The following is a 57671-nucleotide window of genomic DNA, read 5'->3' as shown; positions in this document are numbered from 1 at the left end:
CTGTGCTTCTTTTTTGATTTTCGGCTAGTAAGTTTAGAAGCTAGACTTAAAGAATGCTGCTGTTTGTCGGCTAATTTGACTCGGGACCCGGTGGCCGACTTCATCTAATATCGTCCATTCCAAGCGGGCTTTGGGAAAGTCAGCCCTTAACTGTTGAATATCGCGTTGGTTCAGCTTCAAGATTTTGGCGTCATCAGAGCCGCCATTAAAGACATAAACCGGTTGGCTTAAGAATTTATCCGGATGAGTGGTTGGACTGTTCTTTAAGATAATCCCCAAAGCCTCTGAATCCAAGTTCTCGGGATAGCGGTCCTCATAAATTCTTTGTAGCTGGTCCTCTAAATTAATTCCAGCAATGTGAATGGCTAACCCGCTTAATGTTTCCGCATAAGCCGTCCCAATCATAGCAGCCATAATGCCACCCATAGAGGCCCCATAGACAAAGACCCGGTCAACGGTCTGGCGTTCTTGAATCGCAGCCAGTAGGAGGGGAAACTCGGTAAAACTTTGCACAATAATTCCAGGCATAATCTTAATGGAAGTTTCGGGGAAGGGATCGACTTGGCGGTCACCATGGAGGGGTGCATCGGGCAGGAAGACATGGAAACCGCTGGCAGCGTAGATCAGCCCTTGTTTAATCAAAGCTTCCTTATTCAATTTATAACCATGGTAGCCAATCACGATAGCTTTAGATTCATGGTCTTGTGAATAGATCTCCACCACAGGTATCCCCTCAATCTGGGTAAAATTCACAGTAAAGGCACCTTCCATGTACTCCCATCCCTTTCTATTTTTCTCTGAACGACTCTCTCTCCAAAATATTTTACCATGTCTGAAAGCCAAAGTAGTCTTCCCGGCTCAGCCCCGTTTGATTCTTGAAGTGAATTTGAAAAAATCCGCCCTAACTTTCTCGGCGGATTTTTGTTTTTACTAGTTAATTAAGCACGCCTTTTTCCAACAATTCTAAAGCACTCGTTTAAAGTGCCAATATAAGAATAAGATTGGACTAATTAAGAAATATATTGGATAGAGAATCTTACTGGTAACCATATAACCCGCCTCAGAATCATATGGGAGGGTTAAAACGACTTTCGGAAAGAGGAACCAAGCCAGCGCTAAATAGATCCCTAGTAGAACGCCGGGAAATTGAGTGAGTTCAATCCCAAAATAATCCGTCAATAAGAAGTAGACAACAAAGGTAAAAAAGCTACTAATAAAATAAGCGACTAAGCGAATAAATAAACCATTTTTCATAAGACTCACTCCTGCTTTTTCTAGTTAAGCTTTACTTATCTTTCTACTTCTATTATAACAAAAAACGAATATAAATAGATCTTGTCAAGGATAAAAGAGCAATCATTATCTGGCAGACCAGGGTTCGCCAAAAATGACATGTTACAATAAGATTGATCGCTTGATAAACCGTTTTTCCACAAAAAGGAGGGGCACACTTTGCTTTTTACCTGGACCTATTCCTCCCCCGAAGCCTTCGATGATATTATCCTAACTAGTGATGGTCAAGCCTTGACGGGGCTTTATTTTGCGGGATCAAAGGATGCCAAGTCACACGATCTTAGCCACGCTGAAAAAACCAGCCGACCTTTCCAAGAAAGTATCGTCTGGTTAGATGCTTATTTTGCTGGAGAAAATCCTCAATTTATTCCTAAATTCCGGCTTCAAGACCCTACCCCCTTCCGCCAAGAGGTAGCGGAGATCATGTTAAGGATCCCCTACGGCCGAGTCATGACCTACCAGGACATTGCTGATAGGATTGCTAGAAAACGCCATATCACTAGTATGTCAGCCCAAGCGGTGGGTGGGGCGGTCGGTTGGAACCCGATTTGCCTCATCATCCCCTGCCACCGGGTAGTGGGCAAGGATAGGAAACTTACCGGCTATGCTGGTGGCTTAGAGAATAAATACCAACTGCTCAAGTTAGAAGGTCAGGACATGCGTCAATTTACCTGGCCCAAAGGAGGTCATAAGTGATGCAACGCTGCCACTGGTGCAATTTAGCTAATCCCTTATACATCAACTACCATGACCAGGAATGGGGGCTGGCTAACTTCCAGGATGATTATCTTTTTGAAATGTTAATTTTAGAATCCTTTCAAGCCGGGCTTTCCTGGGAGACCGTTTTAAACAAAAGATCAGCCTTCCGCCAGGCCTATGACCATTTCGATGTCAATAAGGTGGCCCAATATGGTGAGGATAAAGTGCAAGAATTACTAGCTAACGAGAAAATCATCCGCCACCAAGCCAAAATTAGAGCCAGCATTCAAAATGCCCGAGTCTTTCGAAGGATTCAGGAGGAATACGACTCCTTTTATGCTTATTTATGCCGTTTTACCCGAGGTCAGCGACGCGTGGAGTTAGGAAGAACTACCATTCCTTTATCAGATGCTATTGCTAAAGACCTCAAAAAGAGAGGGATGGCCTTTGTCGGTCCCACCATTATCTACTCCTATCTCCAAGCCTGCGGAATCATTTATTCCCACGAGAAGGATTGCTTCCTCTATCGAGCTGAAATCTAAGTAGAGGGGCATGAGATCATACCACCCTAAAAACTGAAAGCTTAATAATTCACTCCAATAGCGGTACCAATACATAAGCCAATGCCAATCCCCAGGGGCATATTATCTAAAAGTGCCCCGAAGCAAGCCCCTACGCCTAAACCAAGAGCGATTCCCACACCAATATGGTCATCGGCTTCTTTTTCTTTGCGGTTAGCCTTATGGTCATGAGATGAAGTAGTCTTTTTAGCTTTACGAATCCCATAAATCGCGAGTCCAGCGAGCAATACTAGGATGACAATAATTGCAATCAGTTTCATAGTGGTAATTTCCATTTTTGATCATCTCCCTATTCAATCATTCATATTTCATCTTTCACTACCAGTATAGTCATAAATAATTGACACGTCAAATATAAGCGACAGGTTTTTCACCATTCGATCCTCTTTTTTCAAAAAGAATCATAGTAGCCAACTAAAAGCAAGCAAGTTTGTTAAACAGCGAACAATATAGGGCTTTTATATCGCTCGACTTTTGATAAGGCTTACATTGTATGTATACTTCATGATAAAATAATATATAAATAATAAATATTTGAGATAGGAGATTGTCAAATGAAAAAGAAATTACAAATTACCTTGACTGCCCTCACTTCCTTGGCACTTTTGGCCGCTTGTTCAAACGGTGGCAATAATAAGGATGACCAAGCCGCTTCCTCTGACCAGAGTGAAGAAGTGGCTAACCAAGAGTCACAAGCAGAGGCCCCTAAAGAAAATGAAGAGTCAGCCGAAAAAGCTGACTGGAGCGAAGAACAACCTGCCCTAGTGGCTGGGACCCTCTCCTTAGCGGAAATGACCGATGCCTTAGATATTCCCCTGGTTGGGGTCACCTCCCACGCCCCCGAACAATTGCCTGAAGCCTATCGTGACCTCCCTAAAGTCGGTAGCGGTCCTAAAATTGACTTAGAAACCTTGGCAGCAACCGAGGCGGACTACTACTTGAATAACAAGAAACTGGAAGGCATGACCCGCCAACAAGTGGAAGGGACTGGGGTTGAACCGGTTTACTTTGACTATACCCGCTATGATGATGTCAAACAAACCCTCTTAGACATTGGTAAATTAGCTGGCCGCCAAGACAAGGCCCAAAGCATTGTTAATGACATCAATGCCAAAGAAGAAGAAGTCTTAAAAGGCACCGAAGACTTGAACGGAAAGACCTTCGTCATTATCTTTAACTCCGAAGAAGGCAGTTCCGTAGCCTCTGATGACAGCTATCTAGCTTCTATTTTAGAAAAATTCGGTCTCAAAAATATTGCTGACGAATCCCTAGAAGCCGGAAGTGACGTGATCACCGATGGTAGTTTAGTAAACTTCTCTTCTGAAGCCATCATCGATGCCGACCCTGACTACATTATTAGCTATTCCCTCTCCAATGTCTTTAACTTAAAGAATAAGGGTACCGCTGACGAAAACACTTCCCAAGAACAAATTGAAGCAGAGTTGCAAAAACCTATCTGGCAAGAAACCAAGGCAGGTAAAAACAACCACATTATTTCCCTAACCTCTAATGACATTAGTATCAATGGGGGCTTAGGATTAGCTGATGACCTCGCAACCGTTAAGAAAGCCCTCTTAGGAGAAGATTAGGGTGATTAAGCGAAACAGAAGTCGCTGGCTGCTCTTTCTGTTTTTATTGGTGGTGCTAGCTATCTTTGCCCTGATCGGCATGCGGTTAGGGAGTATCCCCGTCAATCTGGAAGACATCTTATCCTCTTTCACCGGCCAAGCCACTAAGCGGGGACAAATCCTCTGGAGTATTCGCTATCCCCGGATCGCCATTACCCTCCTAGCAGGTCTCAACCTGGGACTTTCCGGACTACTGATCCAAAGCGTGCTCAAAAACCCGATCACCGATAGCAATATCCTAGGGATTAACGCGGGAGCTAGCTTACTAGCAGTGGTGATTTTGATCCTGTTCCCAGAGCAGACCGCCATGGTTCCCCTTTTCGCCTTTGTCGGCGGGGTGGGGGCCTTCCTTTTGGTCGGCCTCTTGGCCTTTCAGTCATCCTATTCTTCGATACGGATTGTCCTGACGGGTCTAGCCATCCGCTCAGTTTTGGGCGGTTTACAAAGCGTTATCGTTACCATGAATAGTGACCGCCTCCATGGAGCCATCCTCTGGTTAAACGGTAATCTCAGTGGTCATAGTTGGCAGGATATTCTCCTACTCTTCCTCTATGCCCTACCGGCTTATCTCTGTCTTTTCTTTATCCACCCCAAGATGGACTTACTTCAATTAGAAGATGGACTGATTCATTCCTTAGGCTATCCGCCCAAGGTCATTGCCTTAATGGTGGCGCTGGTGGGCGTTTATCTGGCTGCCATTACGGTTTCCTTTGTGGGGATGATCGGCTTTGTGGGATTAATTATCCCCCATGTGGCCCGTTTACTGGTTGGTGGCAAGCATAGTCGCTTGATCCCCTTTACCGGAATTCTGGGAGCAATTTTACTTATTCTGGCCGATACGCTATCGCGGACGATCATCGCTCCTTTGGAAATTCCTATTGGGACCACCATGTCCTTAATTGGAGGACCTTTCTTCCTCTACCTGCTTTACCGCCAATCGACTCGGAGGTGATCGACCATCTTATTAACAGCCCAAGATATCAGTTTTTCTTATGGAAGACAGTCGGACTTTCACTTGAGTCATATTTCACTGACTGTTGAAGCGGGAAGTGTTACCGGATTAATCGGTCCTAACGGGTCAGGCAAGACCACCCTCTTTGACTGCTTAAATGGGCGCAAGACTCTAGCAAGCGGCCAGGTTATTTTTGAAGGGGAAGACTTGCAAGATATCCCCTTAAAAGAACGGGCCAAAAAGATTGCCGTAGTCCAACAAAGCCACCGCAACCAGCTCTTGCTTTCGGTTAGGGATATTGTTAGCCTGGGAAGGAGCCCCTACCAGTCTTGGTTGACCTCATCCTCAAAGGCCGACCAAGATATTGTCGACCGCGTGCTTGACCTGGTCGGTTTAAGTGATTATCGCGATAAACAGCTCCAGGAACTCTCGGGCGGTCAGCGGCAGTTAGTCTGGCTGGCCCTCGCCCTGGCCCAAGAGCCTGACCTCCTCTTTCTCGATGAACCGACGACCTACCTGGACATCCGTAATCAAATTCACTTCCTGAACCTGATTAGTCAGCTCAATAAGGAAGAAGGTCTCACAGTGGTCATGATCCTCCACGACCTCAACCAGGTTCTCCGCTACTGCGATTATGCCTATCTGCTCTCGGAAGGCCAATTAGTCGTCGGCGGAAAGCCCGCTGATGTTCTCAGCCAAGACACTATTGAAGCGACCTACCAAGTCCAGTCCGACCGTCTCTATCATCCCAATGGTCACTTTGTTTTAGACTTTTATTAAGCCATGAAAGGAAGGCCAAGCATTGAAATATACAGAAATTGAAGATCTGAAAGTAGAACACCCAGTGGAAAGCCCCATCACTGACATCGACCGTTCCCTAGACAACTGGGTAGAAGTGGCCGCCGAGAAAACCCAGGCAGCCCGTGCTAGTGATGCAGTCAAGCTCGATTGCGGAGTATTAAGCGTTGACCAAATTAACCAGCTCTTAGCCAATATTGACCATGAGGTAACCACTTGCGACGCCAATAACCAATACCTCTTCTACAACCGTCACAAGCCCAAAGAAGACATGGTCGCCAAACGCAATCCCGAAGCGGTAGGTGAGGCCCTCTTCAATATCCACCCCGAACGAGTGGCTGAGAGTGTTGCTAAACTCATCTATGAAATGCGCACCCACCAAGTCCCCCGGGTGGTTTTGCGGTCGAATTGGAGCGAGACCGAGCGTTTCGTCACCCATAACCACCGGGCCTTCTATAATCCTGATGGGAGCTATGAAGGCACCATGGAATGGGTACAGGATAACCTGCCGATTTTGAAGTATTACTGCCAGATGACCGGCCAAGAAATGGTCGACGACCAAGCGGCCGATCCCAAGTCGAAGCCTCAGGTAATCTTAGACAGTCGCTCATCCCGCTTTGTCGATAAGAAGTATGACGACTGGACCCAGGGAGCCCAAGCCCCCCACCGATTGGAAAGTCAAGTCTATCCTGACAACCACTGGCTCGACCAAGCAATCGAGGCCAAGGACCCCGCCAGTGGTCAAGACTATGTCTGCTTAGATCGCGGCATTCTTACGGTTTCTCACCTGAACCATTTCCTAAAACAGATCCCTGTAGAAGTGGCCTACTATGACCAAGACGACCGCCTACTTTATTTCAATTATAAGAACGATGTCGATGAAATGTTGAACCCTAAGACTGTCAGCTCAGTCGGACTCGACATTAACTCTAATTACCCCGAAGAAGAACATCAAAAGGTCAAAGATATCCTAGCTGCACTTAAATCTAAAGAGAAGACTAGTGAAAAATTCTTTATTTCTTCTACTTCTCCAGGCGAATGGATCGTCTGTACCTTTAAGGGGATCTATGACGCTGACGGCCACTACCTTGGTTGTGTGGAATACTGTCATAATATCCTCCCCTACGTCAACCAAGTCCTGGAGACTTGGGGTAAGAAATTGGTGGACAAGCCCGGTCAAGAAGCAGTCTGGCCGAAAGCGAGAGGGCAGTACCAAGCATAAGTCCACTGTAAACAATAAAAAAGACGAACCCCTGCTCACAATGAACAGGCAGTTCGTCTTTTTTTATGGGCACATTGCTTAAACTAAGTAAGTAGCCGGTAACTTGATTAAAAGATTTTTTCTCGCTTACTTCTTATTAATAGGCCTTGATCTGCTGGTCCAATTTTGCCTTTAATTGATTGATCGACCGTCGCATCCTTTGCAGAGCCTGGAGCTGGTCTTTGATATCTGATTGAACCTTAGCATCGGTAAAGACATTGTCAAACCAGGTATCAAAGAAGTTATCTTTTAAACCATCAGCTATTCCTTGGGGCAAGGCCATGCTGACATCCGCTAACTCTTGGTTTAAAAATCTTAAGGATTGGGCAAGAGCCTCTATTTCTTGGTTTGCCGCCTGAATTTTTCGCCGCTTGATCAAACTAGGCAGAAAGTCACCACCCAGTAAATCCCACATCCCCCATTTGGAAGCCGATTGGAGCAATTCAATCCCCTTATCTAAATGAATCAACACTTCCTGGGCGGCCTGTTGAGCTTCTTCTAATTCTTTCAATGATTTCATGTCAGTAACCTCCTTAACGGAATAGTGGGTTTCCCACGAGCTACAATTTACGCTTTTAGCTTACCATGAGAAAATAAACCAGAAAAGTATCATGCCCCTCAATGCGACTTTCTCCTCAATAAAAAAACCAACTTTTCTCGTCCTAAAAACAGTCTCAAAAAGTCGGTTACTTTTTAATCAATCTTTATTATATTCCCCGGATCAAATCAATCGGTTCATGGTTTAGAATAGCACTGAGACCTGTCCAGTAAATGAGCAAGTTCAAGCCATAGACTAGAACCGCAAATCCTAGGAAGACCAGATAAGGGAAGTATAAGATTAAGGCCTTCATATCAACACTCTTGAATAGACCAGCTATCCCTAACATAATCCCTAAGGTAATCAAGACAGACAAGAGGAAGGACTTCCCTTGTTCGAAGAGGAATTCGCGACTGAAATGATTTCTCAAGGCTTGGATATCCATCCCAATCGAATAGAGGGTCCCGATTTCTTTGCGCCGGTTCATCAGGCTGAGGTTGATGGAGGAATAGCCGTTGGTGATATTCATCAGGAAGATGATGGCCGCAATCCCATAGATGATCAGCTTGAAGCTTTGAATATCTGTAAATTGTTCGGCCTGGATCTCCTCATCTGTGAAAACCTTGAAGCTTTCATTATAAGTTATGGTATTTTCGATGCGGCTGGTGATTTCCTCCTTGGCCCGGCTAGCTTGTCCTTTGGGCAGTTTCAACTTCAATTCGAAGGGATAATTATAATTTTTATCGTCTTGAACCTCTTCCATCAGCTCTTGATAAGTCTCAAAATCCGTATAGACCATAACATTAAAGGGCAGGACCCGGGTCTGGTAGGGGCCAAGATCATCAATGCTATGCGCAATAGGAAGGCTGCGCTGCTTCTCATTAATACTAACCTCTAATTGATCAGGATGATCAAAATACGGCACTTTTTCAGCTTGAGCAAGGGGCTCGTTGGGATCTGCTTGGACCTGGTTGTAGAGGGTAAATTCCCCTGACCTGCCGCCCAGTTTTTGGAGGCCGTCATTTTCGAGGGCGACCAGAATTCCCCTGATGTATTGGGGCTTGGTGTCAGCCATCATTTGCTCCAATTGCTCATCCAGGCCCAGTGATTGGGCGGTTTGGGATAGCTCTAAGTTAGGTTCAATGGCTAGGTTCTTTTCCTTAGAAATATAGCCCTCCCCCTCATAGTCAGCAAGAATTTCTGGCAGGATAGGGGGCAGTTCACCGGTGTCATTGTAGTAGTGGACCGTAAGATCGTAGCCATCATCAAAGGCATAGAAGTCCCGGTTGTAGTCGGCAATGGCATAGACGATACAGAAGATGGCCACAATCAGAATGCCAATAGCTGAGATATAGCGCTGGGACTTGATACTGGCCATATTGTTCAGCCGAAGTTCTTTCCAGAATTTGGGACTTCGCTTCTTGCCCTTCTTCTTAGACAGGCTAAAATTCCCCTTGAGTCCTTCAATAATATCGATCTTCGCGATCTTGCGCGCCGGATAGATGACCGCGACTAGGACCACCACTAGTTCCAACTATTTTTCTCCATAATAAAAAAGCCCCCTTTCAGGAGCTTACTCTTATAAAATTCTACAAATTCTCAACAATCTCTATAATATTCACGCTTTCTGCCCAGTTCTCTGAGCTGAATTTTTCTGTTACTATATCTAATTCTTTCAAAGCTTTGGTCTGTGCCCTTCTCTCTTCAGCACTCTCAGTTCTCCATAACCCAGCGTTCATAAATCCTACATATTCAATATCGCGATCCGCTAAATAAGGGAGTACATATTCCGCAAACAATTTCACTCTTGTTTTAGCTGTAGCATATTGTGAAAAAACAAAGAATTCATCCAGAATAGCTATTTTACTGTACCCTTCTACAATTTTACTATCGTACATCATTGTGCTACCAACAAGCTCTGTATCACCCGAAAACGCGTCAGCCACCTCAGCTATATGTTCCCGACTACCATTGATTGTCATAATTTTAGCTTCTGCTACTGTAATACTATCCTCTTGTTCTTCAAATAGAAAACCTTTTATTTTAACATTTTCGAGATAAACTCCTTGTGAAAACTCTGTTGATTTGCTAAAAGAACCCTCAACCAAGAAATAACCCTCATCGATTTCTTTATCACTTAAAGGAAGCATGTGATCGTTAACATATTCCTCCAAAGTATTATTTTTTGGTAGCTTAACTTTAAACGGAAAACCTTTTTCATTAATAGCTGCGCTCAAAAATATTTTTATTGCTTCGTTTGTAGTCGTTCCTAACGCCTCAAAAATTTCATCAGATTTATCTTTTATATGCGAATTCACTCTTACTTGGATATTTTTCATATAATCACCCGCCTTAATATGCATTATCATTATATATATAATGATAATGCATATTAATAACATAATCAAGTGTTTTCTGCTTATAAAGATTTACTGGTTTAGACGTATTGCATAAGTTAGCAAAAAAGCCCCTTTCAGGAGCCTCTTCTGCAATTTTTCGATAGCTTTATTTCTTATCCAACGAAACGACTGATTCAGCATGTGTCGCCCATAAGCTATGGGTTGGTTTTGGTATGTTGAAACTAAAGTATGAGTAAATAATGCGTGTAGTAGCAATCTAACCTCTATTAATAATGTTATCTTCTATAAATCTTAAAATTCTTTTCATATTATAGGACTGTTCTGGTGATGAGAGTTTCAAAATATATCGAGTAGCTCTCCCTTTTCCCATAACATCAACCATATCTTTCTCCAAAAGCTGATTGATCGTCGTTCTAAAGGTATAATTATCCATCGAAAGTTGATCCTTTGCCTCGCTTCTAGCAATCGATTGATTTTCAATTAAATAATAAAGTATCTTTTTCTGATCTTCTGAATACCCTTCAAATGTTTTCTCCAAGTCAACTTTCCAAATTCTCAATGTTGTTTTATATTGCTCCCTAATAACCTCAGGTAATTTCAAATTATATTTGGAAGCAACATCAAATATTCTCGGGCCTCCGCTTCCAGCTTTCTCAGAAATACCTATTCTTCGCATAATTGTAGACATTGTGTGGTTCCTGATATCTGAATGACCACCGTGTACAAATTCTTCCTCAGTAACTCTCATTTTCCCTGGATTAGAGAATTCATAGTAATCTGGATAAGCTGTTATCGTGATGGGACTGTTCGAATCATAATAAGCATGCATTAGTGAGTTAACTAGAGCTTCCCTAACAGCTGTATACAAATCTGTTCTAAAAGGAAGCCTAGATTTGGTATTTTCGTCCAACATAAACTCATCTTTAAGCGTTCCATTTAATTTATCTAGTGTCATTCTATAAAAGCTGTATACATTTAATTGGGGAAACGCCGCGTCCCCTGACGATATTCGGTCTTTCCAATCTACATCAAGTGAGGATTCCTTCTCAAAATAATCTAACTGAAAGCCTGGAAAACGATCAGTAATAGCCGTATATTTTCCAAAGAATAGTAAGCCTCCCACCGTCAAATGAAATTGACCGTCACCTTGTCGATCCTTTCGAAGAGCGCCTACTTCTATTAATAATTCTCTAAAATCTATGTTCTTGTATCGAGTATTATTCGTTTGTTCGTATAATTCTTTTCGATAAACTTCCAAATCATCGATGTATAAATCTGACAAATCATAATTTAATAGCAATTCATTGTCTGTCTCAGGTTGAGACCCTACGACTAATTCTTTATATTTATCAGGTGTCAACCTTCTGTCACCTTCACCTAATCTCTCAAAAGCGAGTTGCGGATTACCTTTTAAATAAACTGGTTTCAGTTGATAAGGTGCCTCTGAAATCTTTACCATCATTATTTGAACACCATTGTCTACATTTATAATATGCACATCATCATCGTTAATCAGATTAGTACTTACTTTTTGTGGGTTATTTACCATATTAAATAGATCGTCCCTCATTTTTTCTGGTTGTTCTATTCCCACAACTTGCCTTGATTTTTCATCCACGCCAAAAATAACTATACCGCCATCTGTATTTGCAAAGGCAGAATATGTTTCCCAAAAGGAATCAGGAATTTTATTTTTAGCCTTTTTAAGCTCGACATATCTTCCTTCACTAATTTCTAATACTTCGGACTCTTTCACTTGAATGCCCCCCGTTCTTTATATCAATTTACTCACGATTATTTTGATATAAATCGCATTAAATCAATGTTTTGATATTATTTCGCACGATTTTCGCACGATTCACTCACGATTAATTCTTAATCTAAACCGCATTAAATCAACATTCTGATATTATTTCACACGATTTTCGCACGATTTTCGCACGATTCACTCACGATTAATTCTTTCTAAGTTATTATACCAAAAAGAGAAACATAGACTATGTTATCGATACAAGATAGCTCTAGACCTCTCTTATTTTCTATTCTGACAACTCCTCTCGCTTTCAAAGTGGTTTCAAGCTGATTAGCTCCCCCCACTGTCTGATCATAGTTACCGTTTATATCTTGAATGAAACGGTAACTATGTTATAAAAAACTATTTATAAAGTTTTAGCTTCGAATTACTTTTTTTCCCGTTTTCTTTTTAAAAAACAAAAAGCCCCTTTCAGGAGCTTCTTCTACAAGCTATATCATTCCATTTCTTTTTCAACTATCCATCGAACTCAATAAGATTTATCTGTAACTAAGCATTCAATTAATTAATGGTAAATTGTAAAATGAAGTGCATAGAGAAAAGGACGACAAAAAACCAGTGATGCTCTATACTTAAAAGCGTCTAAACCCAAGTAAAGGAGCACTCACTGGCTATGAAACATTCTAACACGAAACCTAGATCATATACACACCTTTCTGCAGAAAAACGCGGAATTATCCAAGCAATGCACCAAGAAGGACATAAACAGAAAGAGATTGCTGACGCCGTTGGCGTCAATCAATGCACCATATCTCGTGAACTAAAACGTGGAAAAACACGTCAAATGAACTATGATCATACCTACGTTGATGTCTATCTTGCAGAAACTGGCTCGCGTGTTTATAAAGATAATCGGTCAAATTCTAAAGCCAGAGGCGCTTTGTATGGAAAATCTAACTTCATTAAAGCCTTTGAGGAAGCCTTACTGACACCTAAAGAAGACCGTATTTTCAGTGTTGATACGTTTATTCATGATTACCGCAGAAAACACCCTTTAGAAAGAGTTCCTTGCACCAAAACCATGTATAAATATATCAATCTTGGTTTATTAAATGTGAGGAATATTGATCTTCCTATGAAAACAAGGATTCGTCCAAGAAAACAACCTAGTGAACCGCGTGGGACGAATAAAAAGGTATTTGGAAAAAGCATTGATCAGCGATGCCCAGACGTCCTTTCAAGAGAAGAATTTGGTCACTGGGAGCTTGACCTCGTGATAGGAAAGAAGACTAAAGGAGAGCCATGTCTTATTACTCTAGTTGAACGGAAAACGCGAAAATTCCTCACCAAGAAGACTTGGAAGTGGGATGCAGATTCCATTGTAAAATCGGTTAAAAAGGTGATTCTTAAAGAGGGTCAAGCGTGTTTTAAAACCTTAACGACCGATAACGGCAGTGAATTTTCTAAACTATCTCAGCTTGAGTATGCTCTGAAGGATTTGGAAGTCTTTTTCGCCCATGCCTATTCAGCTTGGGAAAAAGGCAGTAATGAGAGACATAATCGCATGTTAAGAGAATTCTTGCCCAAAGGGACAAGCTTTAAAAAGCTGACATACCAGGAACTCGCACACTATACGAATACAATAAATAATCGCTTTAGAAAGGTCTTAGATTATCAAACCCCTAACGACTGTTATAACCTAGAAGTTGCGAAACTTCAGGAAACGCTTAAAGAAGCAGGCTAAAGTGCTTAACAAAGCATAGAGATTCAGTGTGGGCCAGTCAAGGTCCGCTTCGCTCTCCACCTTGACAGCCCCACCCTGAATCTCTAAATGATAATCAAGCACTTTAAGCTAGAGAAAAACGGGCCAAGAATTATTGACTTTATCAGCTTTTTAGTTATTTGGCATGACACTGGGATTTTTTAAAATAAATATGCACTTGATATTGCAATTTACCTCAATTAATTAATTTTGACTAGTTGTGTAACACATTCAACATGAATCGTGGATAAAGCTTGGATTGATTTTGGTATGGTGGATAAGTAGTATGGTTGGTAAGTTTTCCTATTTCTCTTCATTCTTGACCTCTTGCTCCAATGCTTTTATCACCTGTAAGTAATCCTCTTCCACTGGAGACAAGGTATTCTTTTGATACTCACGATACTCTTTCTTCGCTTTATCCATAGCCTGTTGATGACTGATCTTACCTGCGGATTGTAAAACAGGTCGGCCAGTCACGCTGAGGACACGATCCAAATGTTCAACGTAATCGCTCATATACATGGGATTATGTTGTATGGCTTGAACTTCGGCAAAATCAAAATACCCAGAAACTAAATTGTTCAAAATCTTCAATTCATCTTCCGTTAAGTAGTTCTTAGCCACTTGAATATCCTTCATAGTCGGCATAGCTCCAGAAAAAGTAGTCAACCCCATAAAGGGTTGTCTCGCATCGGCTCTTTGATAAATAACTTCAGCTGCCGTATGTCCGTGAGCCGCAAAATGCAATTTGTTTTGAACCATCTTGAAGAAGGCAATAGACTCCTGACTCTTGGGATCATAGTCAACACTGGTTGCATATAAATCCAGGACTTGACGGTACATAACCTTCTCTGAGGAACGAATATCGCGGATGCGATCCAACAATTCTTTCCAATAATTACCGCCCGCTTGCCCTTTTAGTCGCTCATCATCCATAGTAAAGCCCTTAACAATATATTCTTTCAGACGTTCAGTGGCCCAACGACGAAAGTGAGTGGCGACTTTAGATTGGATGCGGTAGCCAAGGGAGATAATCATATCGAGATTGTAGAAATTTATCCCTCTTCTAACCTCTCGATCACCCTCTATTTGAACTTGTCGGAATTTCCGACATGTTGATTCCTTATCCAATTCTCCTTCGTTATATATATTTTTAATATGTCCCAAAATATTTGATCTGGAGGATTGAAAAAGATCTACAAGCTGTGGAACATTCAACCAAACTGTTTCATCTTCAAGTTTAACGTCTAATTTACTAGTTCCATCTTCACTTTGGTAGATGATGATCTCTCCGTTGCTATCCTGATTTGTCATTCATATTCGCCTCCTCATCATACGATTTGCTCACGATTATCCTTGATATAAACCGCGTTAAATCAGCATTTCCATTTTATTTCGCACGATTCACTCACGATTATTTATTTCTAGACCATTATACCAAAAAGAGAGACACAGAACTATGTCATTGCCGCAACATAGCTCTAGGTCTCTCTTATTTGTCTATCCTTACAATTTCTCCCGTTTTCAAGGTAATTTCAAGCTGGTCATCTTCAGCTATAATCTTCTCAATCAGTCGATGAACTAAGCTTTCATCATACTCGGCAATCTCTTGATGCTAAGTCTTTAAGAAGGCTTTAATATCTGATAATCTCCTTCGTTTCTCTTCATTGCTTGCATTCTGAATCGTTAGCTCTTGTTTCTGTTCTCTAAGCTCGATGTAGCGCTTCCTCTTTGATTGTTCTAGCAGGACATTGGGTATGATTCTTCACTCGAGTTACACACCGCCACACTGTTGCCTTACTTCCCCGGCTATTCCACTTGATGCATCGAAAGATATCGCCGCAATGACTGCAAAACACTTTCCTGTTAAAGTGTATTTCCCTTGATGGAGTCGTTTCTTCTTTCGCTTGCCAGAATAGAGGTTACTTCGTCTGGTTTTTTCTTGTTGATCTAGATTGAAGATGTTTTTAGAAATGATGGCTTTCCGCCTTATTCAGTCGAGTTCATTTGATTCCAGTGTGATTCAATTGTTTCGAAGCATCATGGCTTACTTCTAAGACCGATAACCAACCCCACCATCCATCCCAATCCCGCTCCGACTGCTAATTGATCAAAAATGATACCAATCCCTGCACCTAGACAGAGCCCAACGACGACGGTGGCTACTTCATATATACATTCGCTTTCACCCTGTTTCTGGTTGTTTTTTCGATTGTTTTTTTGCTTCACAACATTCACTAGATAAACAACAAGAATTGCAACCAGAATCAGTGGCCAAAGTGCCTTTAAATATTCCATAACAAATCCTCCAAATTGAGCAATTGTGATCTACCGCTTGCTTATCTTTCTCCATACTTTTTCTTCAACTTAGACAGGTGTTCTAAGTCCACCCATTCCTCTGAATATCCGCATTGACTACAAAGATAACGGTTGACCGGTACTGCAGAAAAAACGGTGCTTCCTAACAAAATATTATTTCCAGCCCCATAAGCACCCGTTCCACCGGCAATCAATAGAATCCCACTTCCGCCACATTTAGGACATTTCCCCTTGTTTTTCATTTTGCTTCCTCCTCACGACTTTTACATTTTGGGTACAATATAGCCAATTTTCATTGCTTTATTGTAAGCTTCAATCAAATTAGTCGCATCCAGCTTACTATAAATATTGGTTAAGTGATTATATAGCGTCCGTTCACTAATAAAAAGCTCGCTCGCCACGTCTTTCTTTGTTTGACCTTGGACGAGCTTTTGTAAGATTTCAATTTCTCTAGATGTTAAGGGGTCAATGATGAAGGGACGATCTTGTATCTTAGTTTTATGAACTGCTGTTTGTAGACGCTGAACTAAGTCATTAATCTCAATCGATTTGTTGATAAAATCTCTCACTCCCAATTCATAGCCCAGACTTTGGTAGTTCGCCAGATCATAAGCTGTCAGAACAACAATGGGAAGCGAGTATCCGTCTTTCTTGAGCTTACGAATGACATCAAAGCCTGTTAAGTCAGCTTTAAGATTAATATCAATCAGTAGTAAGTCGTAGGTCTTAATCTTCAATGAATGGAAGAGAGCCACTGGGCTGTCAACATAATCACAAACTTCTATCTCCATTTGATCCTCAAACAAATGTTTCAAACTTTGTCCGAACAAATGATGGTCATCCAGAAGTAAGATTTTCATGACTCTCTCCTTTCAAACAAACACGAGTAGATAAAACATCTCCATTTAACTGATAATTCAAAGAGCCGCTCTGTGTCTCCACTAACATCTTCAGCAAAAAGACCCCTCGTTTGGAATTTTGGATATCAGCAAGATTTTCAGCACTGGCCCCATCACTTTCGATTTCAACAATCAGTTCTTGGCTAGCTTCTTTGATTTGATAGGACAAATAAGTCCCCTGGGAATGCTTATAGACATTATTCACCAATTCCTTAGTTAGGATGCATAGGAGTCGAATGGTCGCTTCATCCAAAGATTGCACTAAATCCGAGCTGACTTGATAATTGATTTTCAACTCTTTTTGAGGGTAGAGTGCTTGAATTGATTGCAAGATACTGGCCAAGTTATCCTCCAAATTCCTGTTTTCAAAAAGATGGTTTTGGTAAAAGTTCATAATTTCTCGAGTTCTCCCCTCCAACTGAGTCAAGACTTCCTTAACGTAGCTCACATCGGGTGACTTCATCGTCAGCAGATTCTTGGCTGCATAAATATCTTGAATCAAGTCGTCATGGATGATCCGGGCAAATTCATCTCGGTCTTGAGCCAGATAGTCTGATAAGTAATAAAGTTGATACAACTTCTCATAGGTATTTTCTTTCTCCATAAGGAAGAGAATCAAACAAAGTTCAAAAATCAAGAAAACCATGTGAACAAATAGGTGAACTAGAGTTCCCTCTAAATCTAACAGGTAAATCATGAGCATCAAGAAAAGGGTGAAAATTATCGTAAAAGTTTGGACCATGAATCTAGATATTGGCAACAAATTAATTTGTTGAAGCTGATCCAACTTCAAGTGCTGAATTAGATAAAAGCTGGTCATGCCTAGACTGACCATACCGATTAGATAATTATAAGGCGTACCGACTATAGGCATAAAAATCAAGGGTAAAAAAGAAATCAGTACTTGCAGATATTCTTGATAGCCTAGTTTTTGGCGGTTAGACAAGAAGCTAACGATAAATCCATAGGCAGTTCCCAAAGTCAGAATAGAAATCAAGTTCAACATCCAATCAGATAAGGCGAGTAAATGTTGGTGATAAAACCAAGCCCAAGAGAGTACAACCAGACTATGTAGAATTAAAACAATCGAGATTTTTTGATACATAACTTAATAATAACTCCTTACAATTCGTTCCGTGGTAGTTAAACGACTTATAATCAAAATAGCTAGCGTCAATATGACTAGCTTGATTCCTAAGTAGCATTCTATCATAGGATAGTATTGATAAAGAGCAAATGATATCATCATCAACAAAATTGAAAAGAGAATCGCCTTCATCTGAATTCCGTTCAATTTATTGAGATTTACGGTGTAGAGTATATAGTAAACAACCAGCAAGGTATCCAATAACCCCACAATAAATAGAGTAACGCCTAACCAAGCTAACAATCCCTTCTCTTGTTGGAAAAAGGCACTAATGACATAAACCATCAGAGCTGGCAACAACAAAACTAACGTGGTTAAATAGAGGGAGCTTGTGTACTGACCGATTAGTTGCCTAGGCCTCACTCCATTAGCCAACAAAAATTCCATCCGCTTACTTTGCTTATCCTGGATCACTGAAGATTTTGCGAGTTCAGTGACGATAACAATGAATAGAATTAACAGTTCTTCTTGCTTCATTAAGGTAACCAGTAATCCAACTTCACTGTGGGCTGAAGCGTCAACGGTTGACGACATTATAATTCCTAGCAAGGCAAAACCCGCCAAGACCAAAGCATTACGGTCAAGTAGTCTTTTTACTTGTTCTTGAATCAGTTTCATGACCAAGTCCCCTCCTGTCTGATGACCCTTTCGTTGGTAAGTTTGCTTAATTTGAAATAGGACAGAAAGGCGAAGATGACTAGCAATAAACCATTCAACCCTAAAATAAAGTAGGCTAAGGGAATCTGATGATCTTGTAGAAAGTTCAGGAAGACATCAGAAAAACTACCTAAAAAGTAAATCAAGAGGTTAACGGCCGCAAAAAGTAAATACTTAAAGAATTTCAAATGTTTTTGCTCGATGGCTAATAGATTAAAGTAAAGAATCAAGGTAAACACCAGTGCAGTCGTTGAGAAAAAAAGTAAGACGATATACATAAAACTAAAATCAAAAATAGGCAAATAGACAAAGGCCATTAGGAGAATGAAGGGAATAATCATGGAAAACCGGCACATTTGGAAGCTGTATGCTATGACTAGATCTTTGACCTGAATACCTGAAGCTAAGATAAATTCCAAGCGGCGACTCAATTTGTCCTTTACAGTTAAATCAATAACCATAGAGTTACCAAAAAGGAGGCCTATTCCTAACATTAAAACCCAGACTAAGAGAAGAATTATATCTCCTCCTTGATCTCCTGGAAAAAGGTTGAAACTGTAGACACCTGCACAGAAGAGTCCACAAAAGATAAGAGCTAAAATAATATTTATTCGGTAATCTTGGCTATGTAAGATGTAGTATTGGCTCGCTTTAGCCAAGTCTTCTTTATGGGTCATTTCAATCCCTCCTCAATAAACAAATCTTCCAAGCTCTCTCCTTGAAGGTCTGACATCTGCTTGGTGAAGAGCAAAGTGCCGCTCTTAATCATGGTGACCACGTCCGCTACTTTTTCAATTTCATCCAGGTCATGAGAGGTGATGACCACTGTCTTACCCTTATCCTTCAAGAGGGCAATCAGCTGACGGATTTGTAAGCGAGAGATGGGATCCACTCCGGAAGTGACTTCATCTAGGAAGATAATTCCCCGTTGCATCATCACAATAATCAATAAAGACAGCTTACGCTTCATCCCTTTGGAATAGGTTGACACCTTACGATCTAAGTCACCCTTAATTTCCAACAATTCAGCATAATCTTCATAACCATGAGGTTCAAAGCCAAAATAAAGACCAAACAGCTTTAAATTTTCTAAGCCTGATTTGTCATCATAAAGATAATCGTTTTCTAAAAGCATGGCGTGGTCAGTTTTAACTTGAATATCTCCTTGGTCCGGTCGATAAAGCCCGGTGAGTATTCTGAGCAGACTGGTTTTTCCCGAACCATTAGGACCGACGATGGCGTGAACAGTGTTCTGTTCAATGGCTAGCGAAAAATTATGAAAAAGCGCCTTATTCTTAAAATTCTTCGTAAGGCCTTCAACAGTAATGACATTCATGATACATACTCCTTTGATGAAAAACTTCTTTATCTTGACTTCATCATAGAGGATAAGCGTTTAAATGACATGAGTAATTTCTGCAATGATAGCGCTCATTGCTAAAATTACTTATGGATCAATCGATTGCTGTATCTTCAGTCCTTTTCTTATCCAACAGAAAAAGCTCCATCTCTGGAGCTTCTCTTGACACTAAATTTATCCACACAATATATTTCTAAAAGTTATTCTTTACTCTCGTAAAACTCTACACTTACAGTTTATCTTTCAACATTTCATTTGCCTGCTGTAATTTCTTGTAATATGTATCATACTTCGGACTAAACTGCCTGATTAAAGGAATCGCCTTTTCATAATAATGAGTATTCTGCATATAATTCCTGATCTTTTCGTTCAACGAATATAAGGGGCTGCTTTTAAAATCATCACTTTCTTTATACGCCAGGTATGCTTCGACGGCTTCTTGATTGTCTTCAAACCATTGAGCGGGTGCCTCAACCGCAGCCTGCTTGCTCTCATTCACTGTGTCCAACATAGATAGGTCAATGTCTGAAGCCATTTTTTCAATCCAGTCCTTTTCTTCTTCGGAAAAGTGGATCATGGGTAAGGTATCCAGATAATGAATATATTCTTTGAAAGCCACTTCATTTTCCGGCTGCACCGACTCATTCATAAAGGGTTGATAGGCATAAAAGAAGGCCTGACCAAAGTAACCAGGAAATAATGCTTGTAACCGCTCGTACATGGTTTCAGATTTTTCAATGGTGGCTATTTCCTGATTAATTTCTTGAATAGACGCTCCAGCGATTAGTCTTTGCAACAGCTGGTGCTTGCGCTGAGCTAACTCGCTTTTTATTTGTTTTTCTCGAAGGATAACCGCAAGCTGGTCCTCATTATTCAAGATATCTTCAACTTCATTCAGATTTAAGCCTAACTTTCTTAATGTCGCAATCTTATGTAATTTTTCAAGATCCAATTCACTATAGATACGGTAGCCATTTTCTTCCCTATGGGGTGCAACCAGCCCTTTTTCTTCATAGTATTCGATTGCCTTTCGTGTTAATCCAGTTTGTTTTTGCACTTCACCGCGTAACATATGAATTCCTCCTTCAATCTAAAGATATCACGGACCCTCAGGGACAGGTCAAAACCTTGCTCCGATATTCGCTGGATCTATCTACAATTTCTAACAACTCAGCATAGTCTTCATAACCATGAGGTTCAAAGCTAAAATAAAGACCAAATAGCTTCAAATTTTCTAAACCCGATTTGTCATCATAAAGATAATTGTTTTCTAAAAGAACAGCATGGTCACTTTTAACTTGAATATTTCCTTGATCGGTTTAATAAAGACCAGTAAGCGTTCGAGGCAGACTGGTTTTACCCGAACTATTCGGATCGACGATGGCGTGGGCGGTATTCTGCTCAATAGTAAGTGAAAAGTCGTTAAAGAGCGTTTTGTGCTCAAAATTCTTAGTGAGACCTGCGACTGTTATGACATTCATGATACTTCCTCCTTTGATGAGTATTTCTTTATTCTGACCCCATCTTAGAAGAAAAACGATTGAATAACATGAGTAATTTCTGCAATTATTAAGTTAACAGTTATAATATATCAATGAGTCGACCAGTTCCCCCATACGCATATCCACATTTCTACCATTTTTCTCTACCCAACAGAAAAAAGCCCCTTCTCAGGAGCTCCCTTCAACTTCATAAACCTCTACAAATCCTATCCCTATCAGCTTTTCTTTTCAATCAATACCACGCACTCAACATGCTGAGTATGAGGAAATTGATCGATTAATTGGAATTTAATAATCTCATAACCGAAGTCTCTAAGCCAGACTAAATCTGCGGCTAGGGTCTTGGGGTTGCAAGAAACATAGATAATCTTCTCCAAGCCCATCCGGCCGATCCGACGCATGATTTTCCCACCGGCACCATTCCGGGGCGGGTCAAGTAAGAGCAGGTCCGCCTGACCCCATTCTTCCTCAATTTCAGCCAAACCGTGCCGGGCATCACGAGCGATAAAGTGGGCATTAGTGATCCCGTTATCTCGCGCATTACGCTTAGCCGACTCAATCGACTGTTCCACAATCTCAATCCCCACTAGGGCCTTGGCCCGTTTAGCCAGAGGCAGACTAAAGCTACCTACCCCACAGAAAAGGTCAATCACTAGACTATCTTGGTCGAGATCGGCCCAGTCACAGGCTAAATCAATCATCCGTTGGGCCTGGAGGGGGTTAGGTTGGAAGAAGGTATCGAAGTAAAGTCGGTAATTGAAACCAGCCAATTCATCACGAATATAATCACGGCCAGCCAGGACTTCCACCTTGTCAGCCCCCATCCGGTCCGCAATGGCGGTATTCTTAATCCACATCAAGCTCTTAATTTCAGGATAAACCTGTAGACGTTGGATCAGATCTTCAATAACGCCTTGATCAAGCTCTGCCGATTCTTCTTGGGCGAAAATTGCTACCATGACTTCCCCACTTTGGTGGCCTTGGCGCAAGAGTAACTGCCTGAGCAAACCTTGCTTAGACTGTTTTTCGTAACCTGCTAAGTTCCAGGCCTTTTGCCAGGCTTGAACTTCTTCTTTTAGGGTCATGAAGATTTCTGGGGCCAGAATATTCTTCTGCCAATCAACAATCTGGTACTGGTCCCCCTGAACGAAGAAGCCCAAGTCGCCGTCAATGGAGAAGCTCAATTCGAGCTTATTGCGGTAGTGGTAAGGATCGTCCATTCCCCATACCTCACCCACTAAGCTGGGATCAAAGCCCTGGTCAGCCAAGAAGCCCTGGGTGAGGGCGCGCTTATAAGCCAATTGGTCGCCATAGTTCATGTATTGCAGGGGAGCGCCCCCAATTTGAGGACCATTTAATTCATAGCCTCCGATTCGACTAGGTGCCGGTTCAATAATCCGGTCATAGGTCCGCGTTGCTCGTCTTCTTCCTCTGGCATTGGGTACAGTAACTAATAACTTATCCCCCGGCAGAGCCTTAGGAATCTGGAGCTTTAGCTTTCTGCCCTTGCCCCTTTCCGTATCAGGAAAACGATATTGGGCTAGGCCCAGCCCCTTCTCAGATAATCCCGTCACTTCGACTGCTAATTGTTCACTTGGATAACGTTGCTTCATCGGCAAATCCCCTCTATTGCTTCATTTTGTATCGCTCTGAAAAATTCATCCTGTTTAGTAAAGCATAATCTCAACTCAGGCGCAAGCTCTTGATTCATTCTTAATTAAAATGGCCTGGCTGACTCCCTACAATGGCAGGCTAGAGCCACGAATCGTTGCCAAGAATTTCTTGAAATTCCTAGTCAAGGGAGTATAGTAAAACTCAAATTTAAAGAAAGGAGCTCAGCCTATGCTTGGTGATTTTTTAAAACAACGCCGCCTAGCCATGGGATTTACCCAAGAATTTGTCGCTCATCAGTTAAAACTTAGTCGGCAAGCAATTTCTAACTGGGAGAACGGGTCTCGGGAAATCAATGTAAGCGATTTACTATCCTATGCCAAATTATTAGAAATCTCTTTTGAAGACTTAGAAAGCCATCTTGACCAAGCAGAACCCTCTGTCAAGGAATCACCCACTAAGATACAAGCCAGACAAGTTCCCAAACATTTCCGAGTCCATTTGGAGAAACAAGTTGGTCATTCTTTTCCTGCTGCTCAACCCCTCCACATAAAGATCGAAGGCGATCGAGTGATTGCTATCCACCTCTTGCTTTCCCATTTATTTATGAATAAACATGACCTAACCCTTAAAAACTGTCCACGCGCCTTTGACTTCCTTAATATCTTATATGAATTGGGATATCATGGCTGGTCTGAGATTTCTACACATGGAGATACCCTGCATATTCGCTCCCATCATATTCCGCGAGATATTATCTCCCTCAATCAAATCAGTCGTGCAAGCATCGGCATTATTTCCGGGTTAACTTATCGTTATCGGGAACTTCTGTTTAGCTTTCCAGGCGGCGATGATTTCTGTTTTCGTCCCATCGATCTGCACTTGGACATTCTTTCTACCATAGCAAGCTATCGCTTTGATTCAAGTCAAAAAATTTTCTATGCTCAAAAAAAGGACCGCTTGAATCAGAATATTCGCTTGAATTGTTATGCTGACGGAAGTAAAAGCGTCGGCGCCTTCTTTAACGCGATCAACCTCGCTTATGTTTATCCCAATGAGATCCGGATAAATGGCTTGTCTCCAGACCCAACCATTAGCTATCTGATCCAACTACTGCAACAGGCAAGTAATCGCCGGGTCTGTTATCTCAGTCCTGATAAGATCATCATTCCTAAGGTGGACTTTATTGAACTGAATGAGACTGAGATTCACTTACCTCCTGATATGTCTATGTTGGTTGCTTATGTCCTTTTATTTTGGAATAAACTCGACCATATCCTCTTTGATAACTTAAGGACCAAGGATATTCCCGCGAGTTATCAAAAGTTTTTCCAAAAATTAGGTCTTAGTATGTATGAAAATAACCATAGCCTACAATTTCAAAAAACAGCTCCCATTGATTTAGATTATTTTGAATTTCTTCCCTTAGGGGCTGCTCCCTTCATCAGTACGGACCTAGGGCCTATTCTGTCGGAATTTTTGGCCTCAAAAAATATTCCCGCCATTTTATTCGATGAAGTCTTTAGCCAGCGAACCAGCCATCTTTCTGAATTAAACAAGCTGGGGATCCTGATCAAGGAGCTGGAAAATGGTGCCCTAAAAAGCCAAGGAAAAAGTCCTAGTCATTCCCAATCAGAGCAAATCTTTGATTTAAAAGATATGTACGCTGGCATGGCGATACTGATGGGAATCACCCAAACCCAGCTTAAGTCGGCTACTTTATTGAATTTTGACCAGCTTCTACGTGCTTTTGGAAATATACAAGACATCTTAAGCCTATTAGGATACCAAGGAGAAATTCAATGTAATGAACTTTAGATCAAAGCCTTAATCTTTGTGGCGGACTAGTCACACAAGATAAGCAAGATTTTCAACACTTTATACTCATTTGGAGGACTCATCCCATGAACAAAGAACATAAGAATACACTTTTTCTGCTGGTACGGGGACAAACGACAAACTTTGGTAACATCATTTTTGACTATGCCAATAAGCTGCTAATCGCTCAGTTGGCTAGCCGATCCTCTTTTTTTATGATGCTCTACCAGTCTAGCGAATCCATTATTCGTCTGCTCTTTAATCTCTTTGCCGGCTACATCGCCGATTTTTCTAACCGCAAACAGGTCTTAATCCTGACCGATTTAATTGCCGCTATCGCCACATTTTTACTTTTTTTATTTTATGACCCGCAAAATATCTGGGCCCTAGTCATCGTTAACGGCCTCCTGGCTCTCCTATTTAGTTTTAATGGCCCTTCCTATAAGGCCATCATCAAAGACCTCTTGTCAAGAAAGGGAATCTATCGCTATAATTCCTTCTCTAAAATCATAGCCGAAATTGTCGGCGTTGGTGCTCCCCTAGTCGCTGTCTTTGTTATTAAGCAATTTGGTTTTAAATATGGCATGCTGATTAATTCCCTATCTTTTTTCGTATCGGTTTTTTGCGAATATCATTTCTATATTTTGCATACTATCAAAAACCAGCCCCTCCCCTTGTTAGCCGGTCTAAAGGAGGGTTTATTATATCTTTATCGGGATAAGATGCTCTTGATTATTCTCTGCGCTACCGCTTTCCTTAATTTTTTAGAGGCGGTCTATAACTTTTACCTTCCCTTTACATCAACCTTCTCACAGTTTTCTAATATCTATGCCTATATTCTAGTTGCCCAATCCCTAGGGAGTATTTTAGGTGCCTTGCTTATTGCGACGATGAAATTGAAAATTGCAGGGCAAGGCTTCTTCCATCTTCTCTTGCCAGGAGCCATCGCCTTAATCTTATTAGACGTCTTCAAAAATTATCAAGTCATGATACTAATCTTATTTGCTATTTTTGCCACAACCGTCTCTATGTTTAATGTCAGTTTCATGTCCCACATGCAGGTCTCAGTCGCTTCCAATTTCTTAGGACGGATTTTCTCTCTCATTTTTACTATCGTCGGTATTTTTGCACCTCTGGGAAGCTTTGTCGCATCACTCATTGATTTAAAAAGTTGGCAAATCTTTGCTTATGTGGGCTATGGGCAACTCCTCATTTATCTTATTGCCATCTTGACCATTCACCGTCTCTTTCACAAGCAAAATAAGGAACAAGCAACTAGCAGAGACTAATCAAATAGGATTTCTTTCCTGTAAACATCCTAGACCGGAAATTAGGCATCAGATCCTGTGCTTGTTATAATAAAGGTAAATAAGATTCTTAGAAAGGAAGTTCACTATGACTTCAATGAACGTTGATAATACCCTAGTCCTTGTGATCGATATTCAAGAAAAACTGCTTCCCGCAATGCATGATTCCGATACTTATCTGGCTAACCTGCAATTTCTTCTGGAGGGTTTAAACCACTTAGGCGTTAAAAAAGTGGTCACCGAGCAATATCCTCAAGGTTTAGGCGCTACCGATCCTGCCATCAAGAGCTATCTGACTGAGACACCGGTTTACGCCAAGACTCGTTTCAATGCCTGCATTTCCGAAGTTCTTAACCACATCACCCCTGCCATTGAACATGTGGTAATTATCGGGATGGAAACGCCTATCTGTATCGAACAAACCGCTCATCAATTATTAGAGAATTATCCTCAAGTGCAAGTGACCTTGGTCCGTGACGCCGTAACCGCTAGAAGTGCTCAAGAACATGAATGGGCCCTCAGCCAACTGCAAGCAGATGGGGCAACTCTCCTATCCAGTGAGAGCTTACTCTACCGTCTCCTTGAAGATGCCAAAAACCCACACTTCAAAGCGATTTCTAACTTAGTCAAAGAGCGTCAAGCTTAATAAAATGGCTAGGTAATTCAAGGTATTTCAGAGAAACTGATACAAATAAAAGAGACACAGATTCATGTAGCTCTAACTACACGCTCTGTGTCTTTTTTTGTGGAAAAGCTTCGCCAGTTTTATACCATCCACTTTGTCCTAACAATGACAAAGATAACTAAACAAATTCCATAATACCCTAGGGCCAAACAGAGGCCTAAGTTTTTTTTAAGAAGAAAACACAAAAGAGCAATCATGCTATTGGAAGCAATAGAAGGCAAGAGACTTTTAAAGTTTTCAAGACCAGTGGCTATATCTTCCTTGCTGTTCCTGCGTAAGCCTTTCTGATAACTTTTCACCGAATTATTGAAGAAAAGTAAGATAATATTTTCTGTTCCCAGGACAAAGAGCAGCTGAATGAGTAGACTCCCCTTGTCCACGATTGCTTGGGGATAAAAACCAAAGACCTTTAGAAAACTTAGCAAGAGAAAAGCGCTAAACCATAAAATAAGTTCAAAAAGAAAAATGAAGAGATTTTTACTTAATATATAGTCGATAACTTCCCAGGGTGAGCTGAGCTTGACGAATTCCTCATGAAACAGTTCATCGGTGGTAATATACCTAAACACACTGGAAGCTAAAACAGTCGAGGCCAGAATAATTAGCCAAGCTGGCAATTGCATAAAAGCAAAAGTAAACAAAAAGAGTAAGCCAAAAAGGAAGGCATAAAGATCTAAACTGCCATCTTTTAGAAAAAACTTCTTGACTGTTAATTGGAAATAAGACATGGCTAGTCCTCCTTAAGGATTGGCCTATCCGTCTATCTTCCCTGCCATTATAACAAAAACAGTGACCTCAAGTTGAGCGAGGTCGCTGGCCTATCCTGGTAAATATTCATAATAGACTGATAAAATCATCAAAATGTTTTAGTAAAGCGCTTTTGGGTGCGGTCGTGAGTATAGCCAATACTTTGGTAAAATTGATGAGCTTCCACACGATGGACCGCTGAATTTAAGCGGATGTAATGGAGTTGATGCTTGATCGCATAATTTTCGATAAAGGTTATGAGCTGTTTGCCGATGCCTTGTCCTTTGTAGTCAGGACTTACCGCAAGGCCAAGAATATTTAAACCCGTTTCACTGTAGAGCCCTTCATAGATCTCAGCGTGAACAAAAGCAAGCGCTCTAGAAGAAGTCTCCTCTGCATAAACAGCGATAATATGATGATCATGGTCTTGGGATAATTTTTTGATTTGTGATTGGACAAGATTCAGATCAGCATCGTAGCCGAGTGCTACTTGGCATAATTTCTGAATCGCTTTGGCATCGGTCTCTTGAATGGGCCTTATCATAGACTCTCATCTCCTATTGATAAAGATATAAAAATGCCTCAAGTAATCCTTAGAATACTTGCTGGACTAGCATTTTATTAGGCTAAATTATATACCTCTTATAAGGAATTTTGAAGCTAATATAAACTTTTTATCAATCGCAAAGCGCCTAGAAAGTGAGCTTTTTGAGTTAATTTCCCTTAAAGCGGACCCCATTTGCCTTTAACTTATTAATTGTACCTTTTCCGATACCATTAATGGCTAAAACTTCTTTTTCCGTTTTCGTTTTAAAGTCCTCGGCAGTTTCCAAATCTTCTAAGAGTAAGGCACGGACATATTGGCTAGCAATATTAGTGAAAATCCCCTTACCCGATAGTTTATCGGCTTGGAAATAGGACATGATATTTTTTTCTTTTTGAGCCTGGACGTCATCAAAATAATCAGGAATAAGTTCCTTTAAACTTTGTTTAAAATGCTGATAGAGAAGGCTAGACTGGGTAAAGAGTGGTAAGATCTCGTTTAAAGCGATAGCCAAAGACTGCTTAGAATTAAGACGATAGTCCGCTTCAGGCAAGTTGACAAAAACCTTAAATTCATTAAAGACTTCATCTTCAAAGAAATAAACTATATCCGAATTGATGTCTTGTAAGTTTTTAATACGTTGCTTAGCAAGATTGAAGTCTCTTGCTAAGATAAGGCTGGTGGCCATGTAGAACAACATTTGATCATCTGATCGATAGTTGGAATCTCTTTTGAAAAGTGCTTTAGCCTGCTTATGTTGAAAAGAATTGACGTAAATCGCCATGAGCTTATAGCGAACTCCCATATTGTCATTGGGATTATAACGCAGGATATGTTTGGCGATTTTTTCAGCTTCCTCCATAAACAAACCTTCCTTGTATAAATCTAACAAGGTATTTTGTATACGGAAATAAGGTCGATTTTCTACAGCAAGATAGCCAGACTCTTTGATTTCCTTGCGGTGGGCTTTGAAGTAGTCATCTGCCTTAGCTTGAAGCATTGGTATCGCCTCAAAATCTGGAAAATGACTGAGCGCCCAAGCACAATAAATATCTAGGTTGTCAGAATCTAAGGCGTATGCTTCTTCAATCAAGGCCGCTTGTTGGGCTGGATCCTCGGTATACATAGCCGTTTCAAATAAGTCCATAGCTCGACCGGTCCCATCCTCGTCTTCAAAGGACAATAAACCCGCATTATGCAAGCTTATAGCATGAGTAATAGCTGCTTCACCATCCTCAAACTCTCCACTATACTGGTCGAGAAATTTTTGGATATTTCTAAAAATATGTTCATTTTCTAAAGACATGTCTTCACCTTCTCTAGCTTTATTTTAAATAAGCGTGTACTAAGGGCTTTTTCATCCGTACATAATCAGTATAAAGCTTATCAGCCGTTTAATCGAATAGTAAATCCACAATAATTTTTGTTTTCGGATAATAGTGAGCTAAGATGAGCGTGATCTCTACATTCTCAATTTCTTTTTCCTTTTCTGCTAACTATTCGGATTTTTCAAATAGTTTGTACTCTATAACTTATTTCATCTTATGTTTTTCTTTTAATAGCTTCATCTTATTTTGAACTTCTCTAATTTCCTCTAAACCTACCCTTTTATCGGCAATCATCTGATTGAGGCGAAAATCTAGGCGGCTAATTTCTTTTTCTACTTGATCCTGATTGTCTTTCTGATAAGAAGGACTCAGTAGCTTTTTGTTTTTAATGAGATATTGTTTATCCACGCAATGATTGACGAATTCTTGGTCATGGGAAACCAATAGGATAGCAGCAGGATGGCTTCTGATAAAGTCCTCAACTCTTTCAAGGGTTTGGATATCTAAATAATTAGTCGGTTCGTCCAATAGCAAGAGATGGTAGTCTCCTAATAATAATTTAGCGAAAGCCAAGCGAACGCGCTCGCCTCCCGATAGGTGATTGACCTTGTCTGTCAGTTTGTTTTGATCGAAGCCCAGAGAAGCTAGAACCTGATGAATCAAGTCATCCGACTGTAAACTTTCTTCACTAACATTTTCTAGAATACTTTTATTCAAGTGGAGCTGATCAAAATTTTGCCTAAAATAGCCAATATTTAAATCTGCCATATAATAGCCGGGGAACTGGTGATGGAATAACTGACCTAGAAAGGTGGTTTTCCCTGCTTGGTTGGGTCCCTGGATAGCGACTTTATCCCCTGCCTGCAATTTAAATTCTGGAAAAGTAAATAATAAACGTTCAGCGACATGAACTTGACCCGCTTCTAAGCCAAGCAAGCTCTGCCCCGCTTTAACCGCTAAATTACCAAGAGCTTTAAAGCGATACTGCCGTTCTTTCTTGGGAGGTGCGACTGGGTCAAGCTGGTCAATTCTTCTCTGCAAGGCTTTAGCCGACCTAGCTAAACCTTTCTGCTGGCCATCATATTTCCCTGCGTAGCCACTTACCTTATAATCTGAGCGAGAAAGGTTCTTTTTCTTCTTTTTAAAATTTTGCGCCCGCCGATTTCTTTCTTGGATCTCTTCCTCTAATTGATGCACTTTCTTTTGATAATTTTTATAAGCGACTTCCTGTCCTTGAACTGATTTTTGCTTGGCTCTTTGATAGTCATCATAGTTACCTACATACTTAGTCAGTTTCCCTTGGTCGAGCTCACAAATTTGATCCACTACTCGATTTAATACTTGACGATCATGAGAAACCATCAGGATAGTGCCCGAATATTTTGTCAAAGTTTGAATTAACCAATCAATATTTTCAACATCTAAATTTGAAGTCGGTTCATCGAGAATGAGGAGTTCTGCCCCTTGGTTAAAGACTTCCTCCAATAATCTTCTCTCTTGCTCTCCGCCAGATTCCACAGTCGTTTCTTTGAGCTGAGGAAGATAGGCATAGTCTTGATGGATAACAATTTGCCCGGTATAGTCCTGGTCTCGTCCCACCAGCATGCCTAATAAGGTTGATTTTCCCACACCGTTCTTGCCTATAAGTCCTATCTTATCTCCCTGGTTAACTATTAGCTGGTCAATTTGAAATAATTGACGATATGCAATCATCTTCGAAACTTCTAATAATTTTATTACTTCCATATTTAGCTCTCCTATAAGTTTAGTGCTACATCAGCGATCAATCTGAGCTAAAAACGGGTACACAAAAAGACATGGTTCATTTAACCAAGTATCTGAGTGCATACTACTCCCTTTATCATTAGGAAGGTTTTTGCTCAGATGCTTAGATTAAAATTACCATGTCCTTTTCCTCGACTTTCTTAAATTAAGTCTATTATAGCAAATCATTCTATACAGAAAACAATATTATTCATTTTATCTAATATTTTTTGTTTCTTTTCAATGATGCGTAATTTTTAAAGGCTATCGCATCTAAAATTGACCAGTTTTATTTATTTTGACTGTTGAAAATTTCATATGGCAAAAGACTAAAAGCAATATAAGAATAAATTTCTTGCAATTTTCCTCAACTTCATGAGAAATAGAGACTAGAAGCTCATAGATCAAATTCCTCGCGCAAAGAAGCAAAAACTTCATCTGCGGGTTTAGTATCGCCAGCTAGGAATGATTGATATCCCTTTTCTAACTCTCTGTGCAATTCATCTTTTGCCGAGGCATCTTTATTTAGCGATCTTCTATACGCTAGTGTAGCATCAGCAGGACAGCTTTCTTGCGAATGAACTTGAGAAAGGTATAAGTTTTCAAAGTTTTCCATAAAAGCGTTCTTCCTCTTTACAAATTCTTCTTAATTAAATTTTATCAAAACAGCCTATCTGCTACAAACATCAACCAATTTATCCTTTTTCGCCAAAAAGAAAAAGCCCCATTTCTGGAGCTTCTTTCAATTCACAAATATCCATACCCATTTAATCTTTTGAAAAAGTGACTTGCCAATCGGACCCGTAACCGACCTTGTAGGCTTGGGCAAAACTGTTCTGGTTGAGGGCCACTGCCAAATTCTTGAGCGAGTTACAGTAAATCAATGCCCGACTCTGAGGCACAGATTGGAAAGATTGGACTACAGGCACGACGTCATCATAGACCGTCTGCCCTTGGTGGTTGATCTTGAGATGGATTTGGTCTCCAATTTTCACTGCTAAGTCTTGCAAAGACTCATAAGGAATATTAGTCCAGAGCGAGCCGAAACGTTCATCGTGAATGGCAACGTGACCGCTGAGCAGGCCTTCCTCTGAATCAATGTGGAAATCATCAATCTCATAGAGCTTGAGCTCACTGATATCAAGTTCTTCGCCCACCTCACTCAAGTCCAGCTGACCACTAGCTAAGCGAGCTGCCGTATAGGCATACAAGTCACGGCCATAGAAGGTATAGGACTGGTTGGTCGAGGGTAACAAGTTTTTCTCCTTGTCAATTTCCCAGACTGCCTGGATTCCCACATACTTGGCTAGAAAGGACAGGGTGCCATTATTAGGAGTAACGATATAGTGGCCACTGTCTAATAAGGCAATGACTGACTTTTGCTTGTAGCCCACACCCGGGTCCACAATCGATACGAAGATGGTCCCCTCAGGCCAGTAGGAATAGGTCTGATACAATCGGTAGCCAGCCAAATAAATATCATAAGGTGGAATATTATGGGTTAAGTGATGGATGCTCAAGCTCTCATCAACTGTCACCACCACTCCCGTCATGGCCGATACCGCCCCATCATTCAGTCCAAAGTCACTTTGAAACACTAATTGCTGACGAAAAGCCGGTAATTTACTGAAATCAACAACCATTCTCTATTCCTCCTCACTCAATACTACTTCAACACTGACACCAACCCCATAAGGCAGGTCATATTTAGAGATAAAACTGCCCTGGTTAATGGCTAGACTCAAGTTAGCAAATTCATTCTGGTAAATCGTTAATTCACCTAGACTCACCTCGCCAAAGGTCTTATGAATTTGAATCGGCTCATCGAAGACTACTTCTCCACTAGCCGAACGAACAATGACCCAAACTGACTTCCCGGCTTGATCTTTTAACCAAGCAAAGGGAATATTGGTCCAATAATTACCAAAGTTAGGATCAATAATTTCCCCCATGCCTGTCAACCGATCCTTGGCTTGCACCGGCTCGATCAAGTCGAAAGTGACAATCTCATCTACCGGATATTCATTCCCAAAATCTTCAAAGGCAACTTGCCCGCTCGCTAGCTGGGCGGCACAATAAGCAAAGACATCACGGCCATGAAAGACTGAGATCCCTTCCGTCCCCTGACCTTTGAGGCGGTGACGGTCAATATCTATCTCAACCACCCGTTCAATGCCAAAGTGCTCAGCGACATGGGTCAAACTCCCGTTATCAGGGGTCACAATGGTGTAGCCGTTTTTGGTCTGGGCAATACAAGCTCTTCGACTCGTGCCCACACCCGGGTCAATGACCGAGACGAAAATGGTGCCCTTGGGCCAAAATTGCATGGGTTGGTAGAGCCGGAAAGAACCGCTCCAGATATCATAGTTGGGAATCTCATGAGTCCCGGTAATAATTTCTAGTTCACGGTCAACTGACTTGACCACGCCATACATGGCGCTGACAGCAGCCTCTTTATAGGTAAAATCGGTCTGAAATACTAAAATAGCTTTCACTATGTTAATGGTCTCCCTTCTATCATGGCGTCAAATCACTGGAACAGTGAATACAAGTCGCCGTACTAGTCATCGCTTAGCTAAATAACCCACAATTCATGAACTCTTCCTGTCAATCGTAGCCACATATAAATAACAAAGATTCCCCCTTGAACGATGGCCAAGAGTCGCATCTGTTTATCGTGGTTCCCAGGCTCAAGATCGCCGTAGTAAGTCCGTTTTTTCCCTTGTCCATAGCCTCTCAGATCCATGGCACTGGAAATGGTTTCCACCTGGTCAAAGGAGACAATAATTAAGGGCAAGAGAATGGCGGTATTGGCCTTGAGTCGTTTGAAGAGGCCGGCCCGCTTAGGATTGAGCTCCAAGCCCCGCATCTGCATGGATTCCTTGATCGCCGTAAAATCACGGAAGATATCAGGCATATATCTCAGCCCCAAGGAGAACATGGTGCCAATTTGGTAAGGCACGCCCATGGCATACAAACCACTCGCTAACTGGGTAGGGGTAATAGTTAGGATAAAGCACAAACTAATAATCAAACTACCGATCATCTTCATAATTCTGGCAAAGAAATAAACTAGGGTCTCATAGGTAAGAACAAAGTAATCATTAAAGCGATACAAGACCGTTACCTGTCCAGCCAACTCGGTCCCAGTTAAGGGATTAGCCAGATAGTATAGCAAGACATTAATCAAGTTCATAATTAACATAAAACGAAAGATAAACTTCAGCGCCCGACTTTCCCGATAAACCTGCTTAAAAATCCAAGTATGAATGAGAAAAAGGGGGAGGATAATCCGTAGGTCGAAAGAAACCATCATTAAGGCTAGCGCAGTCACAAAGACCCATAGCTTGGTTGAACCCGCCAAGCGGTCAAAGTAACCATCGCCAATTTCATAACGGATAATCAATTGATCATGCATCTACTTCCCCTCCCTTTCGCTTTTGATGAAGGCTTGGACAAAGTTAGCCACCGGTAAATTCAGACGATGGGCAAATTCAAAAATGGACGTTTTCTTCAAGGAAGCCCGCTCAACCAGCTGGTCATCCGCTAAAATGTCAAAAATCGGCCGGTCCGCAATTAAATGCCCGTCTTCAATGGCCAAACCCCGGTCAGTGTATTCCAGGGCCAGATGCATATCATGAGTGATAAAAATCATGGTCATTTGATAGGTCTGGTTCAAGTCGTCAATAAATTCCATAATTTCCCGGTAATGGGCATAGTCTTGTCCAGCAGTTGGCTCGTCCAGGATAATACAAGTAGGCTCTAGGGCAAGCACAATGGCTACTGATAAGCGCTTCTTCTGCCCGTAACTTAGGGCTGAAATGGGCCAGTTCCGCTTGGAATAGAGCCCAGTGACTTGGAGGACTTGCTGGACCCGCGAATCGATTTCAGCCTGATCAACTTGACGGTATTCCAATCCCAAGGCGATCTCCCGATAGACTGAATCCGTCACCAGCATTTGATTAGGATTCTGCATGACATAACCAATCAGTTGGGCAATTTCTTGGATAGTAACCGGGTTACCTAGGCGCTCAATCTTACCTGCTTGTGGTTTTAAGACACCGGTTAAGAGCTTGGCCAAGGTAGATTTTCCCGACCCATTCTCACCCACAATGGCGATGCGTTCTCCCCGTCTAATGCTTAGCTCAGGGATTTGAATAAGCGGCTGCTTGGGATCATAGCCAAAACGCAAGTCCTCTAGACGGATAATGACCTGATCAGACTCACTTTGCGGATCCTGATCACTTGTCTCAGCTTCTTTAGAAGCAGTGTTCTCATCATCTAGCCAAGGCTGTTTGCCTTGGTAGGGAGCGAGGTCGAGGGTCTCCAACTGAGTCAAGCCTTGCTTTTGCTTCAAGCCCCCGTACATATTCTTCAAGGCACTGATATAAAGCGGCTCGCGAATGCCATATTGAATCAAGAGGTCGGAAGCAATCAGTTCATCTGGCGTCATCACGGTCACAATCCGCCCTTGGTCTAACAAGACCACCCGATCAATGGGACGATGAAGGACGTCTTCAAAGCGATGTTCGATAATGATCACGGTCTTCCCATCCTCTTGATTCAAGGAATCGATGAGTTCAACCATAGATAGGCCCATCTGAGGATCTAAGGCTGCTAAGGGCTCATCAAAGAGTAAAATTTGGTTTTTCTCCCCCAGAATCCCGGCCACAGAAACTTTTTGCTTCTGACCGCCGGATAGAGAATAGGGTAGGGACTGTAACTGGTCAACCACCCCGACCCGCCTGGCGACTTTAGCAACGAAGGTTCGCATCATAGACCTGGGAGTATTACGGTTTTCCAGGGCAAAGGCAATATCTTCAGCCACGTTAATCCCCACAAACTGAGCATCACTATCCTGTAAGACAGAGCCGACTTCTTGGGACAAATCAAAAACTGATGAAGACCCCACCGCGTGTCCAGCCACAGTCGCTGTTCCAGTGATGGTCCCGTCAAACTGGTTAGGAATCAGTCCATTGATGCACTGCCCCAGGGTGGATTTTCCGCTCCCGCTAGCCCCTAAAATCAGAATCTTTTCGCCCGGATAAATTTCCAAGTTAATGTCTTTAAGGGCTGGTTCCTTGGCAGACGCATAGGTAAAAGAAAAATCTTTAAATTGAATGATTGGTGAAAGGCTAGTGTGCTTCATTAGTCCTCATCCACCAAATTTGTTGTCCCCCGATAACGTTTAGCTAGAGTAAAGAGCAATGGAATCCCAACAACAAGGACGACGATGGCATTGGTTAATACCGCCACTTGGGCTTGAGTGATGGTAATGGCCAACTCACCACCGTAGAAGACCTTAGTCAAGAGCGGGGTGATCAAACCAAAAGAAAGTTCTAATCCTACAACCGATACCAAGGCATAAATCACCGCGTGTTTAGCTGTAAATATCCCCCGACGAATATCGGCCCCATAAAGTTGTAAGGCACCGATAAAGAAGCAAGCAAACATATTCCCAACGGTCCAATCCAACCAGAAACCACTTCCGCCTAAGGCATCCGCAAAAACATTCCCGATCAAACCAACTAGGCCTGCTTGAACCGGTCCAAAGAGGGCGCCAACGACGATAGGAACGATATAAGCCGTGGATAACTTGGTATTGGTAAAAACCGGAATCCCTCCATAAGTCATCAAAATCCCAAATAGGGCTGCTCCAATAGCGACTGCAACAATGTTTCGTGTAGTAAAATGTTTATTCATCTTTTTTCCTCCTTTACTTAAATCTAATATCAATAGTATTTAAGTTCTTTATGATTAAGTTATTCTATCATGGGACTTTTAAAAATGAATTATCATTTACCGATCAAGCGTGTACATTAAACAAATCATAATTTATCATTGTAAAAGATTAACTTATATTATTATTCATTTAACTACTATTTATTAAAATTTATCTCATTAAAAAAAGCCCCATTGTTGGAGCTTCTTGCTAGTTTCTTATTTCAATTTTCATTGATTAATATATTTTTTCAAGGACTTATTGAAGGTATGGGCAATAAGCTAGGCTAGGAATACCTTTCTTTGCCGATCTAAAGAAATAATGGTATTATTTCTTTATAAGGAGTGATTTAAATGCCTAAGATTCAATCAAGTACAGATTTAAGAAATAACTACAATGATATTTCTAACTTTTGTAACGAAACCAATTCTCCGGTTTTTATCACTAAAAATGGCCGTGGCGATTTAGCTGTGATGAGTATTCAATCCTACGAACAACTCGTTGGCAAGCATGAACTTTATGCCTTATTAAAAGCCGGAGAGCAGGATGTTGCCGCAGGACGTACAAAACCACTTAAAGACGTCATGAATAATTTAAGAAAAGAGCTGGAACATGAATGATTACGGGATTGAAGTCACTGACTCGGCTCAAGCTGACCTCAAAGAAATCGTTCGCTATATTCAAACTGACTTAACTTCTCCTCACACAGCTGATAAATTTCTTAATGGCATTGAAAAAGCTATGGAACAATTAGCTTTTATGCCTGAAAAATTTCAACTCGTCAGAGATGATTACCTAGCTGGTAAGGGCTATCGTTACACAGGCTATAAAAACTATCTCATTTTCTATATCATTAATAACAGTCAACACACTGTGCTCATTCATCGTATTCTACACGCATCAAGACAATGGGAATATTTAATCTAATGACACTCTCCGAGCGAGAGTGTTTTTTTAATGATTCCTCGCTCTTGGTAAATGGACTGGACTTGTTGTCCTTCCCTAAAATTTTAATGCTTATTTTGCTAACCAATTTCTATTGCTTCTGTACTTGAGTATGCGCCAACAAATCGCCTAAATGTCTTTTATCATTGCGCATAAGCCCCATTAATAATAGTAAGACAGCAAATCCGATGCTTACAAAAAACAGCCCCATAGCCCATGCGTCAAAGTCAGTATAGATTCCATGAATCGTGCTCATATGGCTTATTTGCCATGGTAAAAATTTGATCACGTTTCTGATAAGACTTGCTTGAAAAGATTTATCTCTATAAACGAGTTTTAAACCAGCTTTTCGTTTACCTATACTGCCATCTTTTGAATAATCCAAATAGGCAAAAAGCAAAATTATCGGAATAACTGATGTTAACAAAGCAATGACCTGCGCTTGTAACTCATTCATTTTCGGAATCCCTTTAAAAAATAGGTGATATGCTACCATCATTACTACAAATAGTAATGCTAAATACAAAAGGATGACTAAATAATCAAAAAATAATTCTTTCATGCGACTTTTAAATGCTATTGGATTATTTTTCATAAACATAATTTCTCTCTTGGGGCTAAACATCTTTTCTTTTTTAAATTTATACTTATTGTTTTTTCATCAATTGTTCTATATTTTTATTTAGTCTATCCAGTTGTCTCATGATGATATAATTTTGGACATACAAAGCACTTAAGCCACCAGATGCTGCATCTGAGTTGTTCAATAGTACTTCCAAATCATCCTTATTAAGGCCTTCAAGATTAAAATCTTCTACAATTCGTTCATATTTCTTTTCATCTTTTTTATCAAATAGTGCCATATATCATGCATCCCCTTTTATTTACTATATCAAAGATCTAATTTTTTAAAAACTATTCACTAGTCGAGCTTTTGGCAGTCTTTGAAAGAACTTAGCATCCTTCTTTTTAATCGACTTCTTAAAAATTTCTGACATAGGTTCTTTTTATTAATCTCTTTTCGCTTAAGCCTGTGATATTAATACGACGCACTCAGCAGTTCGCTCTTACTGCATCATTTCATAATTATTTCCGCGTCAGCCCCACGATCGCCTCAACATGGTGGGTTTGCGGGAACATATCTACGGGTTGAACCTTACCTAATTGATAACCCTGGTCGACAAATTTGGCCAAGTCACGGGCTAGAGTGGCAGGATTGCAGGAGACATAGACGATTTTTTCTGGTTGGACCTCTAAGACTGACTGGATAAAGTCTTCCGCTAGCCCCTTGCGTGGGGGGTCAACGACAACAACATCGGGTTTAAGTCCCGCTTGGACCCAGTCCTGGATGACTTCTTCTGCTTTACCCGCTTGGAAGGTCACATTATCCAAGCCATTGAGCTGGGCGTTTTCCCGAGCTTGGTCAATAGCATCAGGAACGACTTCGACCCCGTAGACCTCTTTAGCAACTTGGGCGAGGCAAAGTGAAATGGTCCCAATCCCACAATAAGCGTCCACCACCACTTCATCGCCCTTGAGATCGGCGGCTTTTAGGGCTTGATGGTAGAGTTTTTCCGCCTGGCTGGTATTGACCTGGAAGAAGGACTTGGAGGAAATCCGAAAGGTCAAGTCAAACATGCGGTCCTCATAAAGGTCCTCACCATAGACCACCCGTTGGTCTTGGCCCATGATAACATTGGTATTTTTCTGGTTAGAATTAATCACAATAGAAACTAAGTCAGGAATTTCAGCTTTGAGTGCTGCGATGATTTCCTCTTCATCAGGAAGCTTATTCCCATTAATCACAATCACCAACATGATTTGCCCGGTATAGTAGCCTTGGCGAACGATCAAGTGACGGAGTAAGCCTTGGTGGCTGTCTTCTTCATAGGCAGAGATGGGGTACTGGTTAAGGATAGTCACTACTTTTTGTAGGGTCTGGTCAATCCCGGGCAGTTGAATTTGGTAATCGGTCATGGGGACCAATTTATGCGACCCCTTGCGGTAAAAGCCAGTATAGAGCTGGCCGTCCGCTTGACCAATCGGAATTTGAGCCTTATTACGGTAGTGCCAAGGCTCTTCCATGCCGATGGTTTCTAGGACTTGGGTTTGGTCAAGCAGACCTTGTTTTTGTAAGCTGTTAACCACCTGTTGGCGCTTGAAATCCAGCTGGGTAGGATAGGCCATGTGTTGGAGGGGCATAGTCCCCGTCCTTAAGCCATTTTCATCACGGAGGGGAACGCGACTATCTGCGTCATTATAGCGCTTGAGAACAATAGCAAAGGCAAACTTCTTAAGCACTTTGACCACCTTGACCTGGCAGTCTTCCCCCACCAAGGCATTTTGAATGAAGAGGGGGTAGCGATCGATCTTGGCCACCCCCATGCCTTCATAAGTCAGGTCTCTGATGGTGACATCGAGTATTTGATTCTTCTTAACTGGCGCTTGCCATTTTTTCTTTGCCATATTGACATCCTCTCTCTTTGGTCCTTTCTATTATATCATGGCAAAAGCCTGTCTGTTTCTCAATACCGCCTGGTGAAATAATTCTTCGGAAAGGCGCTTTTTTATACTTTTCTCCCACTTTGTTTTATCCTTATTTAAAAGTCCCAAATCGAAATTTCTGATAGAAAGGCAGATGTTTTGTGTCCATCACTATTCGCCATCGTTGGCTCGGCACCATTCCTTTATTGGAGTGCGCGCCCAAAGACCAGGTCCATGACGTCTTACCTCTAATTATTTATTACCACGGTTGGCGGTCACACAAGGAATTAAACCTCACCGCCGCTCGCCGCCTGGCCCGCTTAGGCAGCCGGGTCATTGTTCCTGATGCCGCTAACCACGGCGAGCGCCAAGTCCCGGTCCAAGGCATTCCTTCGCAGACCTTCTGGCAGAGTATCCAAAGCAATCTTTTTGAATTTGCCTATATCGTCAACTTCTTTCAAGAACGCCAGCTGGCCAATGACCAAGTAGCGGTTGCCGGAGTATCAATGGGTGGGATGACCAGCTTTGCCCTCCTAAGCCAACACCCTGAGATCCAAGCAGCAGCGGTCCTCATGGGAACACCCCAACCGCTAGCCTATGCTGAGCGTTTATACCATCATGCCCAAGCCGCTCAGCGTTTCATGCCTGATGATTACTTTGACCTCATCGCCTGGCTAGAAAATTATGACCTGTCTAGACACAGTGAGCGCTTAGGCCAACGTCCCTTGTTTATCTGGCACGGCCGCCAAGACCAACGCGTACCCTTTTCCCAGACGGAAGCCTTTGTTAAGCAAAATCCCAAGGCCCATATCCATTTTCTAGCTGAAGACGCTGGCCACCTGGTGGATATCGAGACCACTAAAGCCATGGTTGAGTTTTTCGATCGCCACTTTATTGAAAAGGATTCTTCTTCCATTCAGCGTTGATCAGATCAAACTGTTATGTCTCTCCCCGGATCCGTGTTACTATGAAGTCAACTTCAAGCAGTCTGACAAAAAAGAGAAAGGAAAGGTTCAATGAAAACCTATAAGTTATCTAATAGTGTTGAAATTCCTGCCATCGGTTTTGGTACCTGGAAATTAGAAGGCGACATGGCGGTCAATGCGGTCTCCTATGCCTTGGAAGTGGGTTACCGCCATATCGATACTGCCCAGTACTACGGGAACGAACGCGAAGTGGGACAAGCCATCAAACAGAGTCCCGTGCCCCGGAAAGACATCTTCTTAACCACAAAAGTTTGGAACGATAAAGTCGGTTACGAAGATACCCTAGCTTCCTTTGAAGAATCCTTAGAGAAATTGGGGACTGACTATGTCGACCTGCTCCTCATCCACTGGCCTAATCCCAAGCCTTACCGAGAAGAACCCGGCTATAAAGAACGGAACGCCGAAGTCTGGCGGGCTCTAGAAACTATCTATGAAAAAGGCCAAGCCAAGGCCATCGGGGTCTCTAACTTCCTCCCCTACCACCTAGATGCCCTCTTAGAAACGGCTAAGGTTATCCCTATGGTTAACCAAATTAAGTTAACCCCAGGACTCACCCAAGACGAGATCGTGAAGTATTGTAAGAAACATAACATTCTCTTAGAAGGTTATAGTCCGCTGGGGTCAGGTGAAATCTTCGACAATGAGGAAGTCCAAGCCATTGCCCAACGGTTAGGTTACTCCGTGGCTCAAATCGCCCTGGCCTGGTCCTTGAACCATGGCTTTGTGCCACTTCCGCGGTCAAAAACCCCAGAAAATATCAAGGCCAACTTAGATGTCTTTGATATCCAACTGACCGCCCGCGATGTGGAATTACTGGATACAGTCGCTGACATCGAAGCTCCCGATCCTGATAGTAAACCCTTCTAGAAGACAGAAAAAAGCGTTAGACCCACGATTTGGGAATAACGCTTTTTTTGTGCTTAAATTAAGTTTTGCTGGCCTAAACTAATCTTCAGTCACTTGGACCACTTGACGGTCAAAGGGGTCTTTGGAGAAGCCTTGGTCAAGGATCTTCTTGGCCCATTCTTGGGCACCAAAGAGGGAATGATCCCGGTAGTTCCCACAAGAAACGGCTTCAGTTCCTTGCACATCGGACCAATCGCTCTTAATGATGTCCCGTAAAACTTTAGTATAAGCTACCGCCACTTCTTCTGGCTCCGCTTGGCCCCACATGATTAGATAGAAACCGGTGCGACAGCCCATTGGGGATAGATCAATCACCCCATCCAGATAGTCACGGATATAAGCCGCTGACATATGTTCAATGGTATGGAGGGCTGCAGTAGGAATCGCTTGTTCATTAGGTTGAACTAAACGAATATCAAACTTGGTAATTTGGTCACCATGTTGACCCTCTTCACGACCAGCCACCCGCACATAAGGGGGTTTTACTTTGTTGTGGTCTAAATCAAAACTTTCAACTTTTGCCATATTTCCACGCTCCTTTATCACTTTCATTATTAATAATAACACAGGCAGTGATAATGAGCTATGGGTCTAGCTGGGACTAGGGCAAATGACTTTGCCGCAAGAGCATTTGGGGTTGGATTAGGATTTTACTTATTTAAGATAGTCAAGAGCTTGGTGGGCTGCCATCCGTCCTGATCCCCAGGCAAAGGCACAGGTAACTCCTTCGATATCAGAGTATGAATTATCATACATACCGGAAGCGTTGGCCCCAACAACATAAACCCCATCAATGACTTGTTCATTTTCACCAATTGCTCGGCAGTATTCATCCACTTCAATCCCACCAATCGTTCCTAGGACAGCTGAACGTACCTTGATGGCATAGAAAGGACCTTCTTCTACCTTAAATTGTAAGAGACGAGCATCTTTATTAAAGATTGGGTCATAGCCATCTTCAACCGCTTGGTTATAAGCTTGGACATTGTCCTTAAAGTTCTCTACCGGAACACCCATTTTTTCCGCTAAGTCTTCTAAGCTGTCCCCTTTAAGTACATAGCCATCATCCATAGCTTTTTGCCAGTCAGCGTCTAGGTTTTCTAAGGGACCGGTCACCGCTTCGCAGCTTCTTTGCGCTGAAACTTGGGCTGGATTATCCAGTTGATCAGCATCTAAGTTATCTATAAAGTTGCGCACTGCCCCGTAACGGGTATAAGCGTTAATCATAGGCACCTTCTCTGATTTGAGTTGGTCTAAAGTGGCTTGGTCCACAATGGAGAAGTATTTTCCATTTTGTTTCATGGTCACGTTCCCCCATAGGACACTATCATAAACAGCCTTTTCATCAGTGAAGCGCTCCCCACGACGGTTTACCCAGAGCAAGGGAAGGGAATAGATTTGGTTGATGGAATAATTGCCCTTTTCGCCACCAGCAGCTTCAAAGGTTGGGTAGACACAAGCATTATGGTTTTGGAAGTTAGCAATGGCTCTAACTTGGCCACCTACTTCGTGAACCATGCGAATACCGTCACCGGTCGCTTTCCATTCTCCGGCGATGAACCAGTCACTCACGTCTTGATCGACATACTTTTCAACCATCTCTTCATTACCGATAAAGCCCCCATCAGCCACAAAGACGGTCTTTGTGGCTACCTCGATATCCTGACCATCTTGTTCATAGACGACCCCAGCTAATTGGTCATTATTCATAATTAACTTTTTAGCAGCGGCTTTGGTCTCTACTTGACCGCCTTTTTCTTTGAGATATTCCACTAAGCGGTCAAAAGAATCGTACTTATCGACAAACATATGGTAGGTGCCTGGATCTTCCCAGTGATAGTCTTGAATATTCCCAGTAAGGACGGTCTTCATCCCGTGGTCTTCTAACCATTCAATGGTATCGGCTGATTGGTTAACGAAGTTTCTCACCAAACGACCATTATTCCGCCAGTGCGACCATTCCATTAAATGTTTAAAAGCCTGGTCTTTGGTCGAATAAAAGCCTGCATTGCGTTGATGTTTGGATTCTACCGCAAAGATTCCTTCGGCAGCCCACTTGCTGGCGCCGCCCCAGTCTTCACCTTTTTCTAGCACTAAGACTGATTTACCTGCTTCCACCAATTCTACAGCAGCTGAAAGCCCTGCCCCACCTAAACCGATCACCACGGCATCATAAGTTTTAGTCGTCATTTTTATTCCTCCTTATAAGCATTGTTACTTCATTCACATATATTGTAAGCGTTTGCTATAGGATGAGGAAGAGGGTAAAATGTATGATAGTCGAAATAATATTTCGGGAGGGACGAAATGAATTTTCAACAATTAAATTACTTTCAAGAAAGTGTCGAAAGAAAAAGTTTCCAAAAAGTGGCAGATAATAATTTTGTTAGTCAACGAGCCGTATCAATCAGCATCGCAAAATTAGAGGAAGAAATTGGTTTCCAATTATTTGTCCGCGAGAAGAACCGTATCCATCTCACCCCGGTAGGACAGCGTTTCTATAACTACGTCAAAGACATGATCAATAATTTAGATACCACGATTCATTTACTCCAAGGAGAGGATAAAGCCCTATATCAGTCACTCAATATCGGTTACCACTCCCCTTTTGAGGGTTTACTAGTCACCCAGCACATCATTCAAACCAAAGAACAATTAGATGTCCAATTTTCCATCCATGAACAAGCCATCGAAAACTTAATATCCGATGTGAAATTTGGTCTCATTGATATCGCTTATTTGATTGTTTATCAAAACAACCCACTAAAACTCGATGATAAGCGTTTCAAATTAAAAACGATTTATTCAGATAATATTTTAATGGGAATCAGTAAAAAGAACCCGATCGCCCAAGGAAAGTCCTTTCCTCTAGCTGCTTTCAAAGATTACCCCATCCTGTTCTACACATCAGAGGATTCCACCTATATCCAAGAAGGTTTCCTCAGGTCTATCGAAATTCCCTTCAACCAATTACAAATCCGTCGCGAACAGAGTTTCCAGCACATTCAAGTGCTTGTCGCTACTGGCCAGGCTATCGCCCATTACTGCGGTGGACTGATTGACCTGCCCCTTCAAAATGAAATCAGCTACCTCCCCATCGAAAACCGTCCTAGCCCCTATTCAGTCCAATTAATTTATCTCAAGAACTCCCCTAAGATTGATTTAATCAAAAAATATCTAAGGACTCTTAGAAATAAAAAATGAGTCTGGGACAAAAGTCTACGGACTATAAAAAAAGAGAATCTACAAATTACTTAAGCGTGATTTGTAGATTCTCTTATTTTCTTGCTTTTATTTTGCTATATTTTTTCAAATTATTGGCCATGAAGGCCAATCCAACATCAGTTTTAACCTTTGTTTTCCCTCTGAGGTTAAATCGAGTGAACCCTAAAATAGCCTTTATCTGGCCAAAAACTGGTTCAACGTCAATTTTCCGTTTGAAAAAGAGCCTAGATCCTTCTTCAGATAAAAGCTTCTGTGTTTCTATATTCTTTAATTCCTGATAGTTTTTATTATAGTAAAGCGCCTTTTGCGGCGCATTTTCTGGATCCAAAGGCTTATAAACCTGAATTTCAGAAATATAACCACTCATTTTATTTTTTCGTTTTTGGAGATGACTAAAGAAATAAACCGTGCCATCAGGATGTGTAAAAGTATTACTTTGCTTATCGTAACTCCAATTATCCATATTTTTAGCTGATTTTTTATGTTTCTTTTTCTGCTCTTTATCAAACCGATTATATTTAATCAAGTGGTTAATTTTATGGTTATCTAAATAAGTAAGGTTTTCTTCGCTACCATAACCAGCATCAGCTACAATGCATTTCGGGGAATTAGGAAAACTTTCAACAAAGGGTTGTAAAGTCCGCGTATCCGTCGGATTGTGGAAAATATCATAATGAAGGACAAATTGGTTTTCAGTCGCTACTTGGATATTATATCCCGCTTTCAATTGCCCATTCATCATATGGTCATCTTTCATTCGCATGAACGTAGCATCAGGATCTGTTTTTGAATAGCTATTTCTTCCGTTAAATGTTTCAAACTGTTTGGCATACTTTTGTTTGCGAGGTAGAAAATCTTGACTCACTTTACGGTAATGTTTTTTCAAACGACGACGTTCTTGTTTACGTTGATCTGGCCCTTTTACAGGAGTTTCCTCAATATCTTCAGTGAGTTTATCGATTTCTTCCTTAAGCACTTTAGATATCTCTTGAAGCATCGTTTCTTCTAGATCTAAATTTTCATCATATTGGATGCCAGCATCAACCATCGGTTGAATTTCATTAAAGTAATATTCACGTGAGGTCACTTTTAATCGCTCTGCATATTTTTCAGTTGCCTTTTTCCAAACAAAAGAATATTTATTGGCATTCGCTTCAATTTTAGTTCCATCTATAAAGCAATTTTCTAAATGAATTAATTTCTCTAACTTTAACTGAGTGGTAAACTCAACGAATAGATTTTCTAATAAAGATCTGCAATTTTCTGAAGAACGGAAGCGATTAATCGTTCGATAGCTAATAACTTGTTGAGCGACTAGCCACTGCATGGGTAAATTTTCAACCATCAGTTCCTCTATTTTTCTTCCGCTAAATACGCCTTTACTATAAGCGTATAGAAGTGCCATGATTAAAGGTTTTGGATGATAGGCAGGACGACCGTCCTGCGTACTGAAGCTTTCAAAGTATTTTTCATCCAGAGATTCAATAAAATTATAGATTGAAAATACAATATGATCTGGATCGATACATGCAGATAATTCTAGTGGAAGTGTTGTTTGATTCATGTTATATTGTATGTACATAAGAAGCACCCCTTAATCTTTAGTGTGGTTACTAATATTATAACAGGGTGCTTTTTTAATACCTAATTTTAAGTAAAAGGGTTAAGAAATTAGTGAAAACTAACTTCTTAACCCTTTTTGTTTTGAGGCTTTTGTCCCAGACTCATTTCAAAATACGAACCTTCTAATCAAAATGTGTTCCAAAAGTCAGCCCTGACGTCCACTTCACGAACTATGTGCGATAGGCTTGCGCCTATCTTCCATAGTTTGTTTCAGTTGCTATAGCTGTTCGAAGCGTAAGCGAGTTGCAGATATAGTATGCGTAGCTCTTCAGGGCTCTTTTGACTTTTGTCACACTCTCATCGGTATGGTATGCCAAATAAAACTTTTTAGTCTAGCATGCTAGCTGGGACTAGGGCAAATGACTTTGCCGCAAGAGCATTTGGGGTTGGATTAGGATTTTTTGATAGGGGGCTTGGGGATCCTTCAAACGCTCTAACAACCTTTCCACTGCGACCTGACCGATTTCTTCAGTTCTCACATCCACACTAGTCAGTTGTGGGGTCGTCACTTCCCCATAGGAATCACCGTTGATGGATAGGAGTGGCAGATCAATGTTTAAATCTTGCATGACCCCTAAAAAGCCAAAGGCGATGGGATCATTGGAACAGATGATAACATCAGGCAAGGCCTCGCTTTGACTAAAGAATTTCTTAGCGGCTTGTGTGCCGGAATAGGAACTTTGTTTGATGGAAATAATTTGTTGGCAGTCAATGGTCGGGTACTTCGGCAAGATAGCCCGTAGGATTTGTTCCTTACTACTCATCAAATGGGCCTGGTCAATTTCCTCACCAGACACATAGACTAAGGAATGATAACCTTCATCAGCGACCTGGTCTAGTAAAAGTTCCATGGCTTTTTCAATATCATAGGCCACCTGATCCATGTGATCAGGGAAAAAATTCATTAAACAAACCGTAACAATGGGACAATTGTGGTAAGAAGTAAGGATCTCTTTTTGCTCTTCCTGAGTAAAATTGCCCAATAAAAGGATGCCATCAAAAGTCCGTTTAAATTTCTTTAAGCGACTAATAGGAACAAAATAACAGCTGTAACCATATTCATGAACGATGGACTCGATGCCAAAACGCATATTAAAATAGTAGGCATTGTCAATATGGTCGCGGAAATGGTCATCTTTATGGATAACGAGAATATCATAGGCATAGCTACTGACGCCACGAATGGCATAGTTCATGGCCTGCGCCACAGCATTAATCTCTTGACGGGTAGAGCTTTTAACGGATAGGGTAGGATCTTCTCTCAATACTCTAGAAATCGTTGATACAGAATAACCTGTTGCCTTGGCAATATCCTTTAAAGTTGTCATCTACTCACCTTCAACACCTTGATCTAAATATCGTCACTGATTGCTTGATAACCTATCACTTGATAATTGTCGTTTTCTGGGACTTCAACAAGGTCATGGTCAGCGAAATAATTGATGATTAAATTAGGAATGTCGGTAGTCAGTTCTTCTAGGACCTTATCTCTAGAGAAATGCGGGAAGTTACCGCCTCCCGCCATCCGATATTGGTTAATGGCTAGGTATAATTCATCATCATCTTTAACTTCTTGCCCCTGATAATCGAGTTGAACAATCCGCTGGCCTCGGTCTTTAGACACATCAATCGTGTAGTCAATCCCAGAATAAATATCATAGTTATAAACTTCAACTTTAGGATTGAGGTAGTCCTCACTAATTACTAGCTTGCCTTGGTCATCTAAGGCAAAATATTCGGCATTTTTTTCCAAGTTTTCTCTTAATTCTTTACCGGTAAGTTTAATCTTACATAAACCGTTAGAGAAAGGATAATTAATCACCAAATCACGCACAGTAACTTCTTGCTTCAAACCATAAACATCCAGGTTAAAGACTGAAGAAGCTGAAATATCCGTCCCTGCAGCTTCCATCTGAATTTTATTGGTCAAGGCAAAATAAGGATGCCCCTCAACTTGAGCTTCAAAGAAATTATCCACTAAGGCGGGTCGAGCCAAGTGCCCTAGGGGCTGGTCAAGCCAGTCTTGAATCTTTTCATTATCCTCTGCCAGAAGTTCTTCTAGCTCTTGGTCAGCCGGCTGGTCAGCGAGTGAATGTAATTGGCAGGTCTCCACTCTCTTTTTCAGCTGACCATCTGCATCTTTATCCAACTCTAAAATGACTTCGCCATATTTTTGCGCCCGAAAGCCTGGTTGAATGATGGGTATTCCCTGCCATACGGTCGCAATCTCACGGTGTTGGTGCCCGGTAAAGAAGGCATCAATCGGTAACCCACTGGTTAACAGGGCATAGCCTTCGTTTTCTCCGGTCAAGTCCTCTTCCGGTTGGCCGGTCTCCAAATTGCATTCAAAGCCCCCATGGTAGGTAATGAAGATAAGATCACAGTGTTCGCTTTCTTTCATAAATGGGATATAATATTGGGCCGTCTCTAGGGCGGACTTAAATTCTAAGCCCGCAATATTTTCTTCCTTCTCCCAATGAGGAATATACTGGGTAACCAATCCCAAGACACCAATTCGAATATCTTCACATTGAAAAATCCGATAGGGCTTATGGCAGAAAACCTCTCCATCTGAAATCACGTTAGCCAAAGCCATCGAATCAGGCATATGGCTAATGGTGTTCTTTAAGTAATCTAAGCCAAAATTAAATTCATGGTTACCCAGGGTCCAGACATCAGGCTGGACATAATTATAGACCTGGCTAGATATCTTGGCATAGTCATGATGGCTTTCCTCATAGTTGGTCAGAGGCGAGCCCTGAATCATATCCCCACTTTCCAGGTAGAGGAGATGCTCTTCTTGGCGACGCTTGGCCTTTAAAACACTGGCGAAACGGGATAAGCCGTTAGCCGTCTTTTTATCTCTTGCTTGAAAACTTTGGGTTGAAAAATGTCCATGAACATCACTCATGGCGAGTAAAGTTAATTTCATGCTTGTCCTTTCTAAAAGTGACCATAGGCGAGGTATTGACGTAGGCGGGTAGAAATGGCTTCCACTAAGAAGACCAGTAAGATTAAAGCAATTAAAATGGCACCCACTTGGTTCCAGCGATAAGAGTTAATCGCAAATAATAAGGGAGCCCCAATCCCACCAGCACCAACCAAGCCTAGGGTAGTTGCATCTCTGATATTCATATCGAAACGATAGATTAAAGTCGATAAGAAACTAGCCGATAACTGTGGAATAATACCAAACATGATCTGGTCCATGGTGGTCGTTCCCATGGCGCGAAAGGCTTCCAAGATGTCGGTATTTAAATCGGCAATGGTTTCTGAAAAGAGCTTGGTTAACATCCCAATTGAAGTAAAGGTCATTGTTAGGACCCCCGCAGCTGGCCCAGGACCAGTGACCCGGATAAACATCAATCCGTATACAATGGCTGGGACGGTCCGAAGCATCATAATCACCACTCGGAAGATTGCGGCTAGCCAAGCGGGGACCACATTACTGGATGATAAAAAAGCTAAAGGTAAAGAAATGATACCACCAATTAAGGTCCCAACAAAAGCAATACAGACGGTTTCAAATAATAAAAACCATAAACCACTGGAAGAAAAATCCGTCAACATAGCCATATCGGGATGGAGCACCCCAGAGATGATTTCTCCCGCTACAGCCCAACCGTCTTGGCTATAATTGGAAAAATCAATTACACTGGATGACCAAAATAATACCAGCAGCACAAGGACAGTGATGACTCCCTGAATGGCACGGTAATTTGGCTCTTTGTCTAATACAGTTTGAATTGAATCTGTCACAGCTAGCCCTCCTAACTAATCTTGCGCCGAATATAACGGCTTAAGTTCTCGATGATGAAAACAGTTATCAATAGGACAAAGAGAATGGTCCCCACTTTTTCATAATCACGCCAACCAATATTTTCATTAATGAGTAAACCTAAACCGCCGGCGCCCACGTAACCTAAGATCGAGGCATAACGCACATTCCCTTCAAAGTTAAAGAGGGCGGTGGACAGATAGAAAGGCATAATATTAGGAATCACCCCTTTTAAAAAGGCAAAAGGACGGGTATAGCCCATGGCAATCATGGCCTCAAAGGCGCCTAAATTAGTGGTTTCAATTTCTTCATACAAGAGCTTACCCACATAGGAAAATGAAAACAGGAAGATCGCTACCGTACCCGCTAAAGTCCCTAGACCAAACAAATAAGTCGCGATCAAGGCAGAAACTAAGGTTGGAATAGTACGAATAATGGTAAATAGCACCTTAACCAACCAGTTCACTGGCGCAAAATGGACCATGTTGGATGAGGCTAAAAAGGCAAAGGGTAAGGCAACTGCTGCCCCAGCAAATGAGCCAAATAATGACATCTTAATGGTATCCATCAAGGGTTTAATGACATCAGATAGATAGGACCAATCCGGTTGAAAGAGTTGGGCAACGATAGTCGTTAACTGGTGGCCCCGTTTTATAATGTCAGCGAAATCAAACTCGGTTACCTCTAAGGCAACATATAAAGCAATAGCTAAAACTAATACAATCACTGGCGTCCATGAGCGTTTTTCTTTAAATACCTTTCCAGAAGCCAGTTGATATTCTTTTCGTTTAAACACTTTAATCCCCCTAAGACTTCTTGTAAATCGTATCTAAAATCTCTTGATTAACCTCACTACTTGGACCATAATAAACAATCTTTCCGGCATTAATCCCGATCACACTATCGGCATAATCAAGGGCCATATCGACATCATGGATATTAATTAAAATGGTAATATCTTGACTTTGATTAATATTTTTAAAGTAATCCATCACCTGCTTAGAAGAAATCGGGTCCAGACTGGCCACTGGTTCGTCAGCTAAAATAATCGATGGTTCCTGAACCAAAGTTCGCGCTAGGGCTACCCGTTGTTTTTGTCCACCAGACAATTGGTCGACCCGGTCATAGGCCTTGTCAAGGATATCGACACTTTCTAGGGCTTCCAGGGCTTTGACCTTTTGCTCTTCTGTAAACAGAGAAAATAGTTTCTGATGCCAGGCTAAGTCAGGTAAAAAGGCATTGAGTACATTATTTAAGACCGTGGTCTTTTCCACCAGGTTAAAGGATTGGAAGACCATGCCGATATTTCTCCGGAATTTTCTTAATTGGCTACCTTCTAGGGCAGAAACATCCCTATCGTTAACGGTTAATTTACCGCCGTTAATGTCATGCATTTTATTAATGGTACGAATTAAAGTCGATTTCCCAGCTCCGGATTTCCCCACAATGGCGACAAAACGACCATTGGGAATTTCTAAATTAATATCATCTAAAGCCTTTAATCCACCTTCATAAACCTTATCCACATGTTCAAATCGAATCATTTTTTATTCCTTTCTCCAAAATATGATCGTTCACAACAGCTAAAACAAAAGATTTATTCACCATAAGCAGAAATAGGAAAAGTGCATTCAACCAATCTTTAGCCATTGATCGAAGCACTTTTTTATCCTAATAACTTATTCGTAAACTCAAAATAACCATCGAGTTATTGTCTCAATTAATTCATTTCTTGCACTAATTTTTGGGCTTCACGTTCGGTGTCATAGTCAGATGGTTCGGCCTTTTCATAACCTTCGTGGGTGTAAACAGCAATAATTTCTTGGCCTTCCTCTGTTTGGGCAATATTGATGAAGGCTTCCTGTAAGGCTTCAGCTAATTCAGGAGTCATGTTTTCAGAGTTCTTGGATACGGAAATGGTATCGTTCATCATTGGTTTAGTGACCCCAATCACTTGAACTTCTTTCCAGATGTCATCACTACCACCGAGTTGTTCTTGCCATTTATCTTCATTATCCAAACGGGCATCCGCATAGGTGACCATGACATCTACTTGACCAGATGCTAAACGGGCAAAAGCTGAAGCATAGGAGTCCGCTTGAACCACATTATCTAAGTCGGTAATATTCTTACCATAGTTATCTTGTAACCAAAGGGATGGATAGATGTAACCCGCTGGAGAAGAAGTCCCCATCACTGACCAGTTTGCTGAATTAAGGTCTTCCCAGTTAAGTTCTTCGCCATTATTTACCTTTTCGGCTAATTCTTGACCTTTTTCACTTGGTCCCGCTAAGATTAGGCCGTGATAGTAAGTCACTTGGTCGTCTACTTTGGTTACCGGTTCTTTATTCCAGTCTTGAGGATTTTCCCCAGTAACCGAAAGTCCGCCACGAGTTGCGGTTAAGATCGGTTCGATACCTTCTTCATAAAGCACATAGGTCCCACCAGGAATAAAACCAACGTCAGTCGTTCCAGCCTCTAAAGCTTCACCGGTCGCTTCATAACTGGTTCCCACGTTGATGTCGACATTATCAACAGTAAACCCTTGTTTTTCTAATTCTTCCTTCAAAATGTCTTTCAAAGGATCAGTGACCGTAATAATTTCTTCAGGGTCACGGGAAGGAACGAATTCTACTGATAAAGTATCAATATGATTACCTGCCTCAGCTGAATCCCCACTCTCTCCACCTTCATTACCACAAGCTGCCAAACCAAAAGCGGTTAATACACTTAAACCACTCAATAGCCATTTTTTGATACTCATTTTATCCTCCTTGTAGGCTGTTTGTTTAATTACTCTTACACCTAAAGGATCTCATACTTATATAAAAATACCGTCAATTCAAAGTATAGTTTTTGTAAATTTTCACATGTTTTAGTAAAAATTTTTACCTCTTAATAAATTTCCCAACAAAAAAACGAGCTTTCGCTTGAAAGCTCGCTGGGAGAAAAATATAAAGAAATTTATTTGGACTGTCTTTATCATAACGACCATTTGTGAAAAAGCTATGAATTAATTAGGCAAATGTTTCTAAATTTTGTGATTTTTCAGCTAAGGCCAAGAAAAAAGCCGAAGCTATACACTTCGGCTAAAAATCGCTTCTAAAAGTTTGCGGTTTTTATATAAGGCTTATTTTTTCTTCTTACGGTCGAGACCGAGGCAGCCTAATCCTGCTAGGAGTAGGGATAAACCGACTCCTGTTACAGAAGCAACCGCGCCAGTTTGCGGTAAGACCGAAGCCACTTGCACTGATTGGTGGCTTGGTGTCGAGCTGGTCTTATGACTAGCTGGACTGAGGCTAGCAGATGAGGCTGGGTCAAGAGCTGGATCTTCACCTACCGGTTGATCACTTTGAACAGTGCCTGCTGGCTGCTTATCTGTTGAGGAATCTCCCTCTGAATCTTTATCTTTTGAGATATTTTCCTCTGGAATCTCGGCTCCTGGGGTAGGATTTCCTGGTGTATTGTCATCGGATGGATGTTTTTCTGGAACTCGACCATTGGAGCTTGATCCGCCCGGTCTATCGGGGTCAGAAGTTCCTTGACCGGGTTTCTTGTCTCCTGGTTGAGGCTCTTCTGATGTTTGACCGTCTGGCGTATTATTGCCAGGTATTTTGTCACTTGAGGATGGATTTTCCGGTTGATCACTTCCTGGAGTTGGATCTCCTGGTTGCGGTTTTTCAGGATTGCCTTCCTCTGGAGTGTGTCCACCTGGTGTGGTGTTATCGCCAGGTTTGTCCTCATTTGGCTTGTCGGTATTTGGTTTGTCTTGGCCAGGTTGATCTGGTTGACCAGGAACTGGGCAGATTGGGCAATCCGGTCCCACTTCAATGATATGATCAAGAGCTGCGACTTCATTATGACGGTCTGCTTGGAGGGGTCCGTCAGCTTGGCCGTTCTTAATCTTTTGGGTGAAGGTGACATCATAAGAGCCCTTAACCCCTTCTTGAACGGTCTTCACTTGACCTGGTTTCAAGTTCTCATTGCGGCGAACAATCACCTTAAAGGCGGTCTCGAAGTGTTCCGTATGGCTGACTTGACCAGTAAAGTCTTTGCCACCCAGCTTAATGATCTCGGTCACCGGTTCTTTGGTCACGACAACATTTGGACTGCCGACAAATTGAGAATTCTCAATCGTTACGGTAGTGGTCTTTTGACCCACTTGGCCAGGGGTTTCCACCTTGTATTCACCCTTAGGCAAGCTTGGATCAACTTCTACTTTCACCTGGAATGGAATTTCTTCCGTATGGGTGTAGCTTCCGTCAGTCTTGGCACCAATGCGGACAATTTTCTTGACTGGCGCCTTGGTTTGAGTGGTTTGACCAGGAGTAGACTCGGTCACTTGACCATTGACAATGGTATGGGTAGTTGGGGTTTCTTCTTCCCCGACAACCCCTTCTTGGTCCACAACTTCTGTCCCTGGGGCCAGACTTGGATCCAGCTTGTATTCCACTTCAAATGGCACAGGATTCTTGTCTACTGTGGTAAAGCTTCCGGTAAAGTCCTTGGTCCCTACCTTAACAATATGTTTGGCTGGGGTTACTACCGGCACTTCTTCAGTCACCACTTGACCGTTAACCACTTTGTTGACCAGTTTGGTGGTCACATGACCTGGAACAACTTGGACAGTTTCTACCTTGCCCTTGTTCAGATTTGGATCATATTCAAAGATGGTCTCAACTGGAACATCCTTGTTGCTTTCATGGGTGTTGCCTGCGACTGGCTTAGTACCCACTTCGATAATGTGAGCTTTTGGTGCGGTATAAGCGCCGTCTTGGCTGACGGGTGCCCCTTCCGCTTGGCCGTTCTTGAGAGCTTGAGTATAGTCCGTGGTCTTAGAACCTGGAACGCCTGCTTGGACGGTCTTCGAGGTTCCCGCTGGTAAATCAGGATTTTCTCTGATTTCAACTGGGAATGGCACTGGGCAAGTATTGGAGAACTTGTAGTCGCCGGTAAAGTCTTTAGCCCCAACAACAATCACTTGTTTGGCTGGAGTCACCACTTCTTCGGTTGTGGTTTCGATTTGACCGGTTTGTGGGTTGAAGATGTTCTTAATCTTGGTTTCCACCTTACCTGGGGTGTAGGCCCCTTTCTCAACTATGCCCTTGTCCTTAGTATTGTCGTAGACGTATTCAATCTCGGCTGGGACTTCCTTGACTCTCGTTTCAGCATTTTCCGGAGCCTTGGTGCCGACCTTGATGATATGGGTCTTGGGTTCGATGCGGGCAATTTCTTCCGTTTTCAGTTGGCCGTCAGCTGCCCCATTCTTAATAGATTGACTGTACTTGGTGGTCTTGGATCCATTTTCACCTTTTTGAACTTCTTGGATTTCAAAGAGTGGGAGGTTTGGATCTTCTTGGATTTCCACCTTGAATGGCAATGTCTCAGTGACATTATGGGAAACTTCTCCAGTAAAGTCTTGGTCACCGACTTCAATAATATGTTTGACCGGTGCCTTGGTAATGGTCGTGCTTGGTGAGCCGACCACTTGAGAGTTTTCGATGGTTACCGTGGTGGTTTGTTCACCGGGTTGACCCTCTTGAAGGACTCTGGTTTGGCCCTTCTTGAGGTCAGGAGCCTTCCGCACTTCGACTTCGAATGGGAGAGCGTCCTTGTGGGTGTAGGTGCCATCGGTCTTGGCTCCAAGGCGGACAATCTTCTTGACTGGTGCCTTGGTTTGCTTGGTCTCACCTGGCATCGATGCGGTCACTTGACCGTTGACAATTTGATGAGTGGTTGGAGTTTCTTCTTCACCCGGAACCCCTTCTTGGTCAACAACTTCTTTTCCTGGGGCCAGGCTTGGATCGACTTTGACTTCCACTTCGAATGGGATTGGGTCTTTGTCGACTGTGGTGAAGTTTCCGGTCAGATCTTCATTACCTACTAAGATGACTGCCTTTTGAGGGACCTTAGTGGTGGTGAAGTCTGAGATATTGGTTACTTGAGAGTTTTCAATGGTAAGGGTTCTTTCCTTTTCACCGGCTACCCCTCTTTGTTCTAGCCCGTCTACTGTAGCGTACTTCCACTCGCCCTTCTTGAGGGTTGGATCATACTTGACTTCCACTTCGAATGGGATGGTATCAGTATCCTTGAATGATCCAGTCGTTTTCGCGCCGATTTCGATCACGCGGTCTTTCGGTTCTTTGACTGTGGTGTAGTCACCGACGACTTGTTCGCCCAGTTTGCCATTAGTGAAGGATTGGCTAACCGTCCGTTCCTTGAGACCAGTATTACCTGCCTCAACCACCTTGATTTCATTTGGTGCCAAGTTCGGGTTGATGGTCACTTGGGTATGGTTTGGAATCACGTCGGTATCCTTGTATTCAAAGTTTCCAGTGTAATCCTTGGTCCCAACGATGATTTGTTGCTTGGCTGGAGTCACCACATTTTCAACCGTGTTGACCACTTGGCCGTCAACTACCTTGGAAACGACCTTGCTTTGGGTCGTGCCAGGAGTGACCTGACCGGCTTCAATAAAGCCCTTGTCCTTGGTGTTGTCATAAACATATTCTACTTCAACCGGAACATCTTGTTGGATTGGGGTTTCCGTGCCAGAAACTGGCTGGGTGCCGACTTCGATGACCCGGTTAACTGGGTCCACGCGGTTGGCTTCCGTCTTCACCAAGTCCCCGTCCGCTTGGCCATTCTTGATGGCTTGGCTGTAGGTGACATCAACAGAACCTGGCTTG

At 41.9% G+C, this 57671-nt stretch carries 57 protein-coding genes (1 of these 57 cut by a window edge); 15 read left to right on the top strand and 42 right to left on the bottom strand.

Features of this window, described 5'->3' with window-relative positions; translation table 11 throughout:
• Positions 1–33: 33 nt before the first annotated feature.
• Together CJ190_RS00755 and CJ190_RS00750 are read right to left on the bottom strand one after the other, a co-directional pair.
• Positions 34–771 carry a serine aminopeptidase domain-containing protein gene (locus CJ190_RS00755; protein ID WP_064293350.1) on the bottom strand — a complete coding sequence of 246 codons (738 nt, stop codon included), beginning with the start codon at positions 769–771 and terminating at the stop codon, positions 34–36.
• Between the two features lie 192 nt (positions 772–963).
• On the bottom strand, positions 964–1254 hold the full coding sequence (locus tag CJ190_RS00750) for a hypothetical protein (RefSeq protein WP_064293349.1): 291 nt from the start codon (positions 1252–1254) through the stop codon (positions 964–966).
• A 198-nt stretch (positions 1255–1452) separates the two neighbouring features.
• On the opposite strand from CJ190_RS00750, the gene CJ190_RS00745 reads away from it, so the two are divergent.
• Together CJ190_RS00745 and CJ190_RS00740 are read left to right on the top strand one after the other, a co-directional pair.
• The gene (locus tag CJ190_RS00745) at positions 1453–1989 is read left to right on the top strand and encodes a methylated-DNA--[protein]-cysteine S-methyltransferase (RefSeq protein WP_064293348.1); all 537 of its coding nucleotides are present in this window, start codon (positions 1453–1455) and stop codon (positions 1987–1989) included.
• The gene (locus tag CJ190_RS00740) at positions 1989–2534 is read left to right on the top strand and encodes a DNA-3-methyladenine glycosylase I (protein WP_064293347.1); all 546 of its coding nucleotides are present in this window, start codon (positions 1989–1991) and stop codon (positions 2532–2534) included. The genes CJ190_RS00745 and CJ190_RS00740 overlap by 1 nt, the downstream gene beginning before the upstream one ends.
• Positions 2535–2575: 41 nt before the next feature.
• Here CJ190_RS00740 and CJ190_RS00735 read toward each other — a convergent pair whose 3' ends face one another.
• Positions 2576–2848 carry a hypothetical protein gene (locus CJ190_RS00735; protein WP_180754101.1) on the bottom strand — a complete coding sequence of 91 codons (273 nt, stop codon included), beginning with the start codon at positions 2846–2848 and terminating at the stop codon, positions 2576–2578.
• A 279-nt stretch (positions 2849–3127) separates the two neighbouring features.
• On the opposite strand from CJ190_RS00735, the gene CJ190_RS00730 reads away from it, so the two are divergent.
• The 4 genes from CJ190_RS00730 (at position 3128) to CJ190_RS00715 (ending at position 7173) form a co-directional block, all read left to right on the top strand.
• Positions 3128–4162 (top strand): ABC transporter substrate-binding protein, encoded by a 1035-nt coding sequence (locus tag CJ190_RS00730; protein ID WP_064293346.1) that lies wholly within the window; start codon positions 3128–3130, stop codon positions 4160–4162.
• Position 4163: 1 nt separating this feature from the next.
• Positions 4164–5153, top strand: coding sequence for a FecCD family ABC transporter permease (locus tag CJ190_RS00725; RefSeq protein WP_082888703.1), 990 nt, complete (start codon positions 4164–4166; stop codon positions 5151–5153).
• 63 nt (positions 5154–5216) lie between these two features.
• The gene (locus tag CJ190_RS00720; RefSeq protein ID WP_168162782.1) at positions 5217–5933 is read left to right on the top strand and encodes an ABC transporter ATP-binding protein; all 717 of its coding nucleotides are present in this window, start codon (positions 5217–5219) and stop codon (positions 5931–5933) included.
• A 22-nt stretch (positions 5934–5955) separates the two neighbouring features.
• Positions 5956–7173 (top strand): PAS domain-containing protein, encoded by a 1218-nt coding sequence (locus CJ190_RS00715; RefSeq protein WP_064293344.1) that lies wholly within the window; start codon positions 5956–5958, stop codon positions 7171–7173.
• A gap of 136 nt (positions 7174–7309) precedes the next feature.
• Here CJ190_RS00715 and CJ190_RS00710 read toward each other — a convergent pair whose 3' ends face one another.
• The 4 genes from CJ190_RS00710 to CJ190_RS00695 form a co-directional block, all read right to left on the bottom strand.
• Positions 7310–7732: a hypothetical protein gene (locus CJ190_RS00710; protein ID WP_064293343.1), complete on the bottom strand. Its 423-nt coding sequence runs from the start codon at positions 7730–7732 to the stop codon at positions 7310–7312.
• Between the two features lie 187 nt (positions 7733–7919).
• Positions 7920–9284, bottom strand: coding sequence for an ABC transporter permease (locus tag CJ190_RS00705; protein ID WP_070598114.1), 1365 nt, complete (start codon positions 9282–9284; stop codon positions 7920–7922).
• Between the two features lie 55 nt (positions 9285–9339).
• Complete coding sequence (locus CJ190_RS00700; RefSeq protein ID WP_064293341.1) at positions 9340–10089, bottom strand: type II toxin-antitoxin system RelB/DinJ family antitoxin; 750 nt, start codon at positions 10087–10089, stop codon at positions 9340–9342.
• Positions 10090–10366: 277 nt separating this feature from the next.
• On the bottom strand, positions 10367–11866 hold the full coding sequence (locus CJ190_RS00695) for an RNA-binding domain-containing protein (RefSeq protein ID WP_064293340.1): 1500 nt from the start codon (positions 11864–11866) through the stop codon (positions 10367–10369).
• Positions 11867–12536: 670 nt separating this feature from the next.
• Here CJ190_RS00695 and CJ190_RS00690 point away from each other — a divergent pair.
• Positions 12537–13607 (top strand): IS30 family transposase, encoded by a 1071-nt coding sequence (locus CJ190_RS00690; RefSeq protein WP_101562109.1) that lies wholly within the window; start codon positions 12537–12539, stop codon positions 13605–13607.
• A gap of 321 nt (positions 13608–13928) precedes the next feature.
• Here CJ190_RS00690 and CJ190_RS00685 read toward each other — a convergent pair whose 3' ends face one another.
• The 12 genes from CJ190_RS00685 to rlmD (CJ190_RS00635) form a co-directional block, all read right to left on the bottom strand.
• On the bottom strand, positions 13929–14939 hold the full coding sequence (locus CJ190_RS00685) for a virulence RhuM family protein (protein ID WP_064293339.1): 1011 nt from the start codon (positions 14937–14939) through the stop codon (positions 13929–13931).
• Positions 14940–15331: 392 nt separating this feature from the next.
• Complete coding sequence (locus tag CJ190_RS09250; protein ID WP_168162761.1) at positions 15332–15484, bottom strand: zinc ribbon domain-containing protein; 153 nt, start codon at positions 15482–15484, stop codon at positions 15332–15334.
• A 181-nt stretch (positions 15485–15665) separates the two neighbouring features.
• Positions 15666–15923, bottom strand: a complete 258-nt coding sequence (locus CJ190_RS00680) for a hypothetical protein (RefSeq protein ID WP_064293338.1) — start codon at positions 15921–15923, stop codon at positions 15666–15668.
• A gap of 41 nt (positions 15924–15964) precedes the next feature.
• Positions 15965–16186, bottom strand: coding sequence for a hypothetical protein (locus CJ190_RS00675; protein WP_064293337.1), 222 nt, complete (start codon positions 16184–16186; stop codon positions 15965–15967).
• Positions 16187–16207: 21 nt separating this feature from the next.
• Complete coding sequence (locus tag CJ190_RS00670; protein WP_064293336.1) at positions 16208–16804, bottom strand: response regulator transcription factor; 597 nt, start codon at positions 16802–16804, stop codon at positions 16208–16210.
• The gene (locus CJ190_RS00665) at positions 16782–17948 is read right to left on the bottom strand and encodes a sensor histidine kinase (RefSeq protein WP_064293335.1); all 1167 of its coding nucleotides are present in this window, start codon (positions 17946–17948) and stop codon (positions 16782–16784) included. The genes CJ190_RS00670 and CJ190_RS00665 overlap by 23 nt, the downstream gene beginning before the upstream one ends.
• A gap of 3 nt (positions 17949–17951) precedes the next feature.
• Complete coding sequence (locus CJ190_RS00660; RefSeq protein WP_064293334.1) at positions 17952–18608, bottom strand: hypothetical protein; 657 nt, start codon at positions 18606–18608, stop codon at positions 17952–17954.
• Positions 18605–19324, bottom strand: coding sequence for a hypothetical protein (locus tag CJ190_RS00655; RefSeq protein ID WP_064293333.1), 720 nt, complete (start codon positions 19322–19324; stop codon positions 18605–18607). Before CJ190_RS00655 ends, CJ190_RS00660 begins: the two co-directional genes overlap by 4 nt.
• The gene (locus CJ190_RS00650) at positions 19321–19983 is read right to left on the bottom strand and encodes an ABC transporter ATP-binding protein (RefSeq protein WP_064293332.1); all 663 of its coding nucleotides are present in this window, start codon (positions 19981–19983) and stop codon (positions 19321–19323) included. Before CJ190_RS00650 ends, CJ190_RS00655 begins: the two co-directional genes overlap by 4 nt.
• Before the next feature lie 253 nt (positions 19984–20236).
• Entirely contained in the window at positions 20237–21079 is an 843-nt protein-coding gene (locus CJ190_RS00645; protein WP_064293331.1) for a MerR family transcriptional regulator, read from the bottom strand.
• Between the two features lie 247 nt (positions 21080–21326).
• Entirely contained in the window at positions 21327–21488 is a 162-nt protein-coding gene (locus tag CJ190_RS00640; RefSeq protein WP_064293330.1) for a P-loop NTPase family protein, read from the bottom strand.
• Positions 21489–21724: 236 nt separating this feature from the next.
• Positions 21725–23122: a 23S rRNA (uracil(1939)-C(5))-methyltransferase RlmD gene (gene rlmD, locus CJ190_RS00635; protein WP_064293329.1), complete on the bottom strand. Its 1398-nt coding sequence runs from the start codon at positions 23120–23122 to the stop codon at positions 21725–21727.
• A gap of 229 nt (positions 23123–23351) precedes the next feature.
• Between rlmD (CJ190_RS00635) and CJ190_RS00630 the strand changes: the two genes are divergently transcribed.
• The 3 genes from CJ190_RS00630 (at position 23352) to CJ190_RS00620 (ending at position 26891) form a co-directional block, all read left to right on the top strand.
• A complete protein-coding gene (locus CJ190_RS00630; RefSeq protein WP_064293328.1) occupies positions 23352–24938 on the top strand; it encodes a helix-turn-helix domain-containing protein in 1587 nt (528 codons plus the stop codon).
• Between the two features lie 86 nt (positions 24939–25024).
• A complete protein-coding gene (locus tag CJ190_RS00625) occupies positions 25025–26227 on the top strand; it encodes an MFS transporter (RefSeq protein WP_064293327.1) in 1203 nt (400 codons plus the stop codon).
• A gap of 106 nt (positions 26228–26333) precedes the next feature.
• Positions 26334–26891, top strand: coding sequence for an isochorismatase family protein (locus CJ190_RS00620; RefSeq protein ID WP_064293326.1), 558 nt, complete (start codon positions 26334–26336; stop codon positions 26889–26891).
• A gap of 119 nt (positions 26892–27010) precedes the next feature.
• Here CJ190_RS00620 and CJ190_RS00615 read toward each other — a convergent pair whose 3' ends face one another.
• The 10 genes from CJ190_RS00615 to CJ190_RS00570 form a co-directional block, all read right to left on the bottom strand.
• On the bottom strand, positions 27011–27571 hold the full coding sequence (locus tag CJ190_RS00615) for a hypothetical protein (RefSeq protein WP_143739147.1): 561 nt from the start codon (positions 27569–27571) through the stop codon (positions 27011–27013).
• Positions 27572–27786: 215 nt separating this feature from the next.
• Positions 27787–28221, bottom strand: coding sequence for a GNAT family N-acetyltransferase (locus tag CJ190_RS00610; protein ID WP_064293324.1), 435 nt, complete (start codon positions 28219–28221; stop codon positions 27787–27789).
• A gap of 169 nt (positions 28222–28390) precedes the next feature.
• The gene (locus tag CJ190_RS00605) at positions 28391–29527 is read right to left on the bottom strand and encodes a hypothetical protein (RefSeq protein ID WP_064293323.1); all 1137 of its coding nucleotides are present in this window, start codon (positions 29525–29527) and stop codon (positions 28391–28393) included.
• Positions 29528–29753: 226 nt separating this feature from the next.
• Positions 29754–31295 (bottom strand): ribosomal protection-like ABC-F family protein, encoded by a 1542-nt coding sequence (abc-f, locus tag CJ190_RS00600; protein ID WP_064293322.1) that lies wholly within the window; start codon positions 31293–31295, stop codon positions 29754–29756.
• A gap of 415 nt (positions 31296–31710) precedes the next feature.
• Positions 31711–31929 carry a hypothetical protein gene (locus CJ190_RS00595; RefSeq protein WP_064293321.1) on the bottom strand — a complete coding sequence of 73 codons (219 nt, stop codon included), beginning with the start codon at positions 31927–31929 and terminating at the stop codon, positions 31711–31713.
• Between the two features lie 151 nt (positions 31930–32080).
• Positions 32081–32956, bottom strand: a complete 876-nt coding sequence (locus tag CJ190_RS00590) for an SAM hydrolase/SAM-dependent halogenase family protein (protein ID WP_064293320.1) — start codon at positions 32954–32956, stop codon at positions 32081–32083.
• Between the two features lie 3 nt (positions 32957–32959).
• Positions 32960–33808: an SAM hydrolase/SAM-dependent halogenase family protein gene (locus tag CJ190_RS00585; RefSeq protein WP_064293319.1), complete on the bottom strand. Its 849-nt coding sequence runs from the start codon at positions 33806–33808 to the stop codon at positions 32960–32962.
• Positions 33809–33888: 80 nt separating this feature from the next.
• Positions 33889–34731 carry an energy-coupling factor transporter transmembrane component T family protein gene (locus CJ190_RS00580; RefSeq protein ID WP_064293318.1) on the bottom strand — a complete coding sequence of 281 codons (843 nt, stop codon included), beginning with the start codon at positions 34729–34731 and terminating at the stop codon, positions 33889–33891.
• On the bottom strand, positions 34732–36462 hold the full coding sequence (locus CJ190_RS00575) for an ABC transporter ATP-binding protein (protein ID WP_070597887.1): 1731 nt from the start codon (positions 36460–36462) through the stop codon (positions 34732–34734).
• Positions 36462–37016, bottom strand: a complete 555-nt coding sequence (locus CJ190_RS00570) for an ECF-type riboflavin transporter substrate-binding protein (protein WP_064293316.1) — start codon at positions 37014–37016, stop codon at positions 36462–36464. Before CJ190_RS00570 ends, CJ190_RS00575 begins: the two co-directional genes overlap by 1 nt.
• Before the next feature lie 372 nt (positions 37017–37388).
• On the opposite strand from CJ190_RS00570, the gene CJ190_RS00565 reads away from it, so the two are divergent.
• Entirely contained in the window at positions 37389–37655 is a 267-nt protein-coding gene (locus tag CJ190_RS00565; RefSeq protein WP_064293315.1) for a type II toxin-antitoxin system prevent-host-death family antitoxin, read from the top strand.
• The gene (locus tag CJ190_RS00560) at positions 37648–37962 is read left to right on the top strand and encodes a type II toxin-antitoxin system RelE/ParE family toxin (RefSeq protein ID WP_064293314.1); all 315 of its coding nucleotides are present in this window, start codon (positions 37648–37650) and stop codon (positions 37960–37962) included. Before CJ190_RS00565 ends, CJ190_RS00560 begins: the two co-directional genes overlap by 8 nt.
• Before the next feature lie 109 nt (positions 37963–38071).
• Here CJ190_RS00560 and CJ190_RS00555 read toward each other — a convergent pair whose 3' ends face one another.
• From CJ190_RS00555 to rlmD (CJ190_RS00545), 3 genes are all read right to left on the bottom strand, one after another.
• Positions 38072–38575, bottom strand: a complete 504-nt coding sequence (locus CJ190_RS00555) for an RDD family protein (protein ID WP_231881335.1) — start codon at positions 38573–38575, stop codon at positions 38072–38074.
• Between the two features lie 52 nt (positions 38576–38627).
• Positions 38628–38843: a hypothetical protein gene (locus CJ190_RS00550; RefSeq protein WP_064293312.1), complete on the bottom strand. Its 216-nt coding sequence runs from the start codon at positions 38841–38843 to the stop codon at positions 38628–38630.
• A 223-nt stretch (positions 38844–39066) separates the two neighbouring features.
• A complete protein-coding gene (gene rlmD / locus CJ190_RS00545; protein WP_064293311.1) occupies positions 39067–40446 on the bottom strand; it encodes a 23S rRNA (uracil(1939)-C(5))-methyltransferase RlmD in 1380 nt (459 codons plus the stop codon).
• A gap of 179 nt (positions 40447–40625) precedes the next feature.
• Between rlmD (CJ190_RS00545) and CJ190_RS00540 the strand changes: the two genes are divergently transcribed.
• Together CJ190_RS00540 and CJ190_RS00535 are read left to right on the top strand one after the other, a co-directional pair.
• The gene (locus CJ190_RS00540; RefSeq protein WP_064293310.1) at positions 40626–41390 is read left to right on the top strand and encodes an alpha/beta fold hydrolase; all 765 of its coding nucleotides are present in this window, start codon (positions 40626–40628) and stop codon (positions 41388–41390) included.
• A 90-nt stretch (positions 41391–41480) separates the two neighbouring features.
• Positions 41481–42317 (top strand): aldo/keto reductase, encoded by an 837-nt coding sequence (locus CJ190_RS00535; protein ID WP_064293309.1) that lies wholly within the window; start codon positions 41481–41483, stop codon positions 42315–42317.
• A 78-nt stretch (positions 42318–42395) separates the two neighbouring features.
• Here CJ190_RS00535 and CJ190_RS00530 read toward each other — a convergent pair whose 3' ends face one another.
• Both CJ190_RS00530 and CJ190_RS00525 read right to left on the bottom strand, forming a co-directional pair.
• On the bottom strand, positions 42396–42881 hold the full coding sequence (locus tag CJ190_RS00530) for an S-ribosylhomocysteine lyase (RefSeq protein ID WP_064293308.1): 486 nt from the start codon (positions 42879–42881) through the stop codon (positions 42396–42398).
• Between the two features lie 129 nt (positions 42882–43010).
• The gene (locus CJ190_RS00525) at positions 43011–44546 is read right to left on the bottom strand and encodes an FAD-dependent oxidoreductase (RefSeq protein WP_064293235.1); all 1536 of its coding nucleotides are present in this window, start codon (positions 44544–44546) and stop codon (positions 43011–43013) included.
• A gap of 117 nt (positions 44547–44663) precedes the next feature.
• Between CJ190_RS00525 and CJ190_RS00520 the strand changes: the two genes are divergently transcribed.
• Positions 44664–45560: a LysR family transcriptional regulator gene (locus CJ190_RS00520; protein WP_070597886.1), complete on the top strand. Its 897-nt coding sequence runs from the start codon at positions 44664–44666 to the stop codon at positions 45558–45560.
• Positions 45561–45633: 73 nt separating this feature from the next.
• On the opposite strand, the gene CJ190_RS00515 is transcribed toward CJ190_RS00520, so the two are convergent.
• The 8 genes from CJ190_RS00515 to CJ190_RS00480 all read right to left on the bottom strand — a co-directional run.
• The gene (locus CJ190_RS00515; RefSeq protein ID WP_102723068.1) at positions 45634–47163 is read right to left on the bottom strand and encodes an IS1182 family transposase; all 1530 of its coding nucleotides are present in this window, start codon (positions 47161–47163) and stop codon (positions 45634–45636) included.
• 391 nt (positions 47164–47554) lie between these two features.
• The gene (locus CJ190_RS00510) at positions 47555–48532 is read right to left on the bottom strand and encodes a LacI family DNA-binding transcriptional regulator (RefSeq protein WP_064293307.1); all 978 of its coding nucleotides are present in this window, start codon (positions 48530–48532) and stop codon (positions 47555–47557) included.
• Between the two features lie 23 nt (positions 48533–48555).
• Entirely contained in the window at positions 48556–50136 is a 1581-nt protein-coding gene (locus tag CJ190_RS00505; protein WP_064293306.1) for a bifunctional metallophosphatase/5'-nucleotidase, read from the bottom strand.
• A gap of 11 nt (positions 50137–50147) precedes the next feature.
• Positions 50148–50963 carry a phosphonate ABC transporter, permease protein PhnE gene (gene phnE, locus CJ190_RS00500; protein WP_064293305.1) on the bottom strand — a complete coding sequence of 272 codons (816 nt, stop codon included), beginning with the start codon at positions 50961–50963 and terminating at the stop codon, positions 50148–50150.
• Between the two features lie 11 nt (positions 50964–50974).
• Complete coding sequence (gene phnE / locus CJ190_RS00495) at positions 50975–51778, bottom strand: phosphonate ABC transporter, permease protein PhnE (RefSeq protein ID WP_180754113.1); 804 nt, start codon at positions 51776–51778, stop codon at positions 50975–50977.
• A gap of 10 nt (positions 51779–51788) precedes the next feature.
• Positions 51789–52526, bottom strand: coding sequence for a phosphonate ABC transporter ATP-binding protein (gene phnC, locus CJ190_RS00490; RefSeq protein ID WP_064293303.1), 738 nt, complete (start codon positions 52524–52526; stop codon positions 51789–51791).
• Positions 52527–52702: 176 nt separating this feature from the next.
• Complete coding sequence (locus CJ190_RS00485) at positions 52703–53746, bottom strand: phosphate/phosphite/phosphonate ABC transporter substrate-binding protein (RefSeq protein WP_064293302.1); 1044 nt, start codon at positions 53744–53746, stop codon at positions 52703–52705.
• A 366-nt stretch (positions 53747–54112) separates the two neighbouring features.
• Positions 54113–57671 carry the final stretch of a G5 domain-containing protein gene (locus CJ190_RS00480; RefSeq protein ID WP_070598103.1) on the bottom strand. It continues 4340 nt past the right edge of the window, so the window shows 3559 of its 7899 coding nt (coding positions 4341–7899); its start codon lies off the right edge, out of view; its stop codon occupies positions 54113–54115.

Origin of the sequence: Aerococcus loyolae (assembly GCF_002871915.2) — a bacterium.
GTDB lineage: Bacteria > Bacillota > Bacilli > Lactobacillales > Aerococcaceae > Aerococcus > Aerococcus loyolae.
Note: the sequence above shows the minus strand (reverse complement) of the source record. Positions and strands in the feature narration are given on the sequence as shown.

Excerpts from the sequence above, each read along its gene's own strand:
- CJ190_RS00710 (WP_064293343.1), bottom strand. The coding sequence starts at position 7,732 with ATGAAATCATTGAAAGAATTAGAAGAAGCTCAACAGGCCGCCCAGGAA.
- CJ190_RS00645 (WP_064293331.1), bottom strand. The coding sequence starts at position 21,079 with ATGTTACGCGGTGAAGTGCAAAAACAAACTGGATTAACACGAAAGGCA.
- CJ190_RS00535 (WP_064293309.1), top strand. The coding sequence starts at position 41,481 with ATGAAAACCTATAAGTTATCTAATAGTGTTGAAATTCCTGCCATCGGT.
- CJ190_RS00560 (WP_064293314.1), top strand. The coding sequence starts at position 37,648 with ATGAATGATTACGGGATTGAAGTCACTGACTCGGCTCAAGCTGACCTC.
- CJ190_RS00485 (WP_064293302.1), bottom strand. The coding sequence starts at position 53,746 with ATGAGTATCAAAAAATGGCTATTGAGTGGTTTAAGTGTATTAACCGCT.
- abc-f (WP_064293322.1), bottom strand. The coding sequence starts at position 31,295 with ATGGAAGTAATAAAATTATTAGAAGTTTCGAAGATGATTGCATATCGT.
- CJ190_RS00700 (WP_064293341.1), bottom strand. The coding sequence starts at position 10,089 with ATGAAAAATATCCAAGTAAGAGTGAATTCGCATATAAAAGATAAATCT.
- CJ190_RS00730 (WP_064293346.1), top strand. The coding sequence starts at position 3,128 with ATGAAAAAGAAATTACAAATTACCTTGACTGCCCTCACTTCCTTGGCA.
- CJ190_RS00555 (WP_231881335.1), bottom strand. The coding sequence starts at position 38,575 with ATGAAAAATAATCCAATAGCATTTAAAAGTCGCATGAAAGAATTATTT.
- CJ190_RS00575 (WP_070597887.1), bottom strand. The coding sequence starts at position 36,462 with ATGAAGCACACTAGCCTTTCACCAATCATTCAATTTAAAGATTTTTCT.
- CJ190_RS00740 (WP_064293347.1), top strand. The coding sequence starts at position 1,989 with ATGCAACGCTGCCACTGGTGCAATTTAGCTAATCCCTTATACATCAAC.
- CJ190_RS00690 (WP_101562109.1), top strand. The coding sequence starts at position 12,537 with ATGAAACATTCTAACACGAAACCTAGATCATATACACACCTTTCTGCA.
- CJ190_RS00735 (WP_180754101.1), bottom strand. The coding sequence starts at position 2,848 with ATGGAAATTACCACTATGAAACTGATTGCAATTATTGTCATCCTAGTA.
- CJ190_RS00565 (WP_064293315.1), top strand. The coding sequence starts at position 37,389 with ATGCCTAAGATTCAATCAAGTACAGATTTAAGAAATAACTACAATGAT.
- CJ190_RS00650 (WP_064293332.1), bottom strand. The coding sequence starts at position 19,983 with ATGAATGTCATTACTGTTGAAGGCCTTACGAAGAATTTTAAGAATAAG.
- CJ190_RS00515 (WP_102723068.1), bottom strand. The coding sequence starts at position 47,163 with ATGTACATACAATATAACATGAATCAAACAACACTTCCACTAGAATTA.
- CJ190_RS00520 (WP_070597886.1), top strand. The coding sequence starts at position 44,664 with ATGAATTTTCAACAATTAAATTACTTTCAAGAAAGTGTCGAAAGAAAA.
- CJ190_RS00530 (WP_064293308.1), bottom strand. The coding sequence starts at position 42,881 with ATGGCAAAAGTTGAAAGTTTTGATTTAGACCACAACAAAGTAAAACCC.
- CJ190_RS00580 (WP_064293318.1), bottom strand. The coding sequence starts at position 34,731 with ATGCATGATCAATTGATTATCCGTTATGAAATTGGCGATGGTTACTTT.
- CJ190_RS00685 (WP_064293339.1), bottom strand. The coding sequence starts at position 14,939 with ATGACAAATCAGGATAGCAACGGAGAGATCATCATCTACCAAAGTGAA.
- CJ190_RS00550 (WP_064293312.1), bottom strand. The coding sequence starts at position 38,843 with ATGGCACTATTTGATAAAAAAGATGAAAAGAAATATGAACGAATTGTA.
- rlmD (WP_064293329.1), bottom strand. The coding sequence starts at position 23,122 with ATGAAGCAACGTTATCCAAGTGAACAATTAGCAGTCGAAGTGACGGGA.
- CJ190_RS00590 (WP_064293320.1), bottom strand. The coding sequence starts at position 32,956 with ATGGTTGTTGATTTCAGTAAATTACCGGCTTTTCGTCAGCAATTAGTG.
- CJ190_RS00595 (WP_064293321.1), bottom strand. The coding sequence starts at position 31,929 with ATGGAAAACTTTGAAAACTTATACCTTTCTCAAGTTCATTCGCAAGAA.
- CJ190_RS00665 (WP_064293335.1), bottom strand. The coding sequence starts at position 17,948 with ATGTATCAAAAAATCTCGATTGTTTTAATTCTACATAGTCTGGTTGTA.
- CJ190_RS00625 (WP_064293327.1), top strand. The coding sequence starts at position 25,025 with ATGAACAAAGAACATAAGAATACACTTTTTCTGCTGGTACGGGGACAA.
- CJ190_RS00620 (WP_064293326.1), top strand. The coding sequence starts at position 26,334 with ATGACTTCAATGAACGTTGATAATACCCTAGTCCTTGTGATCGATATT.
- CJ190_RS00755 (WP_064293350.1), bottom strand. The coding sequence starts at position 771 with ATGGAAGGTGCCTTTACTGTGAATTTTACCCAGATTGAGGGGATACCT.
- rlmD (WP_064293311.1), bottom strand. The coding sequence starts at position 40,446 with ATGGCAAAGAAAAAATGGCAAGCGCCAGTTAAGAAGAATCAAATACTC.
- CJ190_RS00640 (WP_064293330.1), bottom strand. The coding sequence starts at position 21,488 with ATGAATGTCATAACAGTCGCAGGTCTCACTAAGAATTTTGAGCACAAA.
- CJ190_RS00570 (WP_064293316.1), bottom strand. The coding sequence starts at position 37,016 with ATGAATAAACATTTTACTACACGAAACATTGTTGCAGTCGCTATTGGA.
- CJ190_RS00670 (WP_064293336.1), bottom strand. The coding sequence starts at position 16,804 with ATGAAAATCTTACTTCTGGATGACCATCATTTGTTCGGACAAAGTTTG.
- CJ190_RS00525 (WP_064293235.1), bottom strand. The coding sequence starts at position 44,546 with ATGACGACTAAAACTTATGATGCCGTGGTGATCGGTTTAGGTGGGGCA.
- CJ190_RS00505 (WP_064293306.1), bottom strand. The coding sequence starts at position 50,136 with ATGAAATTAACTTTACTCGCCATGAGTGATGTTCATGGACATTTTTCA.
- phnC (WP_064293303.1), bottom strand. The coding sequence starts at position 52,526 with ATGATTCGATTTGAACATGTGGATAAGGTTTATGAAGGTGGATTAAAG.
- CJ190_RS00750 (WP_064293349.1), bottom strand. The coding sequence starts at position 1,254 with ATGAAAAATGGTTTATTTATTCGCTTAGTCGCTTATTTTATTAGTAGC.
- CJ190_RS00610 (WP_064293324.1), bottom strand. The coding sequence starts at position 28,221 with ATGATAAGGCCCATTCAAGAGACCGATGCCAAAGCGATTCAGAAATTA.
- CJ190_RS00660 (WP_064293334.1), bottom strand. The coding sequence starts at position 18,608 with ATGAAACTGATTCAAGAACAAGTAAAAAGACTACTTGACCGTAATGCT.
- CJ190_RS00680 (WP_064293338.1), bottom strand. The coding sequence starts at position 15,923 with ATGGAATATTTAAAGGCACTTTGGCCACTGATTCTGGTTGCAATTCTT.
- CJ190_RS00630 (WP_064293328.1), top strand. The coding sequence starts at position 23,352 with ATGCTTGGTGATTTTTTAAAACAACGCCGCCTAGCCATGGGATTTACC.
- CJ190_RS00605 (WP_064293323.1), bottom strand. The coding sequence starts at position 29,527 with ATGTCTTTAGAAAATGAACATATTTTTAGAAATATCCAAAAATTTCTC.
- CJ190_RS00655 (WP_064293333.1), bottom strand. The coding sequence starts at position 19,324 with ATGACCCATAAAGAAGACTTGGCTAAAGCGAGCCAATACTACATCTTA.
- CJ190_RS00510 (WP_064293307.1), bottom strand. The coding sequence starts at position 48,532 with ATGACAACTTTAAAGGATATTGCCAAGGCAACAGGTTATTCTGTATCA.
- CJ190_RS00675 (WP_064293337.1), bottom strand. The coding sequence starts at position 16,186 with ATGAAAAACAAGGGGAAATGTCCTAAATGTGGCGGAAGTGGGATTCTA.